Raw genomic sequence first — 53309 nt, 5'->3', positions numbered from 1 at the left:
AAGAACATCCATTCGTATTTCGCGGTGACCTCGAAATGGGCTCGTGCGGCGGCTTCGTCCGCCCCGCCCAGTGTCGGTCCCAGCCGATCGGTCAGCTCGAGCACCTCGGCAACCGTGGCGGCGAACTCGTCGCCCCCGTAGCTGTCGATCCAACGCTGATAGCGCCGATCGGGCGAACCGCGTTCCAGCAACGCCGCCCCGACCCGGGCGTAGATCCAGTAACAGGGCAGGACCGCCGCCAACCCCTCGGCGAAGGTGCCGCTGTAGGCAGCGGCCAGCAGATAACTCGTGTAGGCGCGTGTGGTCGGGGCGATCGGCGTCGCGTTCAACGCCTCGATGTCCAGGCCCAGTTCGGGAAGCAGCTCGCTGTGTAGGCCCAACTCGACATCGAAGACCTCGGCGGCGTGCCGGGAGAACATCGCGGTCTCCGCCAGCGTGGGGGCTTTGGCGGCGACGATGGCCAACGCGCGGGCATAGTCGCGCAGATAGTGGACGTCCTGTGCCACGTAGTGGGCGAACGCCGCGTCGTCCAGGCTGCCGTCGGTCAGGCCGGTCAGGAACGGGTGAGCGAGGATCGCGGTGAATGTCGGCTCGATCGGTTCCCAGAGCCGGGAAGACCAGGATTGAGGATGCGCGTCGGAATGCATGCCACCATGGTGTCAGGTCATCCGCAAACGTGGTGAGCCCTCTCGGCCAGCCTGCCCCACAACGTTTTTCGCCCCGGACGAAGTCAAACCGGATCTCCCACCGATACTTTGCCGAGCGGGAGGGCAGTCACCCCGGCGCGCGGCGCACGAGGCGGTGCCGAGGCCACCTGCACAACGGCTGCCCAAGGCCGTTCCGGTAACTGTTGGGTCACGGTCCTGCATCTGATCGAGTCTGTGCCCCAATCTAATTGGGCAAACCGATCATCGAGCGGTACAAATGGTTGACCCGGCTGACAGCGACCAGCGGCCGGCGTCGCCTTCCGGTGGTCGAGAGAGTTGATGTTCGATGAGACGTACCTTTGCCCTGCTGTTCGGTCTGGCATTCCTGGTAGCGGCTCCCGGACTGGCCGGCGCCGCGCCGATCGAACGCCCGACCGGCAACCAACGCTATGTCGATCTGGTGATCGCCCGCGCGATGTCACAGCGCGGTGTGCCCTTCAGCTACGGCGGTGGCGATGTGAACGGGCCGACCCGTGGTGTCGCCCGCTCCCTGCCCGCCGCGGGCCTGGCTCCTGCCACCCCGCCGCTTGCGGGCGGCGGTCTGACACCGGGCCTGTCGACGCCCGTGGTGACCGCTCCCGTCGCTCCGGTTCTGACCCCGGGACTCGGCTTGGCGCCCGACCCGTCGGCAAATGTGGTCGGGTTCGATGCCTCCGGTCTGATCGTGTACGCCTTCGGCGGAGTCGGGGTGAAGATGCCGCGGTCATCCGGCGAGCAGTACAAGGTCGGGCAGAAGGTGCTTCCGGCGCAGGCATTGCCCGGTGACCTGATCTTCTACGGTCCTGAGGGCACCCAGAGTGTGGCGCTCTATCTCGGCAACAACCAGATGATCCAGGGCACCGAGCCCGCCGTAGCGGTCACGCCGGTGCGCGCGCAGGGGATGACGCCCTATCTGGTCCGCATCATCGCCTGACACCTGAGATCTTGTGCGTCCGAGGCGGCTCAACCCTCCGTAGGCTCTGAGCTGACGACGAGGAAGGCGCACAGCATTGACTGACCAGACACCTGCGACCACGCGGACCGTATTTCCCGGTATCAGTTCCCGTGCCTGGGAGCATCCAGCGGACCGGACCGCGCTGACCGCCCTGCGTCGGCTCAAGGGATTCGATCAGGTCCTCAAGGTGCTGTCGGGGATGTTGCGCGAACGCAAGCACCGGCTGCTGTACCTGGCCAGTTCGGCGCGGGTGGGTCCGCGGCAGTTCGCCGACCTCGACGCGTTGCTCGACGAATGCGTGCAGGTGCTCGACGCTCCGGTACGCCCGGAGATGTTCATCATCCAGTCGCCGGAAGCCAATGCGTACTGCATCGGCATGGAGGACCCGTTCATCGTCATCACCTCGGGCATGTACGAGCTGATGACACATGACGAGATGCGTTTCGTGATCGGTCACGAGCTCGGGCATGCGCTCAGCGGCCATGCCGTCTACCGCACGATGCTCCATCACCTGCTGCGGTTGGCCTCGTCGTTCGGCTTCATCCCGATCGGTGGCTGGGCGCTGCGGGCGATCGTCGCGGCCTTGCAGGAATGGCAACGCAAATCCGAACTTTCGGGGGACCGTGCCGGCCTGCTGTGCGGACAGGACTTCGACATGGCGATTCGGGTCGAGTTGAAGCTGGCGGCCGGCCGGCACCTCGACAAGCTCGACTCGCAGGCGTTCCTCGCCCAGGCCCGTGACTATGACGCGACCGGCGACATGCGCGACGGGGTGCTCAAACTGCTCAACCTGGAGATGCAGACGCATCCGTTCTCGGTGCTCCGGGCGGCGGCACTGACCAAGTGGGTCGATACCGGCGGATACGGCGCGATCATGGCAGGCAACTATCCGCTGCGGTCCGAGGATGGGAACGCGAGTTGGGCTGATGACGTCAGCGCGGCGGCACGCCATTACAAGGACGGTTTCGACCAGTCCAACGACCCGCTGATCCGGGGCATCCGGGACGGCTTGGGCGGCGTGGTCGACGGAGTGGGGCAGGCCGCGACGAGCGCGGCAGACTCGATGGGTCGCAAGATCTCCGAGTGGCGCCGCAATACCCGGCCGAGTGACGAGCAGTCGAGCGGTGGGTAGTTGCCGTCGGAGCAACGGTAAGCCCCTAGACTAGGCGCTCGTGGGCATCCTGTTTGGCTTCGCGCCGTGGATCATCTATTGGGTTCTCGTCGGCAACGTGCCGTTTCTGGTCGCCGTGCTGGTGGCGCTGGCCGCTGCCATCGCGACATTCACGATCAGCCGGGTCTCCGGGGCACCTGGGCGGACCCTGGAGATCGGTGCACTTGCCACCTTCGTCGTGTTGACGATCTTGACCCTGGTGCTGAGCCAGGACGTCATGGAGCGCTGGATGCAGCCACTCAGCAATGCGGGGATCTTCCTGGTGGCGCTGATCGGACTGCTCATCGGCAAGCCGTTCGTACTGGAATTCGCGGCGGCAGGTCAACCCCCTGGAGTCGTGGAAAGCGATCTGTTCCAACAGATCGTGAAGATCCTGACCTGGATCTGGGTGGGTGCGTTCGCCGGAATGACGGTGTCCTCGTCGATCCCGCCGATCGTGCAGGGCGACGCAACGATCCTGGACACCAGGACACCGCTGTCGTTCATCTGCTACTGGGTCATCCCGTTCACGCTGCTCGGGCTGGCGGCACTGGCCTCGCGGGTCCTGCCCGACCGGATGACGGCGGGAATGAACGACATCGTGCGCAAAACCACCTTCGTGGCGTTCTCCGAGGCCGAGATCGACCAGCTCTACTACCTGGCTCAGGAGCACGCCAATCGCGAGGTCGGCGCCGGGCAGGAAGCCTACGACGTCCGGGTCGGTGGATCGGCGACGCCGTTGGTGGGCGATGAATCCCGCATGTCGTGGCCCTCGACGTACAAGGTGCGCGACCGCAAGAGGTAGTACCTCAGCGGTCCGGCATCATCCCCAGCAGTCCGAACATCATCACGAGCCCCGGCAGCAGGTTGGTCACCTGGTGCGCGATGATGCCGCCCCACAAGCTTCCGGAGTAGAGCCGCGCCAACGCAATTGGGATGGCGACCACGAGCAGCAGCGGGACCCGTTCGGGTTCCAGGTGGGCCAGCGCGAACACCAGGGTGGACGCGATTACCGCGACGATGCGTCCCCAACGTTGCTCGAGCGCACCCCACAGCAGTCCGCGGTACACCACCTCTTCGCAGATCGGTGCGATGAAGGCGACCAGGATCAGGACGGCCACCGCCAGCGGCCAGCCGGTCCGAACGCCCTCGTACACGCCGCCGACCGCGGAGGTCGCGTCAGGTCCGACGATCGCCTGGTACAGCAACGCGGCGGGCAGTGTGACGAACAGGCCGCCGATGCCGAACGCCAACCCGAGACCGGCGGCACGCCAGGACCAATGCCATCGAAAGTCGATGCGGGGGCCGTTGCCGCGCCATTTCGCGATGGCAACGGCGAGAGTCGCGGCGACGAGTGTCGGTACCCCGATCGCCAGGGTGATCAACCAGGGCGGCGGCGGGCCCGGGGGCGCGAAGATACCGAACGCGGCCGAGATCAGCAGATAGACGGCCTCGACGGCGATGAAGGCGCCGAGGCCCCAGCGATGTGCGATCACTTGGTTCCGAAGATGCGGTCACCCGCGTCGCCGACGCCGGGGACGATGTAGCCCTGCTCGTCGAGTTCCCGGTCCAGTGCCGCGGCGTAGATGGGCACGTCCGGATGTGCCTGGTGCATCGTGGCGACGCCTTCCGGACAGGTCAGCAGACAGACGAACTTGATGGATTTGGGCCCGTATTCCTTGATGCGGTCGATCGCCGCGACCGCCGAATTGCCCGTGGCCAGCATCGGATCGACGACCACCACGTCGCGTTCCTGCAGATCACCGGGCAGCTTGAAGTAATACTCCACGGCCACGCGGGTCTTGGGATCCCGGTAGAGGCCGATATGGCCGACGCGGGCGTTGGGCATCACGCTGAGCATGCCGTCCAGGATGCCGCTGCCGGCCCGCAGAATGGACACGAATACCAGTTTCTTGCCGTCGATCACGGCTCCTGTCGTGGATTCCAGGGGCGTCTCGATGTCGATGTCGTGAACCGGGATGTCACGCAGCACCTCGTAGCTCATCAGCATCGAGATCTCGTTCAGCAACTGGCGAAATCCTTTGGTGGACACGTCCTTCTGCCGCATCAGGGTCAGCTTGTGTTGCACCAGCGGATGATCGATGACGTGCAGGTTGCCCATGTCGTCGCTCCTTAGAAGACCGTGCCGTCACTGATGATGGACAACGGCGGTGCGCCGTCGCGCAGGCGTGCAGCCAGTGCTCGGCCCGTCGCCCAGGTTCCGCCCTCCAGCACACACGCCAGCGGCAGCCGTGGGGCGCCGAGATGGTCACGGATGAGCGGTGCGAGCTCATCGAGCAGCGCGACGGTCAGTGCCCGCCATTCGACGACGAGTTCGTCGTCCACCGCCCAGTCCTTCTCGGCGAGCGCGGCATCACGTAGCCGCAGCACTCCGGTATCCAGCAGCAGACCGCCGTTCCGGTACTCGGGCAGGCCGGTGAGGGCATCGAGTTCGGTGACGGCGACGCCGGCCCGTTCGAACGGTTCCAGCAGGGAGTAGGTCAGCCACTGGGACAGTTTGTGAAACGGCATCCAGCCGCGTGACAGACCGGGGCCCGGCGCCGCCTGATGCCGCCAGCAGTCACCGAGTGGTTGACCGCCGATGGTGTTGTCGGTGAGCCACACTCCCGACAGTGCGTCCAAGACCGTCGAGAGTAGGTCGTGGGCCGTGACCGTCGGGCCGGTCATCATGTCGAACAATCCGCCGGGACGGCCGTCCGGTCCGAATACATCAGGGCGAGCGGCCAATTGGGTGCCCAGGCGGCGCAGCAGCTGCACCCGACCAGTGAGGCCGAGCAACGGATTTCCGAGGTCCGACTGAAATGCGGCCGCCAGGCTTTCGTCCTCGAGGCCTCGCAGTGCGTCGGCATCTGCCCGCAGCGGATCGTCTCCGTCGCTGGAGAACAAGCCACCACAGAAGGCGTGCCAGCTCGCGACCCCCAGCCCCTCGGAGCGGTTCAGACGAAGGCCGGTACCGGGTTCGGTGTAGTGCCAATCAGGTCCGGCGCCGGCGTCGAGCAACACGCTCACCACCGCCAGGTCGATCATCGATCGAGCACGCGACGCGTCATCCGAACCGGCTGTGCGCGAGTCCAACTCGGACCGGCGATCCACCCCTCCGGCCTCGAAATGTCGCCACCTGCCGTGGTAAGGGATGGCGAGTGTCGGGTAGCGGCTGCGGGTGACGTCCGCGACCTCGGCGGCTGCCCGGTCCAGAGCATCGTCATCCACCAGGAACCAGGCGGAGTTGCCGACCCGGGCCCGCTGCAGAAGGTGCTGTGCCCGTTCGCGGATCGCGGTGGTCGTGCGCAGCGTGGCGACTGCGGCTGCGCCGTCCGGGGTCGTGGTCATGGCGTGAGTCCGCGGCCTTTGGCGATCTTGAGTTCGTCGGCGCCGGGTACCGGGCCGGGGGTGAAGTATCCGGCGGCCATCTTGGCGTCGATCTCCACCCGGGCGTCGGCCGGGATCAGATCGTCGGGGATGTTGACACGCTCGCCGACCTCGATCCCGGAACCGGTGATGGCGTCGTATTTCATGTTGCTCATCGACACCAGGCGGTGGATCTTGCGGATTCCCAGCCAGTGCAGGACGTCGGGCATGAGCTCCTGGAACCGCATATCCTGCACCCCCGCTACGCATTCGGTGCGGGCGAAGTACTGGTCGGCGGTGTCGCCGCCGTCCTGGCGCTTGCGTGCGTTGTAGACCAGGAATTTCGTCACCTCACCGAGTGCGCGGCCCTCCTTGCGGGAATAGGCGACCAACCCGACCCCGCCACGCTGGGCGCCGGCGATACATTCCTCGATGGCGTGCGTGAGATAGGGCCGGCACGTGCAGATGTCGGAGCCGAAGACGTCCGAACCGTTGCACTCGTCGTGCACCCGGGCAGTCAGCTCCACGGTCGGATCGGCCAAATCGTATGGGGCCCCGAAGATGTACACGGTCTGTCCGCCGATCGGCGGCAGGAACACCTCGAGGTCGCCGCGGGTCACGAGTTCGGGGTACATGCCTCCGGTCTCCTCGAACAGCACCCGGCGCAGGGCGGTCTCGGTGCAGCCGAACCTGGCAGCGACACCGGGCAGGAACCACACCGGCTCGATAGCTGCCTTCGTCACCAGGGCCGCACCGTTTTCCAGGAGTATCTGGCCGTCGGGATGCAGTCGGCCTGCGGCGATGGCGGTGGCGACCTCCGGCACCATCACATGGGCCTTGGTCACCGCGACGGTCGGCCGGATGTCATAGCCTGCGCCCAGTTCAGCGGCGAACGCGTCGGCGACCATCGCGCCCCATGGGTCCAGGCTGACGATCGTCTCGGGGTGGCTCCACTGGAGGTACGGCCCGATCGCATCGGTGGGAGAGGTATTGGTGAGATCGGCACGGTGCTCCGGGGAGAGGGCGCCGGCGGCGACGGCCAGAGCCCGGTACACGCTGTAGGAGCCACTGTGGGTGCCGATCACGTTGCGGTGCGCGCGGGTGGTGGTGGTACCGATCACCGGACCACGCTCCGCGGCGGTCGGCGCACCCCAGTGAATGGTCGGGGTACCTGCGACAGCACTGTGGGACGTCAACCGGATATGCCTGGCTTTCGTCGGCTCCGTGGATGCACCACTTGATTCGACGACCATGTCCGGTGCCCCTTCCTCCGTGCCCGCGCCCGGTGAGACGTTCCAGTCAACTCCGATTCGGCAGGTTCTGCATGCGGTGTGCCCGTACGGTCGGTTGGGTGCGGTGGATCGTGGATGCGATGAACGTGATCGGGTCCAAGCCAGACGGTTGGTGGAAGGATCGCCACGGTGCGATGGCCGGTCTGGTGGAGCAGCTCGAGCGCTGGGCTTCGGCCGAGAACCTGCCTGTGACGGTGGTGTTCGAGGGGCCGTCGGCGTCGACGATCGAGTCGGCGGTCGTCGAGGTGACGCACGCTCCACGGGCGCACGCGAACTCGGCGGACGACGAGATCGTGCGGTTGGTTCAGGCGGATTCGCGACCCGGCGAGATCACCGTGGTGACATCGGATGGCGGGCTGGCCTCGAGGGTCCGCGACGCGGGCGCGCTGGTGCAGCCCGCAGCCGGATTTCGCGAGCTGATCGACCGATTCTGACCCTGCGGGCACGTCGGTGCACTACCGTCACGGCATGCTCGACGATGCGGTCAGCATCAGCGGTGTCGACCTGACCGATCCGGCGGTCTACGAGGCGGGTGTGCCGTTCGCGGCATTCCGGGAACTTCGGCGCCGGGCACCGGTCGCCTGGCATCCGTACTCGGACGGGGCAGGCTTCTGGGCACTCACCGGATACGACGAGGTGCACGCGGTGTCGCGGGACAGCGCGACGTGGTCATCGCATCGGACCGGAGTGCTCTTCGACGTTCCGCTACCGGAGAATTCGTATCATCTCGACCTCATGATGCTGACCATGGATCCGCCGCGGCACAGCGCACTGCGGACGCTCGTCAGCAAGGGTTTCACCCCACGACATGTGGCCAAGCTGCGTGAGCGGCTGGGCTGCCTGGCAACCGAGATCGTCGACGGGGTGCTGGCCCGGGGCGAGTGTGAATTCGTGTCCGACATCGCCGGCGCGTTGCCGTCGTATGTGATCGCCGAACTGCTGGGCATCTCTCACGAGGACGGTCGCCGCCTGTATCACCTCACCGAGGTCATGAACTCGGAGCACGTGGGCGAAGCGACGGACACGGTGATGCAAGCGCAGATCGAGATGTTCGAGTACGCGTCGGCACTGGCGCAACGCAAGCGTGCAGAACCGGGCGATGACATCGCGACCGCGCTGCTCGATGCCGAGGTGGACGGTCGGCACCTCACTGACCTCGAGTTCAACATGTTCTTCCTGTTGATGCTCAATGCCGGGGGAGACACCACCCGAAACCTGGTGTCGGCGGGCACCTTGGCTCTACTGGAGCACCCGGACGAACTCGCTCGACTGGCGGCCGACCCCGGGCTGCTGTCCACGGCGGTCGAGGAGATGCTCCGGTATGTCAGTCCGGTGACCGCTTTCACCCGTACGGCAACGAAAGACACTGAACTGCACGGTGTTCGCATCGCCGAAGGGGAGCGTGTGGCGATGTTCTTCCCGTCGGCCAATCGCGACGAGACGCAGTTCGTCGATCCCGACCGATTCGACATCGGCCGAAACCCGAATCCACACCTGGCCTTCGGTGGCGGTGGGACGCATTTCTGCCTCGGCGCGAACCTGGCCAGGGTGGAGGCGGCAGCCATTTTTCCCGAGATCCTGTACCGGATGAAGGATCTTGAGGTCATCGGGCCGGTGGAGCGGGTGCGTTCGAATCTGATGAACGGTATCCACTCGATGCCAGTCCGGTTCAGCGCGGCATGATCAGCTCGCGGTCCGGCCCGGCGGCTGAAGGCGGATCGTCGCGATTTCCTCGTCGATGATCAACTGTCGCAAGGTTTTCCGGTCGAATTTTCCGCTGGACAGGGTGGGGATCCGTTCGCTCTCGGTCAGCGCCCAGCGGGTAGGCACCTTGTAGGCGGACAATTGTTCGCGAGCATAGGTGGCCAGGTCCGCCAGATCGAGGTCCGTGGTCGGCACCACGACCGCGCAGACCTCCTCCCCGCGCTGCGGGTCGTCGGTGCCGACGACCACACACTGCGCCACGCCGGCAGACTCGGCGATGACGGCCTCGACCTCCAACGGTGAGACGTTGGCCCCGGCGGCCTTGATCAGATCGGTGGTGCGTCCGACGTAGAACAGTCGGGGGTCGCCGTCGCGCCGGTACACCTTGTCGCCGGTGTGGTACCAGCCGTCGGTGTCGAAGGTGTCCGACCGTTCGCGCTTGTTGTACCCGGCCATCACCCCGATACCTCGGACCAGCAGTTCGCCGGTCTCCCCGGATGCGACCGGGGACCCGTCTTCGTCGACGATGGCCATGTCGGTGAAGGCGAACCCGCCCGCCGTCTCGGACATGGTGCGGTGCACCGGAAATCCGTCGGGCACGTCGGTCATGGCGATGTCGAGTGGGCCGTCGCGCAGCATCGGTGCACTGCTCAGGTCGCGGTCGGTGAACGACGGGTGCTCACGCAGCCGCTGGGTGAATGCCGGCCAGCCCACGATGCCGGTGATCCGTTCCCGCTCGGCAAGATCCAGAGCGGTCTCCGGGTCGAGTTTCGGCATCACCACCAGGGTGACCGGTTCGTGCAGGGCGCCGGTGACGGCGAGCAGTCCGCCGATCCAGAAGAACGGCATGGCGCACAGGATGCGGGACTGGTCTTGTGTTCGGGTGATCGCCCGGATGGCCGCCGGCCACGTCGAGGTTTGACGCACCAGGGTCCCGTGGGTGTGCAGGACCCCTTTGGGATCTGCGGTGGATCCCGACGTGTGCACCATGATGGCGAGGTCGGCGGGGGAGACCTCGGCCTCCGCGGCATCGAGAACCCCGACCGGTACGACGTCGGCGGCCTCGTCACACCCGGGTGATGCCCACGGCCGGTTGGCGGTACCGATCAGCGCGATGCGGCGCAGGTACGGGGCGGCGCGCAGGGCCAGCCGGCTCGTGGAGTGGTCTGCCAGTTCGGGCAGCGCTGCTTCCAGCCGGTCGGCGACATCGATGTTCAGCACCGCGGCGGGGGCGATGAGCAGACCGATATCAGCCAGGCGCAACACCTTTGCGATCTCGGCGGGGGTGTACAGCGTGCTCAGCGGCACCGCCACCGCCCCGATCCTCGACACCGCGAGCCACCACGTCACCCACTCGGCGCCGTTGGGGAAGAACAGGCCCACGCGGCTACCCTTGCCGACCCCTTGGTGCAGCAGCCACCGCGCCAGCCGTGCGGAGCGTTGGTCGGCCTCGAGGTAGGTCAGCCGTTCGGTGGGGGTGACCAGGTAGGCGGACTCACCGAACTCGGCGACACTGTGCCGTAGCAGAGCGGGGAGGGTCAGCGGGGGTTGCTTCACCCGCCCATCTTCTCCAATGGCCGGCGCGGGTCTGCCCGGGGTGGGTCAGTCACTGCCGCAAGCGCAGCCGTCACGTGGCGGGCGCGGATCGTGGGGGTCCTCGGGGTCCGGGTCGCCGAACCACCGCGACGGCTGATGGTCGGGATAGGTGTCGTGCCAGGACCACCACTCGTAGGCCTTGGTCTGCGGGTATCCCGGTGGGGAATCCTCCCAGGTCTCCTGCCGGCCGAGTGCGGTCATGTCCAGGAAGTTCCACGTGTTGACGAAGGCCTCGTCGCCCCGGTTGTCGATGAAATAGGTGCGGAATATCCGGTCACCGTCGCGGATGAACGCGTTGGTGCCGTGCCACTCGTCGACGCCGAAGTCCACGTCGAACTCCGCGCCGGGCCTGGGAACCATGGTGTACCAGGGATGACTCCACCCCATTCGCGCCTTGATCCGGGCGATGTCGGTCTGGGACCCGCGCGAGGCGTAGACCAAAGTGGTGTCGCGGGCGTTGAGATGGGCCAGGTTGCCGATGTGGTCGGCCATCAACGAGCAGCCGACGCAACCGTGTTCCGGCCAATCGTCCACACCCGGATCGAGGAACGCCCGGTACACGATCAGCTGACGTCGCCCGGCGAACAGATCGAGCAGGGTGGCACTGCCCTCGGGGCCTTCGAACGCGTAGTCCTGGTCCACCGGTGTCCAGGGCATGCGTCGGCGCAGCGCCGCGAGCCTGTCCCGTGCGCGGGTGAATTCTTTTTCCTTGACCAGCATTTCGTCGAGTGCGGCCTGCCAATCGGCGGCCGGCACGATCGGTGGATTCTTCATGGTGGCTCCCGTCGTCAGTCCGTTGCAACGCTCTTCAATCGTTCAACAAATCAGTTGAATAACGTTCCTCGAGGTAACCACGGCCCGCGGCTATAGTCAACAAGGTGGTTGAAGATCAAGTTCTGGACCGCGCCTATTCGGCTCTGGCCGACTCGACCCGGCGCCGGTTGCTGGAGGCCCTGCGTGAGGGTGAGACACGCATCAGCGACCTCGCCGCCCCGTTGCCGATGACCTTCGCCGGTGTCTCGCGCCATATCGGGGTATTGGAGGCCGCGGGTCTGGTACAGCGCGAGATCCGAGGTCGAGAGCACTGGGTCTCACTCAAACAGGACGGGTTGACCACGGCTCAGCAGTGGATGACCGAGCAGACGGACTTCTGGTCGAGCCGCGCGGATGCCCTGGCCGAACGGTTGCGGCGGAAGGCGCAGTCCCGATGACCGACGCGCCAACGGTCCGCGTGCGGCGGCTGATGCCCGCGGCGCCCGATGTGGTGTTCGACGAATGGCTCGATCCCGAGTCGCTGCGGGAGTGGATGTGCCCGCGGCCGGTGTACTGCGTCGAAGTGGCGGTCGAGCCTCGGGTCGGTGGGCTCGTGCGGTTCGATCTCGACGATTCCGGTTCCAGCGTGCTGATCACCGGACAGTTCCTGACGATCGACCGGCCCCGGGTGCTGCGGTTCACCTGGAGCAACTCGGACTGGGCGGACCCGACTGTGGTCAGCATCGTCAACGTTGAATTCGAGCCGGCCGGCGACGGGCAGACGATGATGTCGATCGAGCATTCCCTTTTGCCGCCAGAGGAATTCGACAGCTTCCACAGCGGGTGGACCCTCACATTCGAGCAACTGGCGGCCCGCCTCGAAGGTGCCTCGACCTAGACTGCGGGCATGGACAGCGGCTCTCAGATTCAGTACGAGGCCCCGGCAGGCCTGCTCCGCATCGAGGACTGCCTGGACGAAAACGGTGGCATCGTGCTGCCCCCCGGCACCACCCTGATATCGCTGATCGATCGCAACATCGCCCATGTCGGCGATCTGGTCGCCTACCGCTACCTCGACCACAGCCACGCCGAAGAGGAAGTCTTCGAGCTGACCTGGACGCAGTTGGGCGTCCGGCTGGGGGCCGTCGCAGCGCGGCTGCAGCAGGTCGCTGCACGGGGTGACCGGGTTGCCGTTCTTGCGCCGCAGGGCCTGGACTATGTCGTCGGCTTCTTCGCTGCGATCAAGGCCGGGAACATCGCGGTGCCGCTGTTCGCGCCGGAACTGCAGGGCCACGCCGAACGACTCGAAACCGCGCTGCTCGATTGCCGTCCCACCACGGTGCTCACCACCGCGTCCGCCGCCGACGCCGTAGGGGAGTTCCTCGCGAAGATGCCGGACACACTGCGACCGCGGGTCGAGCTCATCGACGAGATACCCGATTCGGCGGGGGACACCTTCACCCCGATCTCGGTCGATCCCGACGACATCTCCCACCTGCAGTACACCTCGGGCTCGACCCGCCCGCCTGTCGGCGTGGAGATCACCCATCGCGCGGTCGGCACCAACCTGTTGCAGATGATCCTGTCCATCGATCTGTTGAACCGAAACACCCACGGCCTCAGCTGGTTACCGCTCTATCACGATATGGGCCTGTCGATGATCGGGTTTCCCGCTGTCTACGGCGGGCACTCGACGCTGATGTCACCGACAGCGTTCATCCGGCGGCCCCAGAGATGGATCCGTGCGATGTCCGACGCCTCCAAACACGGCCGCGTGATCACCGCCGCACCGAACTTCGCCTACGAATGGACCGCGCAGCGCGGCGTTCCCGCCGACGGAGAGGACATCGACCTGAGCAACGTGGTGCTCATCATCGGTTCCGAACCCGTAATACCTGAGGTCATTACTTCCTTCAATGAGGTGTTCGCGCCGTACGGGCTGCCGCCGACAGCGTTCAAGCCGTCGTACGGCATCGCCGAGGCGACGCTGCTGATCTCGACGATCGCCCCGGCCGAGCAGGCGTCGGTGGTCTATTTCGACCGTGAGCAGTTGACCCTGGGGCGCGCTGTCCGCGTCAACGCCCACGCCGAGGGGGCCGTCCCACATGTGTCGTGCGGTCATCCGGCCCGCAGCTTGTGGGCGGTGATCGTCAACCCCGCGACTGCCGACGGCGCGTCCGAAGAGGTGCCCGACGGTGAGGTCGGGGAGATCTGGTTGCACGGCAACAACATTGGTAGAGGTTACTGGGCCCGTCCCGAGGAGACGAGCAAGGTGTTCGGGGTGCCGCTGCATTCCCGTCTCGCCTCCGGTAGTCACGCCGCGGGGCTGCCCGACGATGCCACCTGGCTGCGGACCGGTGACCTCGGGGTGTATTTCGAGGGGCAGTTCTATGTGACCGGGCGGATGGCCGACCTGGTGCGGATCGACGGTCGCAGTTACTACCCGCAGGACATCGAGGCAACGGTGGCCGACGCCTCGCCGTTGGTCCGCCGCGGCTACGTCACGGCCTTCACCGTGCCTACTGACGGTGACGGCGCCACATTGGTGGTGATCGCCGAACGCGCCGCCCGCACCAAACGGGCCGATCCGGAGGAAGCCAGTGAGGCCATCCGCGCGGCGGTGGCCGACCGGCACGGATTAACCGTCGCCGATCTGCGATTCCTGCCGGCAGGCGCGATTCCGAGGACCACCAGCGGCAAGCTGGCCCGGGTGGCCTGCCGCGGTGAGTATCTGGAGGGCACGTTGGGCGTGCGGTGACCGTTCGCCACGGGCATGCTGGCTGGTATGAGCAGAGACGAGATCACCGCCGCGATCGTAGAAGCCCGCCTTACCAAGGGCCTGACGTGGCAGGAGCTGGCCGACGCCATCGACAGACCCGTGGTGTGGACAGTGTCCGCCCTGCTCGGGCAACACCCGGTACCGGCCGAGTCGGGCAGGATCATCGTGGACCTACTCGGATTGGACGAGTCGGTGATTCCGGTACTGGCTGCCGTCCCGATGCGCGGTGGACTCCCGACAGCCGTGCCCACCGATCCCACCATCTACCGGTTCTACGAGGCGCTCCAGGTCTACGGCGGTGCGCTCAAGGAAGTCATCCACGAACAGTTCGGTGACGGCATCATGAGCGCCATCAACTTCAGCGTCGACGTGCAGCGCAAGCCGCATCCTGCCGGTGACCGCGTGGTGGTGACGTTCGACGGCAAGTTCCTGCCCTACGACTGGACGGCGGCCGAGCGGGTGGTCCGCTGCTAGTTTGCAGTCGTGGGCCAGTTCTCAGATTCGTGGGCGGCGCTGCGCGCCGCGGTGGCCGGGCTCGATCCCGAGGACTTCGACCAGCCGTCCGGGTGTGCCGGTTGGCTGGTTCGAGATCTGGTGTGCCACCTCGTCATTGACGCCCAGGATGTGTTGATCACCCTGGTCACCCCGACCGAGGCGGAACCGACCCGCAACGCGCTGACGTACTGGGCCGTGTCCGGCACGCCGCCCGACGGCGAGGACCCCCTGGACGCGCTGACCGTCAGACTGGCCGCGGCATACGGGGATCCGGCCCTGCTCAAGTTTCATCTCGATGACGTGGGCTCGGCCGCAGGACGGGCAGCTGGCCTTGCAGACCCGCACGCTCGGGTCGGCACGCGGGGACAGGTTCTCACCGTCGGCGACTACCTCGACGCCTACGTTCTGGAATGGACCCTGCACCACCTTGATCTGGTCGCGCATCTGACGGGGGAGCCAGGCCCACCGGCGGCGGGACTGGCCCGCTCACGCGCGATGTTGGGGGACATCACGGGCGTCCGGTTCCCCGCGGAGTTCTCCGATGACGACATCCTGCGGCTGGGGACCGGCAGGCGGGCGCCGACAGATCTGGAGCTGACCGCTCTCGGGGAGACGGCGGCACAGCTGCCGTTGATCCTGGGCTGAGCGCAGACCCTGGCCAAGCGGGCCATCGACGGTCCATGATGGCGAGACATCCCGACGGTGACGGTAAGGATTCTCATGGCCACACATCGAGCTGTTCACGTCCAGTCCGCTGGCGGCAACCTGGAACTCGTTGACGCTCAGACCCTCTCGCCCGATCGGGGACAGGTCCGGGTCGCGGTGGCCGCCTGTGGAGTCTGCGGCACCGACCGGGCCATCCTCAACGGTGGATTCCCGGGCATCGGGTGGCCGGTGACGCCGGGCCATGAGATCGCCGGCACCATCGCCGAAGTGGGCGCGGGCGTCACCGATTTCGCGGTGGGGGACCGGGTGGCGATCGGCTGGTTCGGCGGGCACTGCGGAGTCTGCATCCCGTGTCGCAAGGGCCTGTTCATCCACTGTGAGAAGGGGCAGATACCGAGCCTGCACTATCCGGGCGGATACGCGGAATCCGTGACGGTACCGGCCAACGCGCTGGCCCGCATCCCCGACGAACTGTCCTTCGCCGAGGCCGCTCCGATGGGCTGCGCCGGGGTGACGACCTACAACGCGCTCCGCCACACCCGGGCCCTGCCCGGCGACGTGGTCGCAGTCCTTGGTGTGGGTGGCCTGGGGCATCTCGGTCTGCAGTTCGCCCACGCGATGGGCTTCGAGACGGTCGCGATCGCCCGCGGCCCCGGCAAGGAAGCCGATTCCCGGGCGTTGGGCGCCCGGCACTACATCGACTCGACCGCAGGCGACGTCAGCGCAGCGCTGCTGGATCTGGGCGGCGCGGCGGTGGTCCTGGCCACGGTGGGCAATTCGCAGGCGATGGCCGAGACAGTGGGCGGACTCGCGCCCCGCGGTGAGTTGGTGGCGATCGGGGTGTCCGCCGATCCGTTGCCCATCAGCCCGGTGCAACTGATCCAGCCCGCGCTGACCATCTCCGGCCACCCGTCCGGAACCGCACGTGACGTCGAGGAGACGATGCACTTCGCGGTGTTGTCGGGCGTGCGGGCCCGGATCGAGGAGCGCCCGCTCGCTGAGGCGCCGAGCGCCTACGCCGCCATGGAGCAGGGACAGGCGCGCTACCGCATGGTCCTGACCATCTGACCGGCCGAATCCGGTTATCTCGCCCCGCCGGTCACAGTGACCGGGTAGCGTCGGGACTTCGTTTGCTGGACGACGAATCGGTGGGGGCCGGGATGGCGTGGAAGCGGATGGCGACGGTTGCCTGCAGGTTTTTCTCCGGTAGGTCACCTGGCGTTGCCCAAGAGTTCGCCCGTGATATCTACTCTGCCCCGGTGCTTTTCACGCCGGGACGGCTCAGAACAGTGGTATCCGCCGCGCTCGTCGCGCTGTTGGGATGTGCGGCGGCGCCACCGCCCGCGTGGGCTGCGCCCTTACCGTCGGCGCAGATCGACTTCGGCGGCACGATGCGCACCTACCGGCTCCACCTGCCGGCCGGGGGCACACCTTCCGGGCTGGTGGTCAATCTGCACGCGGCAGGCGCGACCGGAGCCGATCAGGCGGCGCTCACTCACTACGACGGGGTGGCCGACGCCTACGGGTTCGCCGTGGTCTACCCCGACGGCATCGATTACAGCTGGGCCGACGGCCGCGGCGCGTCGGTGCCGGACCGTCAAGGGGTCGACGATGTCGGGTTCATCTCGACCCTCGTCGATCGCCTCGTCGTCGAGAACGGCATCCCGCGCGGCCGGGTATATGCCACGGGTCTGTCGGCAGGTGGGTTCATGGCCAACCGGCTGGCGTGTGATCGCGCCGACCTGTTCGCCGCGATCGCCCCGGTGGCCGGCACGCTGGGCACGAATGTGGGTTGTAATCCCTCCAGACCCGTGTCGGTCCTGGCTACCTACGGGACGGCCGACCCGGTCGTACCGTTCAACGGCGGGCCGATGACGGGGCGGGGCGGAGGCAGCACCGTGGTGTCCGGGCCGGCGATGGTGGACCGGTGGCGCCAGATCAACGGCTGCCCGGCCCCGTCGGACGAGGTGCTGCCCAGCACCGGCGACGGCACCGAAACCCACCGCATCGCCTCCGACGGCTGTGCCGGCGGAACGTCGGTGGTGTTCATGCGGGTCGACGGGGGCGGGCACACGTGGCCTGGCGTGCCCGAGATCCTTCCCGTGCAGTCCGTCGGGGCCGCCAGCCACGCCTTCGACGCCTCGGATGCCTCGGGGCAGTTCTTCGCCTCCCACGGCAGATAGTCGCGGTTCTCCGTTTCGGGTAGTCCGCTACGCGTGTCCGCATCGCGACGGGCCGATAGTTTCTGCGGGTGCAGGCACATGAAAGTCCTTGTGTCGGCATTGAAACGGAGGAGTCGATCATGGCGATCACCTATGGCGTTCTGCGCGCACGACCGGACCGGTTCGTCAGGGAAGACGGGCAGTCAACTCCGCACCTGCAGATCCGGGCGGTTGACGACTCGGGGCAACCGTGGCGGGTCGCGGTCAACGTCGAATCGAACGACGGCAGCGAGGTCGTCTTCTGGTTGGTGGATCCACTGGTCGGGCACCCCGTCGTCAATGGACTGGCTGCGGTGGCGTCCGGCTTCTCCGTCACCCCCGGCACGTCAGCGTCCTCGTTGGACTACGTGAAGGCGCCGTTGTTCGACTTCACCCTCGGCCGGGCGCTGCCACCCAGCGGCAGTGCGAATGCCGATGACCTACAAGACCTTCTGGGTTTGTACCTGACCCAATGCCAATCCGCGGGCGGCGAACTCTACGCGTTCGGCGCGAAGTTCGACCGCAATATGCACATGCCGATCGACGCCGACTTCGGTAACACCGACGGTCTGCACGGTATTCACGACATCCACATGAATCAGGGCAATGTCGGCGCGCACGCGGGGGACAACGGGGCCTTCCACGACGGCGGACTCCTGTTGGCCTTCCCCGATCGTGTCGTCGGCATCCTGCTCGCCTTCCAGACCCAACGGGTGCCCACCGACCCGCAGGGTGACGCGGCACCGGGTGCACAGCCCCTGTCCCAGTTGGTGGGGCCGACCGCGGGCGGAGGCCAGGTGACGCCGGGCCTGGCGTATCTGGAACGGGCGCTGATCAATCCGAGCGGCCCCGACCCCGGACACGAAGCGGTGGTGATCGGCAACTACGCCACCGAGGCGGTGTCACTGCACGGTTGGCGCCTGGTCGACCGCAACGGTCGGGAGAGCAAGCTGGACGCCGACCTGGCCGGTGGTGCCTCGGCGGTCATCGTGCTCGACGGGTCAGGCGCACAGCTCGGCAACTCCGGGGGAAACCTCCTGCTGGTGGATGATCACGGCACCCAGGTGGACAGCGTCACCTACTCCCGAGGCGATGCGGCCGTCGTGGACCGCTTTGTGCGTTTCCAGCGGTAGCCGCCAGTATTCATCACGCCGCGGTAAACCCTCGCCGCGCTCCGAAGACGCCCGCTCGCGGGATCGAATACTGTTCTTTACCTGCATGATTCACGCTGCGTGGAAGCAGGCCGCAGTCAAGCATGTCCGGAGGGTGCCGGCCCGCGGCGGCGCGACCGATGGCGCCGTGGCGTTACTGTTCGGTCGTGGACTGGCACAGTTGGCACGACGACTACGACCGGCCGGATTCGGCACTCGCACATCGGCTTCGCGCGGTGCAGACCTTGATCGGGCAGGCGCTGGACGAGGCTCCGGCAGGGCCGCTGCGGGTGGTCAGCCTGTGCGCCGGGCAGGGGCGGGATCTACTCGAAGTGTTGAGCGACCATCCGCGGCGCGACGACGTGCGGGCGCGCCTGGTCGAGCTGGATCCCCGCAACGCCGAGATCGCCGCCGAAACGGTGAACCGGTTCGGGCTGACCGGGGTCGACGTGGTGACGGGCGATGCCGCTCTGATCGACCGATACCAGGACCTGATCCCCGCCGACATCGTGGTGGCCTGCGGCATTTTCGGCAACATCACCGATGAGGACATCGAGCGGACCATCGGCTTCCTGCCTCAGCTGACCAGAACCGGCGGCACGGTGCTGTGGACTCGCGGCCGCACCGTCCCGGACCGGGTTCCGTTGATCCTGAACTGGTTTGACGAGCGCAGCTTCGATCTGGTCTGGGTGTCGCAGCCGGATGTGAGTTACGGCGTCGGAGCCCACCGCTTCACCGGGTCACCCGAACCGCTGACACCGGGCGCCCAGATCTTCACCTTTGTCGGGTCCGACGTGATCCGGGCTGCCGACCGCGCTCGGTGACCTGAACCGACTGGGCAGCCCGGCTTCCACCGGCCCGCGGCGGTTCATGACTACGCTGCACACAAATGGCTGAGGAAGGATTGAACGGCAGGGACCGCTTGCGCGGCGGGCTGCGCATCGCCCTGCGGGGGCGGCGGGACCCGGCACCCGTGGCCGGCCGGCGCAGTCGCGCGTCGGCCGGGATGGGCGACGTGCACACCCGCAAGGTCCTCGACCTGACCATCCGATTGGCAGAGGTCATGCTCTCGTCGGGCTCGGGCACCGCCGACGTCGTCGCCACCGCCCAGGACGTCGCACAGGCCTACCGGCTCACCGACTGTGTCGTCGACATCACGGTGGCGACGATCATCGTCTCGGCGCTACCCACCGCGGACAGCCCGCCGGTCACGATCATGCGGGCGGTGCGCACCAGGTCGACGGACTACACCCGGCTCGCCCACCTCGACCGGCTCGTGCGGCGAATCACGTCCGGCGGTATCACGGTCGACGAGGCGCACGAGGCCATGGACGAGCTCACCGAGAGTCCACATCCGTTCCCGCGGTGGCTCGCGACCGCCGGCTGGGCGGGTTTCGCGCTGGGCATCGCAATGATGCTGGGCGGCAACTGGTTGACCTGTCTGCTGGCCAGCCTCACGGCCGCGCTGATCGACCGTGTCGGCCGCCTGCTGAATCGGATCGGCACGCCGTTCTTCTTCCAGCATGCGGTCGGGGCGGCGATCGCCACCGTGATCGCCCTGGGCGCCTACCGCTACGCCGGTCAGGGGCTCAGTGCTCTGGTCGCCACCGGGATCGTGTTGCTGCTGTCGGGCATGACCTTGGTCGGTGCCGTACAGGACGCGTTGACCGGGTACATGGTCACCGCGGTCGCGCGGCTCGGTGATGCGGTCTTTCTTTCCGCCGGGATCGTCGTCGGCATCACCGGCGCACTGCAGGCCGCCACGCTGCTCGGGTTCCAGATCGAACTGCATGTCAACACGGCCGGCACCTTCCTCACCCCGAGAGGTCCACTGCCGATCGTGTTGGCGGTTCTGGGCGCGTCGCTGGCCGGGATGTGCCTCACCATGGCCAGCTATGCGCCGCTGCGTTCGCTACCCACTGCCGGGCTCGCCGCCGGGCTGGCGGAGCTGACGCTGATCGGGCTGGGGACCGCCGGGTTCGGTCAGTGGGCGGCCACCGGGATCGCGGCGATCGGTGTCGGTTTCCTGGCCACCCTGATCTCCATTCGCCGGCAATCTCCGGCGCTGGTGACGGCGACCGCCGGCATCATGCCGATGCTGCCCGGCCTCGCGGTGTTCTGGGCGGTGTTCGCCTTCGCCGTAGACGAGAACTTCGGTGAGGGACTCGCGCACCTGCTGACCGCGGCAGCGACGGCGCTGGCACTCGGCAGCGGCGTGGTGATGGGTGAGCTGCTCGGTTCGCCGCTGCGCTACCGCGCCGGACGGATCGGTGAGTTCTTCCGTAAAGAGGGACCGCCGGGGCTGCGCCGGGCGGTGGGGCAGGTGGTCCAGTTGCAACCGGCCGACAACACGTCGGCTGCCGGCACCCCGCGCGCGGAAAGCGTCCCGTTGGAAGCGGCCCCGGCCGAGGAGCCCGAGGACGACGAGAGCGCAGAGCCCGACAACTGAGTCAGGCTGTCAGGGCGATCCGACCCCGGGCACGTCGACGCGCGCCTGCAGGATCCGTCCCGTCGAGTTGCCCGCCAACAGATCTTCGTGGCTCGTGTCGTTGACCACGAGGTAGAGCGTCCGCCCGTCGGGACCGCCCAGTGCCGGCGCCACCGCCCATCCGCGGTCGATCTCGATGCGGTGGGTGATCTCGCCGCCGGCGACGACGCGCAGGAACTCTCCGGTGTCATACGAGCCGACCCACACTCCACCCGCGGTGTCGACGCACAGTCCGTCGGGATGCCGGTCCGGGCCGAGGTCGGCGAACACAGTGGGTGCGCCGAGACTGCCGTCGGGACCGGCGGTGAACGCCAGCAGGCGGGAACCGTGGGTCTCGCTGACCACGAGGGTCGACTCATCGGGCAGCAGCCCGAGGCCGTTGGGCATCGACAGTCCGGTGGCGACGATCTTCACGGTGCCGTCGGCGCCAACCAGTCCGATTCCGCCCGTCAGGCCGCGGCCGTCAGCGATATAGAGGTCGACATACGTCCGGCCGTCCGGCGCGACCAGCAGATCGTTGGTGGACCACGCGATGTCGCTCAGGTCGTAGCCGGCCGTCACGTTTCCGTGCGCGTCGGCATGGTGCAGCTCCGCCGAGAAGAGAGTCGACACCACGAGCGTCCCGTCGGGTAGCCACCCGAGTCCGGAGGCACGCGCGAGTTCGACCTCGACGGCGAGGTCACCTGCGGCACCGGCCGAGTACACCCGGCCGGCCAGGCCGTCGGTGAACCACAGGCGATCTCCGTGCCAACGCGGCCCCTCGCCGTAGACGATCCCGTCGACGAACGGGACGGCGGCGATGGCCTCGACGGACGTCATCGGGCCGTCAGGTCCGGTACTGGATCAGGTGAACGGAAGGAAGTCGCCGTTGACCCAGACGCCCCAGTGACCGCCGGCGGGCAGGTTCCACCAGACCATCGGGTGGCCCTGCCACGTCTCGGCCGGCTTCTTCGGCGCGTTCGGCGGCGGCGGGAGGCTCGGATCGGGATCGGCGCTCGCGGTGGCCGCGCCGAAGCCGAGTGCGGCGCCGATCAGGCCTGCGGCCGCGAAGGTCGCCACGGCTGCCTTGCTCAGGAACATGAATGCCACCTCGGTGCTCGAATCTGAACTTGGATAGTCGAAGCTTAGCCAATCGAACTGATCGGTTGTGCACCTGTGGTCGGACGACGGGCGTATTGGTCATCCTGAACCCGCGCGACGTGGTCTGACACCGAGATGAGAAATATTTCCGTTCTCGATGTCGAGAACGCGGCGACGGCTCCGTCCCTGAGGTGAGCGACCAACTAGGGTCGCGAATCTGAAGGGAGAATCTCATGGCCAAGTACCTGTTTCTCAAGCACTACCGAGGTGCCCCGGCGTCGGTCAACGACATTCCGATGGACCAGTGGACACCGGACGAGATCCAGGCCCACATCCAGTACATGAACGATTTCGCCGATCGGCTCAAGGACACCGGTGAGTACGTCGACAGTCAGGCCCTGGCCCCGGAGGGCACGTGGGTCCAGTACGGCGGCGAGGGCAAGCCACCGGTGACCGACGGCCCGTTCGCCGAGACCAAGGACCTGATCGCGGGCTGGATGCTCGTCGATGTCGACTCGTATGAACGCGCCGTCGCACTGGCCGGAGAACTGTCGGCGGCGCCCGGTGCGGGCGGGCAGCCGATCCACGAGTGGCTGGAGGTGCGTCCGTTCCTCACCGCCCCACCGACTGTCACCGAGTAGATGGACGCCGGTGCGGTGGACGAGGCCCAGCTCCGGGATCTGATTCCCGGTGTCCTGGCCGCCCTCGTCCACCGTGGGGCCGACTTCGCGACAGCCGAGGACGCCGTGCAGGAGGCCTTGGTCCGAGCCTGGGAGACCTGGCCGCACGGACGGCCCGACGATCCCAAGGGCTGGTTGATCACCACGGCGTGGCGCAGGTTCCTCGACCTCACCCGGTCCGATGCTGCCCGGCGCAACCGCGAGGTCCGGGTTTCGGCGGAGCCGGCCGCCGGGCCGACCCCCGCGGACGACGACACCTTGCAGCTCTACTTCCTGTGCGCGCACCCGAACCTGACCTCCTCGGCAGCTGTCGCGCTGACACTGCGTGCGGTCGGTGGCCTGACCACCCGCCAGATCGCGCAGGCCTATCTGGTGCCGGAAGCGACGATGGCGCAACGGATCAGCCGAGCCAAGCGCACCGTGGCCGCCGTTCGGCTGGATCGTCCCGGCGATCTGCGCACCGTGCTGCGGGTGCTGTATCTGGTGTTCAACGAGGGCTACAGCGGCGATGTCGACCTGGCCGCCGAGGCGATCAGGCTCGCCCGCCGGCTGGCGCGCACCACCGACGATCCGGAAGTCAGCGGTCTGCTGGCGTTGTTCCTGCTGCACCACGCCCGGCGCCCGGCGCGTACCCGGGCCGACGGGACCCTGGTTCCTCTCGCCGAGCAGGACCGCGCGCTGTGGCGGCGCGATCTCATCACCGAGGGCGTGTACGTGCTGCAAGCCGCCCTGGCCCGCGACCGGCTCGGGGAGTATCAGGCCCAGGCGGCGGTGGCGGCGCTGCACGCCGACGCCCAGTCCGCCGAGGAGACCGACTGGGTGCAGATCGTCGAGTGGTACGACGAACTCGTCGCACTCACCGACAGCCCGGTGGTACGCCTCAACCGCGCAGTCGCGTTGGGTGAAGCCGATGGGCCGCAGGCGGGTTTGGCGGCACTCGCCGAACTCGACTCGGCGTTGCCACGCCACACCGCTGCGGCGGCCTACCTTCACGAGCGGGCAGGGGACATCTCAACGGCGGCACGGCTGTACGTGCAGGCTGCGGCCGAGGCGCATTCGCTGGCCGAGCGCAACCACCTCACCTTGCGCGCATCCGCGCTGCACGGTCGCATTTCCAGCGACGGCGGTTAACCTCCTAGTTGTGGGCAACAGTCGGATGAGAGTGTTGATCATCGGTGGGGGATTCGGCGGGCTGTTCTGTGCCCGTCGATTGGGCGGAGTCGACGTCGACGTGACCCTGCTCGATCGGGCGGCGGGACACCTGTTCCAGCCGCTGCTCTACCAATGCGCCACCGGGACCTTGGGCTTCGGCCAGATCAGCCGACCGCTGCGCGAGGAGTTCGAGCGTCACCGCAACGTCACCACGTTGCTCGGTGACGCGATCCACCTCGACCCCGAGTTGCGGCGGGTCACCGCCCGCCGGCCGGATGAGACGACGTTCACCCTCGACTACGACGTCCTCGTCGTGGCCGCGGGCATGCAGCAGTCCTACTTCGGCAAAGAACATTTCGCGGAGTGGGCGCCCGGGATGAAGACACTCGACGACGCACTCAACATCCGGCAGCGGGTTTTCACCGCATTCGAGATTGCCGAGACACTGCCACCGGGTCCGGAGCGCGACGGTTGGCTCACGTTCGCCGTCGCCGGCGGCGGTCCGACCGGGGTCGAGCTGGCCGGGCAGATCCGTGAGATGGCCACGCGCACCTTGGCTCACGAGTTTCACAGCATCGAGCCCAAGGAAGCCCGGGTGCTGCTGTTCGACGGCGGGGAACGGGTGCTGAAGGCCTTCTGCTCCGAGTTGGGGGAGAAGGCGACGAAGTCGCTGCAGAAACTGGGCGTCGAGTTGCACATGGGAGTCCACGTGACCGACGTCAACCGGGACGGGGTGACCGTCAGCCCGAAAGCCGGTGGTCCCGATGAGCAGTACGCGGCACGAACCGTGTTGTGGACGGCGGGGGTTGAAGCCGTGCCGTTCGCCCGCCACCTCGCCCAGGTGCTGGAAGTCGAGGCCGATCGCAGCGGGAGAATCGCTGTGGGGCCTGATCTTTCGATCGACGGCCGTCCAGAGATCTTCGTGATCGGAGATCTGGCCGGCCGGGAGAACCTGCCGGGTGTCGCCGAGAACGCGATGCAGGGCGGGCTCCACGTGGCCTCGTGCGTTCGCCGGGAACTCGCCGGGAAACCCCGGCGGCCGTTCCGCTACCGGGACCTCGGCTCGGCGGCGTACATCGCGCGCCGACAGGCACTGCTGCAGGTCGGCCCGGTCAAGCTCGCCGGCTTCTTCGGTTGGCTGGCTTGGGGTTTCATCCATATCGCATTCCTCACCGGCGTACGCAACCGCGCCAGCACGGTGACCACCTGGCTGACCACCATCGCCCGCGAGAACCGCGGGCACCGTGCGTTCATGCTCGGAGCGACCGGCCTTCCCGAGCAGCGCTATACGTGGACCACGTGGGACGCGCTGACACCGCCGCCACCCGAGACACCGCCGGACGGGAACGGCCGCTAGGACCTGCCGGGCGGAGCGTTAGCCGCCTCGGGCCGGCCTGGTCTGAAGATCGGGTGCGGCGGCTGCGAGCAGGGCCTGCCGATCGCCCGTCAACGGCGGGTAGATCCGTTCGGTGTTGATGGTCTTCTTGGTGGCCTTGGCCACCGTACCCGTGGCCACGACATGTCGGTCCCAGCCCTCGGTGTAGACGGCGCCGGCCGGACCGAGATCGAGAACGGTGACATACCAGGGGATTCGCAGTGCGCGCAGGGGCAGGTCGAGGAGGTCGCCGACCACGTTGTACCCGGCGTAACGCCCCATCGGCCTGCCGTGTTGACACGACATCACCGACGGGTGAGTATCGTCGATCGGCGCGGCGGCCACATCGCCGGCCGCGAACACCGCGGGCACACCCTCGACGCGGAGGTACTCGTCGACGGGTAGTCGACCGAACCGGTCCAGCGTCACCGGCAGTTGGGCCGTCAGCGGGTTGGCCCGCATCCCCGCACACCACACCACGGTTGCCGCCGGCACCACCGCGCCGGACGACAAGGTAGCGGCACCGATGTCGACGGAGGTCACACCGACACCGGTCATCACCTGAACTCCGTTGTCGGACAATGCAGTTTCGATCACCGGGCGTGCCGAGTCGCCCATATCCGAGCCCACCTGCGGGTTGTGGTCGACGAGCACGACCTTCGGCGTAACGCGGCCATCGAAGAGCGCGGACAGCCGCGAGGGCAGTTCGCACGCGGTCTCGATACCGGTGAGCCCGGCTCCGACGACAACGACCGTGCCGGCGCCCGATATCTGCGGATTGGCGGCCAACATGTCCAGGTGATCGGCGAGGCGCCTGGCACCGTCGAATGTATCGACGTCGAAACCGAATTCGGCCAGCCCCGGAACATTCGGTCGGGCGACCCGGCTGCCGGCGGCCAGCACCAGCCGGTCGTAGCCGACGACGCGCGTTCGGCCATCCTGCAATGCGGTGACGTTCCGGGCTTCGGCGTCGATTGCCGTGACCTCGGCGACAACGTGATCCACACCGACGGGATCCAGCAGCTTGTGCAACGGGATTCGGCAGTCGTCGAGATCGGTCTCGTAGTTGCGCACGCGAATGTCGTGAAAGGGACGCTCACTGACCACGGTGATCTGCACGCCGCGGGCCGCCGCTCCGAGTTCGTCGATGCGTCTGGCGGCCCCGAGCGCGGCCCACAGCCCGGCGAAACCCGATCCGACGATCAGTACCCGAGACACGGTTTCAGCCTGCCACGCGAGGCACACCGGGTCGCCCGGACGCGCTCGAAGGGTTCTTGCCGGCGGCGCTCTAACCCAGCGCGTCCCCAGGGCGGTATGCGACGATGCACGGACCGCCCTGACTCCTGAAGGAGTTTTGCGGATGCATCGAGAGAGGACCGCCGGACAGATGACCGAAGCGCACCGCGCCACGCTTGCCATCAAGGGGGCCAAGCTCGCGATCGCAGGCCTGACCGCCGTCGGTGTCATGCTGGCCGCGGCAGGACAGGCTGCAGCGGACCCCGTCCTGCCTGATCCGGCGCCCGCACCGGCAGACCCCGCACTGGCAGCGCCGCCGCCGGCACCGGCCGGTCCGCCGCAGGTGCCCGAGATCGCCAACCCCGTGTACGGCTCGGGCCAGTATGGCGGCGGCCCGATCGGCACGCTCAGGGATCTCTGGCATCAAGCCCACGACCCGGGCGGCTTCCAGGGCGGCGGGGGAGCACCCGAAGGTGTCGCTCCGCCTCCCGGCGCCGGCCCGGCACCTCCGCTGCCGCCCGGATACAAATCGATCAACGCGCCCGGCTCGGAGACACCGGTCACCGCGCCGGCTCCGGGTAGCGCTCCCGCCGGCCCGGCGCTGCCGCCCGGGTACTACTCGCTCAACGGCCCGCCGCCGCCCGGATACGAGTTCAACTCGCCGGGGCAGCAACCTGCTGCGCCGCCGGGACCCGCTGCACCCCCTGGGGCTCCTACGCCGTAGCCGGGCGGCCCAATACGTGGGCCAGCGCCTGCTCCAAGTGCGGATGGCGAAAGCTGTGCTCGGCGGCCGTCAGGATCGCGGGAACCGCCCGCTGGCTGGCGCACGCCAGTTCGCGGGCACCCTGGTCGCCCAGCAGTAGCCTTGGGCCCAGCGTGGGCACCGGCAGAATGGTCGGTCGGCGCAGAACGTGGCCGAGCGTGTCGGTGTATTCGGCGTTGCGCACCGGCTCCGGTGCCACCGCGTTGACCGGGCCCGACAGCTGCTCGTCCCACAATGCGCGGTGGTAGATGTCGACCAGGTCGTCGATACCGATCCAGGGCAACCACTGTTGCCCGTCGCCGATGCGGCCGCCGAGTCCGGCGGCGAACAGCGGACGCAGCAGCCGTAACGTGCCGCCGCTCGGTGACTGGACGATTCCGGTGCGGATGCGCACCACCCGGGTTCCTGATCGTTGCGCCGGGGCCAGCGCGTCTTCCCAGTCCGCCACCACATCGGCGAGGAAGCCGTCTCCGCGCTCGCTGGTCTCGGTGAGAACCTCGTCGCCGCGGTCGTATCCGTACAAGCCGACCGCCGAGGCGCTGACGACCACTTGTGGACCGGGGTCGGTGCCGGCGATCAGTTCCGCGAGCCGGCGGGTCGGCTCGATACGGCTGTCGCGGATCGCACGGCGGTGCCCTTCGGTGAACCGGCCGGCGATCGACGCGCCGGCCAGGTGGATGACGGCGTCCACCCCGTCGAACAGTTGTGGGTCAGGGTTGTCCGGGTTCCATTGCCGCTCATCAGGTTTGGTTGCTCCATGGCGCACCAGCCGGATCACCCGGTGGCCGCCGGTGCTCAGGAACGCCGTCAACGCAGACCCCACCAGTCCGGACGCTCCGGTGACCGCGATCGTCAGCGGCGGCAGGCCTCCTGCGTGGGCACTTCGGTGGGCGGCGAGGTCGTCGGCAAGCTGGCGGTGACGGTAGACGAACATCGGGCGAAGGAAACGGCCGGGCACCGGCGTCTCGACGCGATCGGTCATCCGGGTGTGGGTCGCATCGATCGCGTCGAATTCATGAATGTGCTTCCAGCGCACCGCCAATGCCGCGGGTAGCGAGGCCGGACCGCCGGCGGCGATCTCGTCGACGAAGCGCCGTGGTGGGTCGTAGCCGTCAGCCTGGTGCTGAGCCACCCACCGCAAACCGCCGGGCAGCGCGAGTTCGGCACGGCCGTCACGCAGCGAGGCCGCCTCGGATCTGAGCGTCATGGCTTGCCACGGTGGTGACAGCCTGGCGAACGCGCCGGGGCGGCCGTGCCAGGCGAAGACTTCTTCCTGCGGGGCGTCGATGATGCTGGAGTACACCAATCCCATCGGCCGACGTTACCCGCAGAATCGCACCTATGCCGCGGCCCGCCCCTCATGCCAGCGGCCACTTATTGCACGCGAATCACTGGTCTACGTGTCATAAGTGGCCACTGGGAGGCACAGGCTCGGGTCAAGATGATGCAGGCGCGCCATCCGGGGCGGGCATCCACCTATATCGTCATGCCAACTGTAGCCAACTCTGTAATAGAGTCCGTAGCGGCCCGATGGTCGGACGAGAGGTGTACGTGTGGAACGCACTGCGATGACGCCGTTCTTTGTGAGCACTGACGACGGGTTCGTGCCCAACGAGATCGCCCACGGAGGATGGGGGCCGACGCTGGGCGGTCAGGTGGTCGGCGGTCTGCTGGCCCGGGCGGTGGAAGAACTCGTCAGCGACGCGGACCTGCAACCGGCGCGATTCACCGTGGAGATACTGCGTCGGGTCGCCAGCGCTGCGGTTCGTGTCTCTGCGTCGGTGGTGCGAGCGGGTTCGCGGATGCAAGCGGTCGATGCGGTGATGACCCAGGACGGTGACGTGGTGGCCCGGGCTTCGGCGCTGTATCTGAGACGCGGCGCCCAACCTGACGGCGAGTTCTGGACCACCGGGATCGAGCTGCCTCCGTTACCGGAGGAACCGGCGGAATTCGACGACGCCATGCCCATGTTCATCCGAGCGCATGGAGCGGACCCGGACTGGTCGGGTGAGGGGTTCCCGTGGCAGCAGTGTGGGCCTCGGTACGCGTGGTTGCGCGAAGTCCGGCAGCTGGTCGATGGCGAAGAGCTCACGCCGTTCGTGCGCGCGGCGCTGGCAGTCGACGTCACGAGTTCGATGTGCAATTTCAGTTCCGCCGGTTTGGCTTTCATCAATGCCGACTACACACTGGCCCTCAGCAGGTTGCCGGTGGGTCCCTACATCGGCATGGCGGCGGTGACCCATACCAGTGCCGAGGGCGTGGCCACCGCCAGTGCGTGCCTGTACGACACGTCGGGACCGATCGGCACCGGATTGTCCAGTGCGATAGCCAATTTCAACTTCAGCCCGAACGGCTCCGGCTAGCCACGGCGCAGGATGGCCACCAGGAAGTCCGAGTCATCAGTGAACGGGCGCAGATCCCAGGTGGACAGCAACAGGTCGGTGGTGAACCCGGCCGCGGCCGCATCGTCGAAGAACTGACCGAAGTCGTAGTCGCGACCGGCCCCGAATCCGATCACCGCGCGGCCGTCGTCGGCGAGATGCGCGTGCAACCGAGTCAGAACCTGAACCCGGGTGCTCGGGGCGAGGAAGGTCATCACGTTGCCGGCCGACACGATGATGTCGAACGGATCGGCGATGCCGCGCGCCGGCAGGTCGAGCTCGGCGAGATCGCCGACGAGCCAACGCGGACCGGGATGGTCGTTCTCGGCCGCCTCGATGAGTACCGGGTCGACGTCGACGCCGACCACCTGATGCCCGGCCTCGGCGAGGTATCCACCCACCCGGCCGGGGCCACAGCCGGCGTCGAGAATGCGGGCATCGCGCGATGCCATCGCGTCCACCAGACGCGCCTCACCGGCCAGGTCCTGACCGGCGCGCTCCATGGCACGAAAGCGCTCGACGTACCAATCCGAATGCCCGGGATCGGCTGCGACCTTCTGCATCCAGATGCTGCGCTCGACCATGGAAGCATTGTCGCAAGCCTGCCCCGGGCCCCGGGCGGGCGGTGTGACTCAGCCCTTGGCGTCGAGGATCTTGATCGCGAAGATCAGCGAGTCACCCGGCTGGATACCCGCGGCAGGCTGACCCTGGGGGTAACCGTCGGCAGAAGTCATCGCGACTGCCACCGTGGATCCGACCTTCTGCCCGGAGATGGCCTTCTGGAAGCCGGGCACAACACCGTTGAGGGGGAAGTCGACCGGTTCGCCGCGTTCGTAGCTGCTGTCGAACACCGAACCGTCGCGCCCGTTGACACCCATGTAGCAGACCGAAACATTCGCCGAGGGCGCGACGACCGGCCCGTCGCCGGCCTTCAGCGTGTGCACCTGGGTCTCGGCCACGCTGAACGGTCCGGTCACCTGCACCACGGGTGCAGCCGTGTCGGTGGACCCGGTGACCGCGACACTGCCGGTCGACCCGGACACCGTCCATTCGGGGGTGCCGGCGTTCTGCGGTGCTGCCGTGGGACAGGTGCTGGCTTCGGTTGCGGTCTCGGCGATCGAGGGGGTGAGTACCTCGGCGACCGAGGGCGTGCTCGTCGAGGCCGACGACGCAGCGGTATCCGTGTCGGAGCCGCATGCGGCGAGCGTCATGGTCAACGAAGCGGCACAGGCCACGAACGCAACGGTGGAAGGCACGCGAAAGGAGTTCATGCGCGTCACGGTACAGCGGCGCGGGGTTTCGCCTGCCGATAGCCGCGTGATGGGGTCCGGGCGGACAAAGTTTCGCAGCTGAATCCTCTCGTCATTGTGAAAAATTTCAAATACCTGCTTCAGCGGGCCGGGAAGATTGCCTGACCGGCACCGGTCCGGTGTTTGCCCGTGATAGCGTCGCCGCAGGCAAACCGTTTATCCATCCGAGGACACGGAATATGGCCAACAATTCCATGGGCGACTTTGTCAGCCAGTTGCGTCCGGCATTGCATCGGTTGCAGGACTGGCCCTATCCGGATCAGATCGATCGGACGCTCTTCAGCGCCTTCATGAAGAACCCGCATGATGTCGGCGGCGATCCCGACGCGCCGGCGATCTTCGAGGAGAAGCAAGAAGAGGCGTGGGAACTCAATACGTTCGTCACGTGTGAGGTTCTCGGCTGGCGTGGCATCTGGACGTCGGAAGAACGACGGCGGCTCGGAAACGTCGATGTGGGCCGGACGATCTATCACGGCTTTCCCTATTACGGGCGGTGGGTGTGGGCTATCGCCCGGTGCCTCGTCGAGAAGGACCACATCACGCTTCGCGAGTTGCTCGAGCGCGTCGACGAGGTGCGCGCAAGGGTTACCACTGGTGCTGCCGACGCCCTGTCGGCCGCACCGCGCGGGGTGGGCGATCCGGCGGCGGTCCCCAGGAACCGCCATCACATCGAGGCGCTCGGCAAGGGCGACCCCCAGCGGTTCGCCGGCCAGGCCGGCGCTCCTCGATTCGCCGTCGGCGATCGGGTGCAGGTGCGGGATCTGCCGACCATCTTCTACACCCGCACCCAGGAGTATCTGCGCGGGAAGCCGGGGACCATCGCCGAGGTGTCTTACGAAAGCCTGGTACCCGAGGACGAGGCATTCGACCGTGAAGAGCAGAAGCCTCAGTGGTTCTACATCGTGCGCTTCAACATGACCGACGTGTGGGACCCGTATGCGGGCGCCGAGGGCGACACCCTGCAGGCCGAGATCTCCGAATTGTGGTTGCGGCCGCTCGGCTAGACCGCTGATTCGACGGAACGAACAGGAACCCGACATGACGCACGACGACGCGGCGCACACGCATGACGACGCACCGGAACGGCACGCAGCACCCATGGTCGAGGAGGTGACCGATTTCGAGGTCCTGGAAATCGCGCTCCGCGAATTGGCGATCGAGAAGGGCCTCTTCACCGCCGAAGACCACCGGCACTACACCGAGTTCGTCGAGCAGATCGGCCCGGCGCCGGGCTCGCGACTCGTCGCAAAGGCGTGGGTCGATCCGGATTACAAGCAGCTGGTACTCCAGGATCCCATTGCCGCCAGCCGCGAAGTGGGGATCGACTGGCTGCACCCGACCGGCTTCGGGACACCCAGTGATTTCACGGCTTTGGAGGTCCTGGAGAACACGCCGAGTTTGCACCACGTGATTGTCTGCACTTTGTGTTCGTGTTATCCGCGGCCGTTGCTCGGGAATTCTCCCGAGTGGTACCGGACCCCCAACTATCGACGCCGAATTGTGCGTTGGCCGCGTCAGGTTCTCGGTGAGTTCGGGCTTTTCCTGCCCGACGATGTCGAAATCCGCGTCGAGGACTCCAATTCCAAACGTCGGTTCCTGGTGCTGCCGGTCCGACCCGCCGGAACCGAGGGCTGGACCGAGGAGCAACTTGCCGAGATCGTCACCCGCGACTGCATGATCGGTGTCGCCTTGCCCAAGCCCGGGGTGACCGCGAACGCGTCGCGACCGGTGCATCCCGCGGTCCGCCCGGCCGAGGGATACTGAGGGGCAGTCGATGACCGACGAAGATGACGTCACCGCAGTCAGGGTCAGGACGCTGGAACAGATGGTCGGGCGGGGGCAGTCGTGGCCCCGCATGGCGCAGAAGTACGGCGTCTCCAATCCGGTTCCGCCCTGGAAGTCGAGTCTGGACGGGATGTGCGACGCGCTTGACCACGAGGGGGTCACGCTGCCGCTGCTCACTCGTCGAACCGATGAGGACCGCCTGGTCCAAGAGGTCTATGTGACGCTGCCGTATCCAGAGAATCAGCTTGTCGCACTGACGCATTCGTTGGTGGCCAGGCACGTCATCGATGAACAGACACTGGCCCAGCGGATGCGCGACGTCCGGACCCGCCTCGAGGGGGCCTGACCCGACCGGTAGATCGTTTCGATACGGTCGGGGGATGGGCCGGACGCTCTATGTGGTCACCCACCCGGAAGCCACCCACCATGTCGATGGGTTGGTCGGGGGATGGTACGACTCGGACCTGACCGCGAAGGGATTGCGAGACGCTCACACCATCGCGGAGGCGTTGCGGGCACGAGTTCCCGGGACGGCCGCGGTGAATGTGGTGTCGTCGGACTTGCTGCGGGCGCAGCGAACTGCCGCAGTGATTGCCGAAACCCTCCACACGGCCGAAGTTCTGGATCCGCGCCTCCGCGAGAAGTCGTACGGAGAAGCCGAAGGACGGCCGCAAAGCTGGCTCGACGAACGGTTCGTTTTCCCCCCGGCCCGCGGCGACCGACTGGCCCACGACGAAGGCCTGCGCGGTGCGGAAACCAAAGACGTGTTCGCGCGCCGGATCTACACGGCCATGGAGGCGATAACCGCCAATGGCGTGAGCCATCAGGTGATCGTCACGCACGGCTACGCGCTGACGTTCGTCATCGCGGCGTGGATCAGGATGCCCATAGCGTCAGTCGGCTACGTCAACTTCGCGGGGAAGGCCGGCAGCATCACCACTTTGTACGAGGATGACCGCTTTCGTAACCGCCAGGTGCTGGAACTCTCCGCGACACAACACCTGGCAGCCGCGGACCCGAGCTGAGGTCGCTACCGGTTCCATCGGGAATCGAGCGTCGCCGGCGTCCATGTCGGCCACCTGGGTGATCCGACGACGAACCCGCCGGCGATCTGAGCGACGATCCGCGGACCCGTGACAGTGCTGTTGTCGTAGAACGTTGCCAAGTCCACCCGGGTCGCGGCGGTTGCGACGAGATCCCAAAGGCGTTGGTAGCGTTCACGAATCTTCGCCTCGGGGACATGGTGGCCGCCCGCCTGCACACGGTGGCGCACTCGTAACACCGCCAGTTCTTCAGGAATCAGGATGCAATGCAGGATCACGGTGTATCCGGCGGCCTGGGCGTCGTCGATGAGTACGAGTTTGGAGGGATGGGAGAACACGGTCTCGGCGATGAAGGACTCGCCGAGTTCGATGAGTTTGCTCCGGGTTTCGGCAGCGACCAGCGCAGCCTCATACGAGTGCGGGGCCGGATCCGCGGGCCAGCGACGCCTGGCGATCTCGTCCGCGTTGACGAAAGGGCTGCCCGGAAGCAGAGGGGCGAGAGTGAGTTCGACGAAAGTGGACTTGCCGGCGCCGTTACATCCGACGACGAGATCGAGACGCTTCACTGCGCGACGGTGCGGCCCGTGTCAGCGTGAGGCGGGATCACTGCTGCGGCGTCAGCACCGTGGTGCTGCCGTCGGGCTGGTACTGCACCATCTCGCCGTGCTCGTCGAGGGCGACCGTGGTGATGCCGCGGGCGGCCAGCGTCGCACCGTAGTCGGCGCGGGCCAAACTCTCCTCGATGGAGGCCGCGATCTCGGCGTCGAACACCGCGCCTTCCTCGGCGGTCAGCTCCCGAAGCGCGATATCGCCGGCCAGGGCGGCCTCGACCTTCCGGCGGGCGGCGCTGTGCCGGCTCGACACGGCACGACCCACCCGCGCCCAGTGGTCGAGTTGCTGCTTGGCCGACCGGCTCTGACGTGCACCTTCTGCGGCCGCACTGTCGACGAGGTCCGCGGCGAAACGGGTCACCCGATCTGCGGTCTCGGTCATGAGAACCTCCCTGGTAGCACTCTGAAACAAGCGTAGCAGAATGCAACGGAGTTGGCTCGGACCTGCATCATCCTGCCGCCAACTGCTTGGCGATCTCGCCGTATCGTTCGAGCCGTTCGGGCCCGCCGAGCGCGTTGTAGAGCACGACGCGGGTGGCGATTCCTCCATATTTGGCGGTCAACGCATCCGCCAGTCCGTCCCACGTGGATTCGGTGGCGAAGGCGGCGATGTGCTCATCGGTGATCTGGGCTGCCATGCCGGCGATGTCACCGGCCTTCTGCTTCTCCCGAAGGCGGGCGGTCGTGCCCTCGAAGCCGGCCTCGTCCCAGATGAACGCGTAGTTCGGTGTGCTTCCGTAGAAGCTCATGCTCACCCGCACGAGCTCGCGCTCGTTGGCGCGTTCCTCGTCGCTGTCGCCGACGATCGTCATGACCGGGATGATCCGGGCGATGTCGGCGGCGGAGCGGCCCGCCTTGGCCGCACCGGCGGCCAGGTTGGGCAGCACGTGCCGCGCGATGTAGCCCGGTTCGCCGATCGGATGGATGTGCACGCCGTCGGCCACCTCGCCGGCCATGCGAAGCATCCATGGATTCACGGCGGCGATGTCGACTTTGGGATCGGGAGCATCGATCGGTCCGGGGTTCCACTGCGGAGTGATGAAGTCGAGGTCATAGAAATCACCGTGATGCTCGAGCTTGCCGGTGCGGAAGGCAGCGAAGCATGCCTTGACTGCCGACACGTAGTCGCGCAGGCGTGGACCCGGCTGTTCGAAGGGCATTCCGTAGCGGCGCACGACATGCGTGCGGACCTGGGTACCGATACCGAGCCGGAATTTGCCGCCGGTGGCTTCCTGGAGCTCCCACGCCGATGCCGCGGTGACGAACGGGCTGCGCGGAAAGGCAACGGCGACACCGGTCGAGAGCTCCAAACCCGGCGCGGACTGCGAGGCGACCGCCGCGTTGAGATACGCGGTCCGGCCGGTCTCGGTGAGCAGGAGTCCGGAGAATCCGGCCGACCGGGTACGGCGGGCAAGGTCGCCGATTTGAGACAGCGGCTGCGGAACGGTCATCACGTCGACGTACACGTGGGGAGCGTACGTGAGTGAGCGTGCCAGGGACCCGTAATGCCTTAGAAGTCAAGCATTTCACGCTGTCGGCCACAGGCCTAGACTTGTTGACATCAGGGCAACCGGCGTCGTTACGACAAGCGCCAGGACCAGAGCTAGTTGCGACTGAAGGAGGGGAACGATGGTCAGGATTCATACGGTGGTGCCGGGGGAAACGCTGTCAGCGTTGGCATTGCGGTTCTACGGGGATGCCGAACGGTACCGACTGATCGCCGCGGCCAGCGGAGTGCCGGATCCCAACGTCATCCAGGTGGGGCAACGGCTGCTCTTTCCTGACTACGCGCGATACACCGTGGCCGCGGGGGATACGTTGCCCGGTCTGGCGTCACGCTTCTATGGGCAGGCCGATCTGTCGCGGTTGATCGCCGCCGCAAGCGGCGTCGCTCCGGATGCCGGTATCGATCCTGGCCGGCAACTGATCATCCCGGAAGTCAGAAAGTACCCGGTTGCCCCGGGAGATACGTTGTCGGCGTTGGCATCACGCTTCTACGGGGACGCCACGTTCTATCCACCGATCGCCAGCGTGAACGGCATCTCCGACCCCGGCGCGATCACCCCCGGGCAGACGCTGGTGATATTCACCGGGCGCGGCGACGGATTCGGTCTGCGGATCGTGGATCGCAACGAGAATGATCCTCGCCTGTGGTACTACCGATTCCAGACCGCGGCCATCGGTTGGAACCCCGGCGTCAACGTCCTGCTTCCCGACGATTACCACACGAGCGGGCGTACCTATCCGGTGCTCTACATGTTCCACGGCGGCAACGACGATTTCCGCTCGTTCGATTTCATGGGCATCCGCGACTGGACCGCCGGAAAGCCGATCATCGTGGTGATGCCCGACGGTGGGCATGCCGGCTGGTATTCCAACCCGGTCACCTCGTTCGTCGGCCCGCGAAACTGGGAGACGTTCCACATCGCCCAACTGTTGCCCTGGATCGAGGCGAACTTCCGGACGTACGCCGAGTACGACGGCCGCGCGGTCGGCGGATTCTCGATGGGCGGCTTCGGTGCGCTGAAGTACGCGGCCAAGTACTACGGGCACTTCGCCTCGGTCAGTGCCCACTCGGGCCCGGCAAGCCTGCGCCGTGATTTCGGGCTCGTCGTGCACTGGGCGAATATCACGTCGGCAGTTCTGGATCTGGCCGGTGGAACCGTGTACGGCGCGCCGCTGTGGGACCAGGCCAGGGTCAGTGCCGACAACCCGGTCGAACGGATCGAGAGCTACCGCAACAAGCGGGTTTTCCTTGTCGCGGGCACCAGCCCCGACCCGATCAACTGGTTCGACAGTGCCAACGAGACGGAGGTACTCGCCGGCCAGCGCGAGTTCCGCGGGCTGCTCGACCACGCCGGAATCCCATACGAAGCGCACGAGGTGCCGGGAGGCCATGTCTTCCGCCCCGATATGTTCGCCGTCGACCTCGACGGAATCATCGCCCGACTGCGGCCTGCTGCCGTGGCGAGCAATGTGATGTAACAACAACCACATCCATCCCATCAGTCACATTTGCAACAGAATTCAATTCTTTCACTGCTATCGCAGTGGAAACTGAATTCACAATAGACTGCAAACTTCACACCGCCGACGCCGAACTCTGTGAGACGGAACGCGGATGCACGTTGGCTGCCGATCTCCTGCGGTGATGGACCTGAAGTGCAGTTTTATGGTTGAAGGGCGGTATCGAACTGTTCCCAACGGCCACACCAGGCCCATAACTATTAAATAAACTCAAAGAAGATAATTAGACTCTCTAGCACGGGTATTTTACTTTCGCCCCATCGGTAAACTCTGTATCACGATGGGCTGAAAATGGTCTGTCGCCCCGCCATTACCGGCGCGCACCGCAAGTGCACGCCGCCATGAAGGGATCGACATGCGCATGCGCAAGGTCGTCACCGTATTCGGGTTCGTCGGTGCGATCGCCCTGGCTCAGACACTTGTGGCAGTTCCGAACGCCGGCGCCGAACCGAACTGGGATGCGATGGCTCAGTGCGAATCGGGCGGAAACTGGGCGGCGGACACCGGCAACGGCTTCTACGGCGGACTGCAGTTCACCCCCGCCACGTGGTCCTCCCACGGAGGAATGGGGTCGCCTGCCGCGGCGAGTCGCGAGGAACAGATCCGGGTGGCACGCAACGTCCTGCAGACGCAAGGCCTTGGCGCCTGGCCGGTCTGCGGCGGGCCGATCGGTCAGGCTACGGGAACCTGTCGCCAGGTGATGGTCTGGATTCCGTTGAGGAATCTGCCGCGGCTGTGCACCTTGGTGCTCAATCCGCTGGGCTGAGGCCGATTAACGCAGCGGGCGCGGCAAACCTCGCGGCGCTTCGCCTCGCCGACCGGCCGGGGTTCGCCCGAGCCGGAGTATCCGAGCAATTCAATGCCGAGCAGGTGCTGGCCACCGCTCGACTGGGGGCCGTCCTGCGGCACTGGCGCTTTCACGCGTCGAGAAAGTCTTGGGCAGCACCGAGCCCACTCTCAGCAAACCCTCAGTAGTGCACTGCACCATCTAGGGAGGCGCCGGCACGGCGCATATATGTCGGTGTCGCAAAGGAAGAAGCATCACGAATGAATCAATGGTCTGGGATGTCACCGCAGAGTAGTAACCCTCAGTGGGACGCCAAACAGGCGGCAGAGCAAAGGAATCCAACTTCAAGCCCGTGGAGTCGGACCGGTTATCAGCAACCGTCCCCGCCGTATGGTCTGCATCCCGAGATGACCCACAGGTTCGATGCACCTCCGGTGCAAGACGTTTCGCCGCCGAGAAAGAAGTCCCGGGTCGGCGTACTGGTGGCAGGCACGGCCGCGGTGGCCATGGCCACCGGTGCCGTCGCAGCGGTCGCGGTGTTGGATCAGTCCGGAAAGCCCGCGACTGTCGCGCAGGCGCCGGCCGCTGACCACGCGCGTCTCCCGGCGGCCGGATCCGTGCCGGTGCAGCCGAATGCATCCGCGCCCGCGGGTTCGGTCGAACAGGTGTCGGCCAAGGTACTGCCCAGTGTGGTGAAGCTGCAGATCAAGACCGGGCAGGGACGTGAGGAGGGATCCGGAATCGTCCTCAGTGAGGACGGGCTGATCCTCACCAACAACCATGTCGTGGCGGCCGCCGCCCGCGGCGCGGGTGGCCAGGGGCCGCTGGCCGCCGAGGACTCACCGGGCGGGCAGTTCCCCGGCTTGCCGCGTGGCATGTACCCCGGTGGACAGTTCCCCGGTGACGACCAGTATTCGCCTGACGGACCGTCGGCCAGGAATTCCGGTCGGGCCGGCGGCGCAATGCGGGCGACTGTGACCATGTCGGATGGGCGCACGGTGCCGTTCACCGTCGTCGGGACCGACCCCGACGACGACATCGCGGTTGTGAAAGCGCAGAACGTGTCCGGGCTGACGCCGATTGCGATCGGTTCCTCGAAGGATCTGAAGGTGGGGCAGAATGTCGTCGCGGTGGGCTCGCCGTTGGGCCTGCAGGGGACTGTGACCACCGGCATCATCAGCGCCCTGGATCGTCCGGTTGCCACCGGCGATGAGCAGAGCGGCCAACACTCGGTGATGAGCGCCATCCAGACCGACGCTGCGATCAATCCGGGTAACTCGGGCGGTGCACTGGTCGACATGAACGGTGACCTGATCGGGGTCAACTCGGCGATCGCATCGTTGGGCGGCGGCCAGGGTTCGCAGGGCGGTGGACAGGCCGGTTCGATCGGTCTGGGCTTCGCGATCCCGGTGGATCAGGCCAAACGCATTGCCGACGAACTGGTTTCGACCGGAACCGTCCAGCACGCCTCGCTGGGTGTCCAGCTCTCCGGTAACGACTCGAACGGTGCAGCGGTCGCCGGTGTGGTCGCCGGGGGCCCGGCAGCCGCGGCCGGTCTGCCTGACGGTGCGGTGATCACCAAGGTCGACAATCAGGTGATCGACGGTGCCGATGCCCTGGTCGCTGCTGTGCGGTCCAAGGCACCGGGGGATACCGTGACGCTGACCTACGAGGACCCGTCGGGCGCTTCGCGCACCGTCGACGTCACCCTCGGGCAGGTCCAGGCGTAGCGCAGAAGCAGTCAGTGGGCCCCAGTCGGTGTTCCGGGCTGGGGCCCACCGCTGTGTCGGCTGTCAGTACGGCAAGGTGGACCGAGAAATTCGGGTGACCGCGCCGCCGGCTGTGTGTGACGATTCCCGGATGCCCAGCACACTCATCGAGGTACGACGGCCCTACCGCCCGTCCGAAGAGGTGGCCATCATCGACGCGGTGCACGACGCACTTGTGGTCGCCTTCCAGATCCCGGCCGGCGACAAGCATGTCCGGCTGATATCCCATGAGCCGCACCGGTTCTCTCATTCGCCGGGCGTGGAGCAACCCGAGCTGTACACGCTGGTGACGATCGACTGCTTTTCTGGTCGGTCTGTCGACGCCAAGCGAAATCTCTACCGGCAGATAGTCAATCGTCTGGAGGCGCTGGGCATCCCACCGAACCACGTCACCATCCTCGTTCGCGACAGCGAGCTGCAGAACTGGGGCGTTCGTGGCGGACAGGCAGCCTGCGATATCGACCTGGGTTTCAACGTGAACGTGTGATCGGCTCCTGGCGGCCCCCATCGCGTCCCACACCGGGCACGAATCGTCCGACGGCGACGCAGTAGTCACGATAGGCCTGACCGTGGGTCCGCATCAGGTAGGGCTCTTCCACGACACGGACCTGCAATTCGATGGTGGTCGACAACACGATGAAGGCCAAGAGCGCCACCGGGTTCGGTGTCATCAGCGTGACACCGCCGGCGAAGACCAGCATGGCGGTGAAGATCGGGTTGCGGACCAATCCGAATACTCCGTTGCGCACCAGTGTTGTTGTCTCGCTGGGATCGACCCCGATACGCCAGGATTCACCCATGTCCAGCTGGGCGTAGACGGTGGCGGCGATTCCGGCAACGGCGAGCACCGTACCCAGCGACTGGATCCATGGAGCCTGCAGGAAGGCGATCGGTGCGGTCAGCCCGAGATATTGCAACACGGGCGCTGCCACGCCGACGATGATCGACACGATGAAGCCGACACCGGCGAACCATTCCAGCGAGCCCGGCCGTCCGTTGATGCCACGAAATCCCGTCGACCCCGTTTGTCGGTACTGGACCCAACTACGCCAACCGAACCCCAGTACCGCGAAGATCAGGTAGAGAATCAGTGCGGTCACGGCCATGTTCATCTCCTCGGTTATCGGTCTCCACAGCAGGTTTCGCCGCGCCACGCCTCGCGTCCTTCGTTGACGGCAACGCCGGCGAGGATGAGTGCGGCAATCGGATCGGCCCAGCTCCAGCCGAGCAGGCTATTGAGCACCAGTCCGGCGAGGACCACCGCGGACAGATAGGTGCACAGCAGCGTCTGCTTGGAGTCGGCCACGGCTGAGCGGGAACCGAGTTCACGGCCCGCACGGCGCTGGGCCCAGGACAGCAGCGGCATGATGACCAGGCTGGCCGTGGTCAATCCGATGCCGATCGCCGAATGCCCGGCCTCAGCTGCTCCGCTGAGCGATCGGATCGATTCGATGGTGACGTAGCCCGCGAGTGCGAAGAACGACACCGCGATGATCCGCAGTGCGGTCTTCTCGCGTGCCTCCGGATCCGGGCCGGAGAACTGCCAGGCGACGGCGGCAGCCGAGGACACCTCGATCACGGAGTCGAGTCCGAAGCCGATCAGTGCGGTCGACGACACTCTGGTGCCCTCGCCGATCGCGACGATTGCCTCGATCACGTTGTAGGTGATGGTTGCGGCGACGAACCATCGGATCCGCCGATGCAGCAACGCCCGACGCGCGGGTGCCAGGGGAGACGGAACCGGGGTATCCGGTGTCATCAGCAGCAGCCATCCGATGCCGAGTCGGGGCACTGCTCGGGGTCGCCGGCCAGCACCACGTGCAGCAGATCGTTCAGTGCGTGGGCGAGTTTGGGATCCGCGAGTTCATAGCGGGTTCGTCGGCCTTCCGCGACGGCGACTACCAGTCCGCAACCACGAAGGCAGGCAAGGTGATTGGACATGCTCTGCCGAGAGACGCCCGCCGCCTCTGCCAGGTCAGCCGGATATCCCGGAGCGTCCTTGAGTGCGAGCAGAATCTTGGACCGGGTCTGATCCGACAGGGCATGACCGAACCGGGCCAGCACTGCGACCTGCGTCAGCGTCTCCATGGGCCTGACAGTACATCAGTTTCTGAATTCAGAAAATAATGAACTAAAAATGTGGGGTAGCCGCATACTCGTGGCGAGGCCCCACGTCCGGCGCATGCTGGCCCTGAATGGTTGGCGCCGTTCATCGAAGGGAGCTTGCGATGCCGGTCAACGACTTGGACATGTTGCTCGTCCACCGCGTGTTTCGTCGCGAGCTCGACGACCTGGCGTGGCTGATCGCCAGGGTGCAGCCCGGCGACAACTCACGTGCGCGGGTAGTCGGTAGCCACCTGCGATTCATGACAGAAGCACTGCATCACCACCACGCGGCCGAGGACGAGCTGGTCTGGCCGATCGTCGCGGTCAGGGCGTTGGATCGGAACCCGGATGAGGGAGGCCTTCGCGCAGCTGTCCGAACTGGTGTTGGCCCACCTGGACGAGGAAGAACGTGACGCATTGCCGGTGATCGTCGAGCATCTGACCCCGACGGAGTGGGGAACCGCTGTGAAGAGGGGAGCGTCGTTCTTGACCAAGAACCCACGGTGGGGCGTCGTCCTCGGTGGTCTGGTGCTGGATTACGCCACCCCCGAAGAGGGCCGCTCCTTCCTGGGGGGAGTGCCACTGCCACAACGGTTTTTGGTCAAATCGCTGGGACCGCGGTCACTGGCTGCGTACCGCAGGAAGTTGTACGACGTGTGATGCGACTAGATGGCTCCGGGTGTGCCGGGCGGGCTCATCGACCCGTCGACATTCGGCACCATTGCCGGGGCCGGAATGCCTCCGTCCGCCGCGTTGTCTCCTGGTATCCCGTCGTCTGGCGTCTGGTCGTACATGCCTCCCCAGCAGGCGGGATTCCATCCTTCCGTGGCGCACGCCGGATCATCTGGGCTGTTGGGGGAGTCGAGAGCGGCGGGTATGCGGGGTGCTGCCGAGGCGACGGCCACCGGAGTGACTGCGCCCAGCACCGCAATCCCCGAGATTGCCGCCAGCGCCGATCTCGTCAGCAGGCGTCGCACCTCAGAAGTCATCATCGTACGCATCTTCCGCTCCTTCATCCCGGCTGAACACGGCAGATCAACGTTTGCCGACGCTGCGCCGTTACGGCCATGCTCGCAGTTCCGCGCCCGCTGCGGGTGGAAACCGCGACTTCGCTGGCGGAAACTCCAACGCTGCCTTGAAGTTTGACGCGGATGTCAAAAATGAAGAGGCGGCGGTGCCGCCGTCCGAAACGTGGATGGCCGGCGGCCTCCGTGGAGAACGCCGGCCGATCACGACCGGTGACCCGGTAACCCGATCAGTAATCCCAGGCGGCGGGCACACACCGGAAGACGTCGCCGGCGGTCGCCACGTGGCATACGGACGGGAATGGCAGGTGGGTGGCCACCAGCGCTTCTCCGGTCGCGGCCAATTCGCGCAGCAGCTCGATGCGGACGCGGGCTGCCTCTTCGGGGTCGTGTTCGAATCCGTTCTGCCACTCGGGGTTGTCGAACCCGGGGGCGAACACGGCATCGCCCGCGAATGTCAGTTTCTCGCCGCCGGAATCCAGGCGGACCACACTGTGTCCGGGGGTGTGACCACCGGTGCGGGTGACGAGTACGCCCGGCGCCACCTCGTATTCCGTCTCGAATGTGCGCAGCTGGCCCCGGTAGTCGTCCAGGAACTGCGAGGCGACCCGTCGGAGTACATCCGGTATCGGCTGCGGCATGACAGTGCGGGAGAAATCAGGCTTCTCCCAGAACTCCGCCTCGGCGGCCGCGGCGTGGATCCGCAGATCGGGCCGCAGCCGTTCCTTCACTCCTTCGGTGATCAGTCCGCCCACGTGGTCCATGTGCATGTGGGTGAGCACGACGTCGGTCACCGAACCGAGGTCCACACCGGCGGCCTCCAGGCGCTGGACCGTCTGGCCGGCCCGGGGGAAGTCGGGGAATTCCAGGCCCAGCCCGGCGTCGACGAGGATGGTCCGATCGCCGCTGCGGACCACCACGATGTTCAGCGGCCAGTCGATCACCTCGGGCGGCAGGAAGTTGTCACCCAGCCAGACCGCCAGGTCGGTCGGGTCGGCGTTGGTGGCCAACGTCGAGGTCGTAATGGGCAGCACTCCGTCGCTGATCACCAGAACCTCGATGTCGCCAACCTGTACCGCGTAGCGCGACGGAACCAACTCGTCGACCGGACCGCCCACCCGTGCACTGCTGTCCAAACTCATACTGTTCCTCCTGAGGGCTGCACTGAAGACACGTCGAATGACCTGTCTTACTCGTGGGAACGCCGTCGTGCCGTCGGAACTATCCAGCGATCGAGCGCAGCAGATGGCTAGGGTCGGCTGATGGCCTCCGTGAAGCAATTCCAAGTCACGTTCGATTGCGCAGATCCCGAGCGCGTAGGTCGCTTCTGGTGCGAAGTGCTGGGCTATGTGCTGCCTCCGCCGCCGCCGGGGTTCGACACCTGGGCGGACTTCGATCGATCCCTCAGTCCGGAGCGCCAGGGGTCCGCGTTCGCCTGCATCGATCCCTCGGGTACCGGCCCGCGACTGTATTTTCAGCGCGTACCGGAAGGCAAGGCCGTCAAGAACCGAGTGCACCTCGACGTCCGGGTGGGCGGCGAACTCGTGGGTTCAGAACGCCTCGCGACCCTGGAAGCCGAGTGTGCACGCTTGGTGGCGCTCGGGGCCGTGCAGGTGCGGGTGCTGCCCGCCGACGGCTTCGAGGAGTCCTGCATCGTGATGCAGGACATCGAGGGCAACGAGTTCTGTCTCGACTGAGGTAGGCCCGGGTGCGGGAACCCAAGCCGGGTTCAGGTCAAGAAGTTTCGGTGGTGCCGCGGTCAACGCGGGCCTGATCGATCTGTTCGCGAAGGATGTCGCCGTGGCCGGCATGCCTGGCGAACTCTTCGATCATGGCGAGCAGCGTCCACCGCATGCTCACAGTGCCCTCGGCGGGGATGTCGATCGTGGCGTCGAGGTCGAAGCGGGCGGCGATGTCGCGGGATCGTTGACTGGCGCGCTGGAACTCGGCGATCACGTCGGCGACCGACTCGTCTTCGGCGACGGCGAACGTACCCTCGTCTCGCCTCGAGTACCCGTCGCACTCGGATTCGTCGAGATCGCCCCAGAACCGTTGGAACCAAATCCTTTCCGCGGCAGCCGCATGCTTGATCAAGGAGATCGGGGTCGTCAGCGATGTCACGAGGTGTCGCCGTGCGTCGGCGTCCGTCAGCCCGCGTGCGGTGGCGATGAGTGCTTCACGATTTCGGTCGAGTGTGTTCTCGATGAGCGTGCGCTCGGTTCCGTTGGTGACTCGGTTGGTGCCCATACGTTTACTCCGTTCGGTGGTGCGGGTGTGCAGACATGGTTCAAGTGCCGTTCGCCCAGGCACGAGCATCCGCAACCAGACGGGCGGGAAAGGATCAGCGGTGGGGTCGCTACAAGCGGCTGACCGCAAACTGCGCGGCCTGGTCGACCATGCCGTTGGCGATGTACGAGTTGTGCGCGCCGGTGGGCGGTCCTGGCGCTGCACCGTTACACACGCTGTCGCCGGTGGCGCACAGATCGATGGTCTTGGGCGCATACAGCGGCCCGATGGTGATTCGCGGCGCGCCGGCGTCGCTGAGGAACTGGTTTGACGGTTTCCCGAACAGCGCCACGGCGGCCACGTGCGAGGCAATCTCCGGCGGCATCGGCGGCGGCACGAAGGCCGCCGGGACACCTTCTGGGATATCGGCGGCGGTGGTGAATGCCGCCACGGCTGCACCCTGGGAGAATCCGCCGAGCACCATCTTGGTGGCGGGGCAGTCGGCGGCGACCGCCTGAATGTGGGTGGTTGCGTCCCTGATGCCGTCGATGACCGTGAGAGCAAACTGGATGCCATCGGCGAAATCGGCGCTGGCCTGGTAATTCACCGGGTACTCAGCCACCGACTTCGCGCCGGCCTTGGCGCGGAGGGCATCGACGAACGCCTGCCCGATACCGCCGGCACCTGGCGGCTCGCCGGTCCCGCGGGCCAACACCACCTCGGCGTCCGGGCATGGGGCCGCGTTGGCAATGGGCGCCGTGGCGCTCACCAGTGCCAGCGCGGTGAATGAGGCCGCGACCAGCCCCGCGGGCCCGTAGATCTTCCGTCGGTTGCGCACCGCGGAAGTTTGGTTGCCATGAATTGCGTGCATAGGAGAACCTTCGCGTCGGGAGAGGACGGCCGATTGTCCGAACTCGATGGTACGTAATACGGACGCGCACGAAAACCGTTGGACGGGGTCGCCGTCGCATTGATAACGTGCCTGCGACCGTGACGGCACGCGAGGAGGTGAGACCCATGGACGTTGTAACCCTGTGGGTGCTCCCACTCGTGTTCACGGTCGGGCGATCGAGGTAGGTGTCGCCGGGAGCGCCTGAACATTGGCACTCCCGAAAGGGCATCACATCATGCAATTCACCTCTGAGACGTCGTCGAACGGCGTCATCGAACGCACCTTCACCCTCGGCGATATCACCGGTGTGCTCTGGTCACCGGAAACCGATTCTGACGGCGCTCCTGTGCTGCTGGCCGGTCACCCCGGCGGCTTGGACAAGAGGGCCCCGGGGCACGTCGCCCGGGCCTACTCTTCGGTGCGCACGGATGGTTTTCACGTTGTCTCGATCGACGCGCCCGGGCATGGCGAACGGCCACGCAGCGCAGCAGATGTTCGTCTGGTCAACGCTTTCCAGCAGGCGCGGGCAGAAGGCAGCCCGTCGTTCGGTCGGCACCTCGCGGACTACTGCCACTCGGTGGCCGAACGCGCCATCCCCGAATGGCGGGCCACCATCGACGCCGTCCAAGCCCTGCCACAGATCGACCCACGAGCGCCGATCGGCTACTCCGGCATGACACTGGCGAGTGCGGTCGGAATACCGCTGGTCGCGGTCGAGTCCAGGATCACCGCTGCGCTCTTCGGCTCGGCAGTCGAACACCCTGAGCTGCTGGTGGCGGCGAAGCAGGTGGCCATCCCTGTCGAGTACCTCCTCCCGTGGGACGACAAGGAGATCCCACGCGGATTCGGCCTCGAGCTGTTCGGCGCTTTCGCCTCGGAAGACAAAGTGCTGCATGCCTTCCCTGGCCGGCATCACCCGGTGCCTACCGATGGCCGGATCGACACCCGGTTCTTTCCCCGCCACCTCGGACGCTCGTCCGGCACTATGCCGGGTTGACGGACCGGGCAGAATACATCGTTCACGTCGCATGAAACACCGTCAGAGAGTGGAAGATTGGATATGTGGAGTACCCGAGTTGAGCAGCCAGAGGATGTCGAGCGCATCCATGCCGTGAATGCGGCCGCATTTCCCACCGAGCTGGAAGCGAACCTCGTCGACGCGCTCCGCGAAGACCCGACCGCTTGGATCGACGGACTTTCCGTCGTCAGTTGCGACGTGAACGGTGAAATGGTGGGCTTTGCGTTGCTCTCGCGATGCACTGTCGACGGTCATCCCGCACTTGCGCTCGGGCCCTGCGCGGTCCTGCCCGATCTCCAGCGAAGTGGGGCTGGGTCGGCAGCGATTCGCGCAGGGCTGGAGCGCGCGCGCCAACTGGGGGAGAACCTGGTTGTCGTCCTGGGCCACGCTGATTACTACCCGCGGTTCGGGTTCAGCCCGGCATCGCGGCTCGGCATCACTGCGCCGTTCGAGGCGCCGGACGACAACTTCCTGGCCCTGACTCTCGATCCTGATGCGGCGGTACCCCGCGGTGAGGTTGCGTATGCGAAAGCCTTCGGCGTCTGACGCGCAAACGCTACTTGTCCGTTAGCCGAATCAGCTGCGATTCTGCCTGCGCCACAGCTGCTTCGGCGGTTCGCAACCGGCTCTGCAGCTCATCGGCGGATTGTTGCGCGAGGTCGAGTTGCGCTTCGGCTGCCTCGAGGTCGCGCTGCGCGGCTGCGAGGGTCTCGAGGATTTTCTCGTAACGCCGACGTGCGGTTGCGACCGTGCTCCGGCGCTGCTTCAACGTTGCGAGCGCGTCGTCGTGTGCGGCGCGGGCCTCGCCCAGTTCGGATGTGGTGGCGTCACGGCGGCGCTGGGCCTCCTCGACCGCAGCAGCGTCCTCGTGTGACTGTTCCTCTGGAGGCGGTGGGTTGACTTTCGCCGAGGACCCCGTGTCGGGACGGGAACGCGTGGTCACAACAGACGATGCGCAGAAGTCACCGAATCCTGACCACTCTTCTGCTCTCGACAGCCGGCCCAGACGCGCAGCGACTTCGGGATCGGCGATCGCTGCCTGGAGCGTTCCGGTGACGTCGTCGCGCAATGCTGCTGTCGGATCGGACAGTTCGGCGGCCGCGAATCCAGCGCGGGTCAGGTCCTGCACGAGGGTTCGCTGCGTCGCGGACAGCTCGCGGATGCGTTGTCCATCGATGGCCGCGTGTGCGGCGCGCAGCGCTTCGTGCAGGTTGGTCAATTTCGGGCGGACTGTCGCGTCGGTCAGTGCGAGCAGGTTCACCACCCACGCCGCCGTCGTCGGCCGTCGGGCTGAGGCGATTGCCTTGGCCGCCGACGCATCTCCACGCTTCTTTGCCGCTGTCGCGAGCTCATTGCGCCGGCCGGTGAACTCTTCGGGCCGCATGCCGTAGAGCGAGTCGAGGTCGTCATCGACAGTCAACGCAGCCTCACACCGGCCCAAGTCCATTGTCCGCCAGTCATACTCGTCCACCGAATGCGCGGAGCTCCTGCACCGTTGCGCTGGGCCCGGCCATGGTGATCTCACCTGCTGCTCGTCGACCCGCCAGCCACCGGACCAGATCCGGGGCAGAGCCACCGAGAATCACTTCCGGTCCCGACGTCGGCCCGACTGACCACCGCCGGCCGCCGTCGCTCGTGCTGACCGTGACCCGAACTCCCAGCGGCAACTTCTTGACCTGATACCGCAGTACCAGCGGAATGACCTCCGCAAGCGTCACCGGCACGGCGTGCGCTTCGTTTTCGAAGCCGACGAGGTCCTCGTGATGCGTCCAGTATTCGAACAGAGCCAGCGGCGCCACCGTCGGTTGCAGCAGCAGCCGCGGCATCGGCCGACGCAACCGGCCGATCACTGCCGCGAAGCCGTGTCGTTGTTCCCGGCGCAGCGCAATGTCGACCATCTTCGGTGTACCGGACACCGAAACGCCACGCGTCACCAGGGATCGGGCAATGAAGGTCGTCACACCTCCGTAGCGTTCTTCACCAGCCAGATGGGCTGCAAGGTGCAGCGCGGTCCACCCGCCACACGCGGTCGGGGCTGACGGGCCCAACTCGGTCAACGACTCCGTCAATGCTGCGCGTTCGGCCTTGACGTCCTCTGCGATCGTCATGACCAAAAGTGTTACCGCAGGACGACGTCAGCCGTCACCTTTCCGTCGATTCCACGGATTGGTGGTCAGTCTTTCCAAACCACCTTGTCGGTACCACCGGCGTCCCGATAGACCACGCTGTCGGGCGCCGTGCCTCCTCGTACGTCAAAGTAGAGCCGCCCGGTGGTTTGAGACCCCGGTGCGATCGGTTGGTTGGCAAGACCGTCCGTCTGGTTGCCCTTCATGTCCGCGTAGGTGGAGCTGTTGACGGCCCGAGCGTTGAAATCGGAAATGTTCGGGGTCGGGGAGCCGCTCACGGCCTCGGCCGTTACATCGGCATACCAGATCCCGTCGTTATGACCGCTGGGCTGCAAGTTGCTCACGGTGTAGTCGATGGCGCCATTTGGACTGGGAACTTCTGCGGTTTGGCCGAACTGGAGCGTTTCCGGATCTGCGTATGCCGGAGTCGCTGCCACCATTCCAGCTGCCGCGATCCCGGCCGCAGCTGCCATCGTTTTCATTGCGATCTGCGAGAATGCCACGTCGGGCTCCCTCCGCCGTATTCCTGTTGTCTGCAGGAGTTAGTTACCTTCTTCTTCACCCGAGGGGTATCCAAACTCAGGTCCTTCAAACGTGCGACCCGCTACCTGTGGCTCGTGTCCGTGCGAAGCTACTGGTATGACAGCGTTTGTCATCGATGCCCCGGTGGCCGTCAAGCTCGCCGCCGACAAGGCGACGATTCCGCCGGAGCACAGCCTGGTGGCGCCCACGCTGTTGCGTTCGCAGGCACTCGCCCTCGTGTACGAGTCGGTGCGACGCGGCGAGATCGACGAACCGGGCGCCCGCAAGGTCCTCGACGGCATCCGCGGGCTGCGGATCCGGCTCCTGGGCGATCGGGTACTACAGGACCGCGCTTGGCGAATTGCCGCCCAGTTGGACTGGCCGGACACCTACCAGGCCGAGTACATCGCACTGACCCAGCTGCAGGCGGACGCGCTGGCCACTGCGGACCGGAAACTCGCCGATGCTGCGCGTGCGTTCGTCGAAACCGTTTCTCCAACAGAGATTCTGCGCCCGTAGGGTGTGGGTCCGATGGCCGCGAGGGTCTCACCGTCGGTCGAAGCGTTCCCCGAAGTGTTTCGACGGAAGCACTCCGAAGACGATCTGGATCACGAATCCTATGTAGGGCAACACGGTCAGCAGGGACAGCCAACCTGACAGGTCGGCATCGTGGAGTCGGCGGACCAACAGTGCCCAGCCGGGGATCGCGCACGCGAGTGTGAGTATCAGCAGTATCACCAGGAACGTGAGTCCAAGTGTGCTGTCCTCTTCGGCCGCACCGGCCAACATTCCGCAGACAAAGGCGACGATTCCGAGGGTGAGCATGACCCACCAGTACTCGCTGCGAGAGGCGCGACCGGAGAAACGGGCATAGCTGCGAAAGAACCGCGACAGTGCCTGGCCGAATGTCGCCCCGTACAACGGCAGCGTGAGATCGCCTGGATCGGTAGCACCGACGGGTTCGTACTCGGGGTGTGTATCGAAAGGGGTTCCCTCGCTGTGGATCATCGGTGCCTCTGCTCGTTTGATTGGTGCATCGCGTCTACTTCAGGACGATAACCACGGCGTAGCCGTCATGGTCACCGGTTGTCGTGGTGGCGGTGTTGTACGAGTTGTCCAACGCGACCATGCCGCCGTAGGTCGCCTGGCCGCTGGCGAGCAGCCGAATCGCTAGCGCATTTCGGGCGAGGTTGGACGAGACGTACGCGTGCCGGGGTAACAGGTCGTAGATGACGAACTGTTCGGTGCTGAACGAGCCACTCCAGACGTAGCCCGCGCTGGTCTCCACCGGGTCGGGCCCGAAGATTCGGCCGTGGTTGTTGGGAAACAGGAAGAAGTTGTCCGAGTAGCCCAGTAACAGGCCAGTGGGCTGCTGCCCGTAGGTCACGTCGTCGATCGTGCCTTGGAACCCGGTGCTGTGAATGGGCTGGGCAGGGTAGCCGGACCAGAACATCACCGTGTTGAGCTTGCAGGCGGCCTCAGCTGCCGATGTCGACGTCGGGTCGACGATGATGACGTTGACCGGCTCCAGGACCGTCCTGCCCTGGTACGGCAGCCCACCGTAATTGGATATCTGCCCGTTGGACTGCAGCATCCATTTGCCGATCTCGCCGTACACGGTGGGGACCTGATCAGCGGGGGAGGGCACCCCAGGTGCGATCGCCGGAACGGCATTGACGCCGATCGGGGTGGTGCTGGCCGCCGGCCGGAAGTGGTTGGCGCTGAGGGTGAAGCGTTCGACTTCCCGGTGGACGAGCTGCAGCACCTGCACCATCGGCATCGGAACTGCCGGTGCGCCACCGGTATTCGCCGCCGAAGGCAGGGCGACGGGCAGGTCCGCCGCGGGCGAGCCGGTGGGGGCCGGGCTAGCGGTCGGTGCGATGGCCCGGCGTGAGCAGATCGAAGTGGAGTTGGGACGCACGCTCGTGGATGAGGTCGACAACCCGGTCGCTCTGGCAGGTGCGCCGGAGCTCAGGGGAGCCGGGATCTTCCGCGAAATACGCACGGACAACCCCGGTATCGATGCCGGGCCGGCACCGGGTGCCTGCTCATCGCCGATCGGAGCCCGGCGGCTGTCGGCCGGTCTGATCCTTGACGTGGGTGACGCCCCGAGCTTGCGGGTCTTGGCACCAGGCGATCCGACGGAGGGCGGCCTCTTCACCGGGCCGGCACCGGCCGATGGATCCGAAGAATGTGCGGCGGAACCACCGGCGTTATTGTCCGGGGAGCCTTCGGCATTGGCGATTCCGGCGCTGCCCGCCACCACCGCACCGATGCCCAAACCCAGCGCCAACAAACCGACGCGCCCCAGATGGATTGCTGCTCCCGGCCCGGTCTGTCCGGTGGAAGGTCGATGTTGCGCTGCGATATGCGAGGCACGGTGCCGACCCATGGCTGTCCCGATCGTTTCCGGCGGATCACCACAACTGTCCGCATGTTCCCAGCCATCGTCGGCTGACGATGTTTATACCTGCGGTTAGAGGCGGGCGTGAACGTTTCATTCAGCGAATCAGGCGAGACCGGAGATTTCGTGATGGTTTCAGTTGGGCAAAGGTACTGCAGCAGGGCCGCGATGCGACGCGCCCACATGGCCCGTTTGGCTCTAACTTTGCCACCATGGCGGGATTGGGCATTCACGTGAAGCGCTGGCGCACAGCGGTTCAGGTAGCGGTGTCGGCGTTGCTGGTTGCCATTCCCGGGCTTGCCGTCACCCCCGTAGCTCATGCGGCTGCGCCCGCGGCGAGGTTATGGGTGTCATCGACATGGCAGACCGGCTTCATCGGCCACTTCACGATCACCAACCCGAGCGCGGTGCCGCTATCCGATTGGAAGCTCGAATTCGACCTGCCGATGGGCGAATCCGTCTCGCACACGTGGAGCAGCAACATCACGCGCTATGGCACGCATTATGTGCTCACGCCCGCGAATTGGAACCGCATCATTGCACCGGGCGGTACCGCCACCGGCGGCCTGAGAGGCGTGTTGTCCGGGTCGTACACGCCACCCTCGAATTGCGTGCTCAACAGTCAATATTTGTGCACCTAATGGGAACTGATCAGCGAGCCTACGACCGGTAGTGGTCTGATCGGGTGAAGCTGATTGCCGAGCCG

Annotated in this window: 63 protein-coding genes (1 of these 63 running past the window's edge); 35 read left to right on the top strand and 28 right to left on the bottom strand. The window is 66.4% G+C overall.

Annotated features, from left to right (window positions below):
* Window positions 1-647, bottom strand: partial view of a thiaminase II gene (gene tenA, locus AC4LGL_RS28565; RefSeq protein WP_418007469.1) — the 5' portion only. Its footprint begins 37 nt before the window's first position; the window shows 647 of its 684 coding nt (coding positions 1-647); it begins with the start codon at window positions 645-647; its stop codon lies off the left edge, out of view.
* A gap of 346 nt (window positions 648-993) precedes the next feature.
* Between tenA and ripD the strand changes: the two genes are divergently transcribed.
* The 3 genes from ripD (at window position 994) to AC4LGL_RS28550 (ending at window position 3596) form a co-directional block, all read left to right on the top strand.
* A complete protein-coding gene (gene ripD, locus AC4LGL_RS28560; protein WP_055114331.1) occupies window positions 994-1620 on the top strand; it encodes an NlpC/P60 family peptidoglycan-binding protein RipD in 627 nt (208 codons plus the stop codon).
* 76 nt (window positions 1621-1696) lie between these two features.
* Window positions 1697-2773: a M48 family metallopeptidase gene (locus AC4LGL_RS28555; RefSeq protein WP_491841682.1), complete on the top strand. Its 1077-nt coding sequence runs from the start codon at window positions 1697-1699 to the stop codon at window positions 2771-2773.
* Between the two features lie 40 nt (window positions 2774-2813).
* Window positions 2814-3596, top strand: a complete 783-nt coding sequence (locus tag AC4LGL_RS28550) for a hypothetical protein (protein ID WP_491841681.1) — start codon at window positions 2814-2816, stop codon at window positions 3594-3596.
* A gap of 4 nt (window positions 3597-3600) precedes the next feature.
* Here the strand turns inward: AC4LGL_RS28550 and AC4LGL_RS28545 are convergent, their stop codons facing one another.
* Genes AC4LGL_RS28545 through AC4LGL_RS28530 form a run of 4 tightly spaced genes read right to left on the bottom strand, consistent with a single transcriptional unit; the run spans window position 3601 to window position 7413 of the window.
* Window positions 3601-4287, bottom strand: a complete 687-nt coding sequence (locus AC4LGL_RS28545) for a CPBP family intramembrane glutamic endopeptidase (RefSeq protein WP_491841680.1) — start codon at window positions 4285-4287, stop codon at window positions 3601-3603.
* Complete coding sequence (gene upp / locus AC4LGL_RS28540) at window positions 4284-4913, bottom strand: uracil phosphoribosyltransferase (RefSeq protein WP_491841679.1); 630 nt, start codon at window positions 4911-4913, stop codon at window positions 4284-4286. The genes AC4LGL_RS28545 and upp overlap by 4 nt, the downstream gene beginning before the upstream one ends.
* Window positions 4914-4924: 11 nt before the next feature.
* Window positions 4925-6142 (bottom strand): URC4/urg3 family protein, encoded by a 1218-nt coding sequence (locus AC4LGL_RS28535; RefSeq protein ID WP_491841678.1) that lies wholly within the window; start codon window positions 6140-6142, stop codon window positions 4925-4927.
* A complete protein-coding gene (locus AC4LGL_RS28530) occupies window positions 6139-7413 on the bottom strand; it encodes a GTP cyclohydrolase II (protein ID WP_491841677.1) in 1275 nt (424 codons plus the stop codon). The genes AC4LGL_RS28535 and AC4LGL_RS28530 overlap by 4 nt, the downstream gene beginning before the upstream one ends.
* Before the next feature lie 98 nt (window positions 7414-7511).
* Between AC4LGL_RS28530 and AC4LGL_RS28525 the strand changes: the two genes are divergently transcribed.
* Window positions 7512-7886 (top strand): NYN domain-containing protein, encoded by a 375-nt coding sequence (locus tag AC4LGL_RS28525; RefSeq protein WP_491841676.1) that lies wholly within the window; start codon window positions 7512-7514, stop codon window positions 7884-7886.
* A 34-nt stretch (window positions 7887-7920) separates the two neighbouring features.
* The gene (locus AC4LGL_RS28520) at window positions 7921-9135 is read left to right on the top strand and encodes a cytochrome P450 (protein ID WP_491841675.1); all 1215 of its coding nucleotides are present in this window, start codon (window positions 7921-7923) and stop codon (window positions 9133-9135) included.
* Here AC4LGL_RS28520 and AC4LGL_RS28515 read toward each other — a convergent pair whose 3' ends face one another.
* Both AC4LGL_RS28515 and AC4LGL_RS28510 read right to left on the bottom strand, forming a co-directional pair.
* Window positions 9136-10713 (bottom strand): class I adenylate-forming enzyme family protein, encoded by a 1578-nt coding sequence (locus tag AC4LGL_RS28515; protein WP_491841674.1) that lies wholly within the window; start codon window positions 10711-10713, stop codon window positions 9136-9138.
* A gap of 45 nt (window positions 10714-10758) precedes the next feature.
* Window positions 10759-11526 (bottom strand): DUF899 domain-containing protein, encoded by a 768-nt coding sequence (locus AC4LGL_RS28510; RefSeq protein WP_491841673.1) that lies wholly within the window; start codon window positions 11524-11526, stop codon window positions 10759-10761.
* A 104-nt stretch (window positions 11527-11630) separates the two neighbouring features.
* Between AC4LGL_RS28510 and AC4LGL_RS28505 the strand changes: the two genes are divergently transcribed.
* From AC4LGL_RS28505 to AC4LGL_RS28460, 10 genes are all read left to right on the top strand, one after another.
* A complete protein-coding gene (locus AC4LGL_RS28505) occupies window positions 11631-11963 on the top strand; it encodes an ArsR/SmtB family transcription factor (RefSeq protein ID WP_491841672.1) in 333 nt (110 codons plus the stop codon).
* Window positions 11960-12403 carry an SRPBCC family protein gene (locus AC4LGL_RS28500; protein WP_491841671.1) on the top strand — a complete coding sequence of 148 codons (444 nt, stop codon included), beginning with the start codon at window positions 11960-11962 and terminating at the stop codon, window positions 12401-12403. Before AC4LGL_RS28505 ends, AC4LGL_RS28500 begins: the two co-directional genes overlap by 4 nt.
* Window positions 12404-12412: 9 nt before the next feature.
* Window positions 12413-14263 carry a fatty acyl-AMP ligase gene (locus tag AC4LGL_RS28495; RefSeq protein WP_491841670.1) on the top strand — a complete coding sequence of 617 codons (1851 nt, stop codon included), beginning with the start codon at window positions 12413-12415 and terminating at the stop codon, window positions 14261-14263.
* A gap of 27 nt (window positions 14264-14290) precedes the next feature.
* Window positions 14291-14758: a cyanase gene (gene cynS / locus AC4LGL_RS28490; RefSeq protein WP_491841669.1), complete on the top strand. Its 468-nt coding sequence runs from the start codon at window positions 14291-14293 to the stop codon at window positions 14756-14758.
* A gap of 9 nt (window positions 14759-14767) precedes the next feature.
* Window positions 14768-15424 carry a maleylpyruvate isomerase N-terminal domain-containing protein gene (locus tag AC4LGL_RS28485; protein WP_491841668.1) on the top strand — a complete coding sequence of 219 codons (657 nt, stop codon included), beginning with the start codon at window positions 14768-14770 and terminating at the stop codon, window positions 15422-15424.
* Between the two features lie 75 nt (window positions 15425-15499).
* Complete coding sequence (locus AC4LGL_RS28480; protein ID WP_491841667.1) at window positions 15500-16513, top strand: alcohol dehydrogenase catalytic domain-containing protein; 1014 nt, start codon at window positions 15500-15502, stop codon at window positions 16511-16513.
* A gap of 191 nt (window positions 16514-16704) precedes the next feature.
* The gene (locus AC4LGL_RS28475) at window positions 16705-17628 is read left to right on the top strand and encodes an extracellular catalytic domain type 1 short-chain-length polyhydroxyalkanoate depolymerase (RefSeq protein ID WP_491841666.1); all 924 of its coding nucleotides are present in this window, start codon (window positions 16705-16707) and stop codon (window positions 17626-17628) included.
* A 119-nt stretch (window positions 17629-17747) separates the two neighbouring features.
* Window positions 17748-18779, top strand: coding sequence for a DUF2278 family protein (locus AC4LGL_RS28470; protein WP_491841665.1), 1032 nt, complete (start codon window positions 17748-17750; stop codon window positions 18777-18779).
* Window positions 18780-18964: 185 nt separating this feature from the next.
* Window positions 18965-19621, top strand: coding sequence for a class I SAM-dependent methyltransferase (locus AC4LGL_RS28465; RefSeq protein ID WP_491841664.1), 657 nt, complete (start codon window positions 18965-18967; stop codon window positions 19619-19621).
* 65 nt (window positions 19622-19686) lie between these two features.
* Window positions 19687-21246 (top strand): threonine/serine exporter family protein, encoded by a 1560-nt coding sequence (locus tag AC4LGL_RS28460; RefSeq protein ID WP_491841663.1) that lies wholly within the window; start codon window positions 19687-19689, stop codon window positions 21244-21246.
* Window positions 21247-21255: 9 nt separating this feature from the next.
* Here the strand turns inward: AC4LGL_RS28460 and AC4LGL_RS28455 are convergent, their stop codons facing one another.
* Complete coding sequence (locus AC4LGL_RS28455; protein WP_491841662.1) at window positions 21256-22104, bottom strand: SMP-30/gluconolactonase/LRE family protein; 849 nt, start codon at window positions 22102-22104, stop codon at window positions 21256-21258.
* A 24-nt stretch (window positions 22105-22128) separates the two neighbouring features.
* Window positions 22129-22365, bottom strand: coding sequence for a hypothetical protein (locus tag AC4LGL_RS28450; protein WP_463806336.1), 237 nt, complete (start codon window positions 22363-22365; stop codon window positions 22129-22131).
* A 233-nt stretch (window positions 22366-22598) separates the two neighbouring features.
* On the opposite strand from AC4LGL_RS28450, the gene AC4LGL_RS28445 reads away from it, so the two are divergent.
* The 3 genes from AC4LGL_RS28445 to AC4LGL_RS28435 are packed head-to-tail and all read left to right on the top strand — an operon-like array spanning window position 22599 to window position 25554.
* Window positions 22599-23006: a YciI family protein gene (locus tag AC4LGL_RS28445; RefSeq protein ID WP_491841661.1), complete on the top strand. Its 408-nt coding sequence runs from the start codon at window positions 22599-22601 to the stop codon at window positions 23004-23006.
* Window positions 23007-24176, top strand: coding sequence for an RNA polymerase sigma factor (locus tag AC4LGL_RS28440; RefSeq protein WP_491841660.1), 1170 nt, complete (start codon window positions 23007-23009; stop codon window positions 24174-24176).
* Between the two features lie 25 nt (window positions 24177-24201).
* Entirely contained in the window at window positions 24202-25554 is a 1353-nt protein-coding gene (locus AC4LGL_RS28435) for an NAD(P)/FAD-dependent oxidoreductase (protein WP_491841695.1), read from the top strand.
* Between the two features lie 18 nt (window positions 25555-25572).
* On the opposite strand, the gene AC4LGL_RS28430 is transcribed toward AC4LGL_RS28435, so the two are convergent.
* Entirely contained in the window at window positions 25573-26790 is a 1218-nt protein-coding gene (locus AC4LGL_RS28430; protein ID WP_491841659.1) for an NAD(P)/FAD-dependent oxidoreductase, read from the bottom strand.
* Window positions 26791-26989: 199 nt separating this feature from the next.
* Here AC4LGL_RS28430 and AC4LGL_RS28425 point away from each other — a divergent pair, with 199 nt between their 5' ends.
* Complete coding sequence (locus AC4LGL_RS28425; protein ID WP_491841694.1) at window positions 26990-27532, top strand: hypothetical protein; 543 nt, start codon at window positions 26990-26992, stop codon at window positions 27530-27532.
* Here AC4LGL_RS28425 and AC4LGL_RS28420 read toward each other — a convergent pair.
* The gene (locus tag AC4LGL_RS28420; RefSeq protein ID WP_491841658.1) at window positions 27522-28883 is read right to left on the bottom strand and encodes a TIGR01777 family oxidoreductase; all 1362 of its coding nucleotides are present in this window, start codon (window positions 28881-28883) and stop codon (window positions 27522-27524) included. The genes AC4LGL_RS28425 and AC4LGL_RS28420 overlap by 11 nt on opposite strands.
* A 256-nt stretch (window positions 28884-29139) precedes the next feature.
* On the opposite strand from AC4LGL_RS28420, the gene AC4LGL_RS28415 reads away from it, so the two are divergent.
* Window positions 29140-29934: a thioesterase family protein gene (locus AC4LGL_RS28415; RefSeq protein ID WP_491841693.1), complete on the top strand. Its 795-nt coding sequence runs from the start codon at window positions 29140-29142 to the stop codon at window positions 29932-29934.
* Here AC4LGL_RS28415 and AC4LGL_RS28410 read toward each other — a convergent pair.
* Together AC4LGL_RS28410 and AC4LGL_RS28405 are read right to left on the bottom strand one after the other, a co-directional pair.
* Window positions 29931-30536, bottom strand: coding sequence for a class I SAM-dependent methyltransferase (locus tag AC4LGL_RS28410; protein WP_491841657.1), 606 nt, complete (start codon window positions 30534-30536; stop codon window positions 29931-29933). The two genes, AC4LGL_RS28415 and AC4LGL_RS28410, sit on opposite strands and share 4 nt — an antisense overlap.
* A gap of 48 nt (window positions 30537-30584) precedes the next feature.
* Window positions 30585-31223, bottom strand: a complete 639-nt coding sequence (locus tag AC4LGL_RS28405) for an FKBP-type peptidyl-prolyl cis-trans isomerase (RefSeq protein WP_491841656.1) — start codon at window positions 31221-31223, stop codon at window positions 30585-30587.
* Between the two features lie 218 nt (window positions 31224-31441).
* Between AC4LGL_RS28405 and AC4LGL_RS28400 the strand changes: the two genes are divergently transcribed.
* From AC4LGL_RS28400 to AC4LGL_RS28385, 4 genes are read left to right on the top strand one after another with little or no spacing between them, the layout of a single operon-like run.
* On the top strand, window positions 31442-32266 hold the full coding sequence (locus AC4LGL_RS28400; protein WP_491841655.1) for an SH3-like domain-containing protein: 825 nt from the start codon (window positions 31442-31444) through the stop codon (window positions 32264-32266).
* Window positions 32267-32300: 34 nt separating this feature from the next.
* Window positions 32301-33026, top strand: a complete 726-nt coding sequence (gene scnC, locus AC4LGL_RS28395) for a thiocyanate hydrolase subunit gamma (protein WP_491841654.1) — start codon at window positions 32301-32303, stop codon at window positions 33024-33026.
* Window positions 33027-33036: 10 nt separating this feature from the next.
* Window positions 33037-33393: a thiocyanate hydrolase gene (locus AC4LGL_RS28390; protein ID WP_491841653.1), complete on the top strand. Its 357-nt coding sequence runs from the start codon at window positions 33037-33039 to the stop codon at window positions 33391-33393.
* A 34-nt stretch (window positions 33394-33427) separates the two neighbouring features.
* Window positions 33428-34072, top strand: a complete 645-nt coding sequence (locus AC4LGL_RS28385; RefSeq protein ID WP_491841652.1) for a histidine phosphatase family protein — start codon at window positions 33428-33430, stop codon at window positions 34070-34072.
* A gap of 5 nt (window positions 34073-34077) precedes the next feature.
* Here the strand turns inward: AC4LGL_RS28385 and AC4LGL_RS28380 are convergent, their stop codons facing one another.
* From AC4LGL_RS28380 to AC4LGL_RS28370, 3 genes are all read right to left on the bottom strand, one after another.
* Complete coding sequence (locus tag AC4LGL_RS28380; protein WP_491841651.1) at window positions 34078-34656, bottom strand: ATPase; 579 nt, start codon at window positions 34654-34656, stop codon at window positions 34078-34080.
* A gap of 37 nt (window positions 34657-34693) precedes the next feature.
* A complete protein-coding gene (locus tag AC4LGL_RS28375) occupies window positions 34694-35083 on the bottom strand; it encodes a TA system antitoxin ParD family protein (protein WP_491841650.1) in 390 nt (129 codons plus the stop codon).
* 67 nt (window positions 35084-35150) lie between these two features.
* Window positions 35151-36167 (bottom strand): TIGR03617 family F420-dependent LLM class oxidoreductase, encoded by a 1017-nt coding sequence (locus AC4LGL_RS28370; protein ID WP_491841649.1) that lies wholly within the window; start codon window positions 36165-36167, stop codon window positions 35151-35153.
* Between the two features lie 163 nt (window positions 36168-36330).
* On the opposite strand from AC4LGL_RS28370, the gene AC4LGL_RS28365 reads away from it, so the two are divergent.
* The 4 genes from AC4LGL_RS28365 to AC4LGL_RS28350 all read left to right on the top strand — a co-directional run bounded on the left by AC4LGL_RS28365 (window position 36331) and on the right by AC4LGL_RS28350 (window position 40771).
* Complete coding sequence (locus AC4LGL_RS28365) at window positions 36331-37686, top strand: alpha/beta hydrolase-fold protein (RefSeq protein WP_491841648.1); 1356 nt, start codon at window positions 36331-36333, stop codon at window positions 37684-37686.
* Window positions 37687-38083: 397 nt separating this feature from the next.
* A complete protein-coding gene (locus AC4LGL_RS28360) occupies window positions 38084-38494 on the top strand; it encodes a transglycosylase family protein (protein WP_491841647.1) in 411 nt (136 codons plus the stop codon).
* Window positions 38495-38994: 500 nt separating this feature from the next.
* Complete coding sequence (locus tag AC4LGL_RS28355; RefSeq protein ID WP_491841692.1) at window positions 38995-40245, top strand: S1C family serine protease; 1251 nt, start codon at window positions 38995-38997, stop codon at window positions 40243-40245.
* A 130-nt stretch (window positions 40246-40375) separates the two neighbouring features.
* Window positions 40376-40771: a tautomerase family protein gene (locus tag AC4LGL_RS28350; RefSeq protein WP_491841646.1), complete on the top strand. Its 396-nt coding sequence runs from the start codon at window positions 40376-40378 to the stop codon at window positions 40769-40771.
* On the opposite strand, the gene AC4LGL_RS28345 is transcribed toward AC4LGL_RS28350, so the two are convergent.
* The 3 genes from AC4LGL_RS28345 to AC4LGL_RS28335 are packed head-to-tail and all read right to left on the bottom strand — an operon-like array spanning window position 40755 to window position 42372.
* Window positions 40755-41390: a methyltransferase family protein gene (locus tag AC4LGL_RS28345; RefSeq protein WP_491841645.1), complete on the bottom strand. Its 636-nt coding sequence runs from the start codon at window positions 41388-41390 to the stop codon at window positions 40755-40757. The genes AC4LGL_RS28350 and AC4LGL_RS28345 overlap by 17 nt on opposite strands.
* Window positions 41391-41404: 14 nt before the next feature.
* Window positions 41405-42043: a cation efflux transmembrane domain-containing protein gene (locus AC4LGL_RS28340; RefSeq protein WP_491841644.1), complete on the bottom strand. Its 639-nt coding sequence runs from the start codon at window positions 42041-42043 to the stop codon at window positions 41405-41407.
* Window positions 42043-42372 (bottom strand): ArsR/SmtB family transcription factor, encoded by a 330-nt coding sequence (locus tag AC4LGL_RS28335; protein ID WP_491841643.1) that lies wholly within the window; start codon window positions 42370-42372, stop codon window positions 42043-42045. The genes AC4LGL_RS28340 and AC4LGL_RS28335 overlap by 1 nt, the downstream gene beginning before the upstream one ends.
* A 107-nt stretch (window positions 42373-42479) precedes the next feature.
* Here AC4LGL_RS28335 and AC4LGL_RS28330 point away from each other — a divergent pair, with 107 nt between their 5' ends.
* A complete protein-coding gene (locus tag AC4LGL_RS28330; protein ID WP_491841642.1) occupies window positions 42480-42803 on the top strand; it encodes a hemerythrin domain-containing protein in 324 nt (107 codons plus the stop codon).
* Window positions 42739-43050 (top strand): hypothetical protein, encoded by a 312-nt coding sequence (locus tag AC4LGL_RS28325; RefSeq protein ID WP_491841698.1) that lies wholly within the window; start codon window positions 42739-42741, stop codon window positions 43048-43050. The genes AC4LGL_RS28330 and AC4LGL_RS28325 overlap by 65 nt, the downstream gene beginning before the upstream one ends.
* 5 nt (window positions 43051-43055) lie before the next feature.
* Here the strand turns inward: AC4LGL_RS28325 and AC4LGL_RS28320 are convergent, their stop codons facing one another.
* Entirely contained in the window at window positions 43056-43391 is a 336-nt protein-coding gene (locus tag AC4LGL_RS28320; RefSeq protein ID WP_491841641.1) for a hypothetical protein, read from the bottom strand.
* 254 nt (window positions 43392-43645) lie between these two features.
* Window positions 43646-44557, bottom strand: a complete 912-nt coding sequence (locus AC4LGL_RS28315) for an MBL fold metallo-hydrolase (protein ID WP_491841640.1) — start codon at window positions 44555-44557, stop codon at window positions 43646-43648.
* A gap of 120 nt (window positions 44558-44677) precedes the next feature.
* Between AC4LGL_RS28315 and AC4LGL_RS28310 the strand changes: the two genes are divergently transcribed.
* On the top strand, window positions 44678-45112 hold the full coding sequence (locus AC4LGL_RS28310; protein ID WP_491841639.1) for a VOC family protein: 435 nt from the start codon (window positions 44678-44680) through the stop codon (window positions 45110-45112).
* Between the two features lie 37 nt (window positions 45113-45149).
* On the opposite strand, the gene AC4LGL_RS28305 is transcribed toward AC4LGL_RS28310, so the two are convergent.
* Both AC4LGL_RS28305 and AC4LGL_RS28300 read right to left on the bottom strand, forming a co-directional pair.
* The gene (locus AC4LGL_RS28305) at window positions 45150-45662 is read right to left on the bottom strand and encodes a DinB family protein (protein WP_491841638.1); all 513 of its coding nucleotides are present in this window, start codon (window positions 45660-45662) and stop codon (window positions 45150-45152) included.
* 109 nt (window positions 45663-45771) lie between these two features.
* Window positions 45772-46512, bottom strand: a complete 741-nt coding sequence (locus AC4LGL_RS28300; protein ID WP_491841637.1) for a cutinase family protein — start codon at window positions 46510-46512, stop codon at window positions 45772-45774.
* Between the two features lie 256 nt (window positions 46513-46768).
* Between AC4LGL_RS28300 and AC4LGL_RS28295 the strand changes: the two genes are divergently transcribed.
* Together AC4LGL_RS28295 and AC4LGL_RS28290 are read left to right on the top strand one after the other, a co-directional pair.
* Window positions 46769-47530: an alpha/beta hydrolase gene (locus tag AC4LGL_RS28295; RefSeq protein ID WP_491841636.1), complete on the top strand. Its 762-nt coding sequence runs from the start codon at window positions 46769-46771 to the stop codon at window positions 47528-47530.
* Between the two features lie 63 nt (window positions 47531-47593).
* Entirely contained in the window at window positions 47594-48097 is a 504-nt protein-coding gene (locus AC4LGL_RS28290; RefSeq protein ID WP_491841635.1) for a GNAT family N-acetyltransferase, read from the top strand.
* Window positions 48098-48107: 10 nt separating this feature from the next.
* On the opposite strand, the gene AC4LGL_RS28285 is transcribed toward AC4LGL_RS28290, so the two are convergent.
* The 3 genes from AC4LGL_RS28285 to AC4LGL_RS28275 form a co-directional block, all read right to left on the bottom strand.
* A complete protein-coding gene (locus AC4LGL_RS28285) occupies window positions 48108-48971 on the bottom strand; it encodes a hypothetical protein (protein WP_491841634.1) in 864 nt (287 codons plus the stop codon).
* Window positions 48972-49008: 37 nt separating this feature from the next.
* Complete coding sequence (locus AC4LGL_RS28280; protein WP_491841633.1) at window positions 49009-49659, bottom strand: maleylpyruvate isomerase family mycothiol-dependent enzyme; 651 nt, start codon at window positions 49657-49659, stop codon at window positions 49009-49011.
* A 65-nt stretch (window positions 49660-49724) separates the two neighbouring features.
* On the bottom strand, window positions 49725-50180 hold the full coding sequence (locus AC4LGL_RS28275; RefSeq protein WP_491841632.1) for a DUF1942 domain-containing protein: 456 nt from the start codon (window positions 50178-50180) through the stop codon (window positions 49725-49727).
* A 136-nt stretch (window positions 50181-50316) separates the two neighbouring features.
* Between AC4LGL_RS28275 and AC4LGL_RS28270 the strand changes: the two genes are divergently transcribed.
* The gene (locus AC4LGL_RS28270; RefSeq protein WP_491841631.1) at window positions 50317-50718 is read left to right on the top strand and encodes a type II toxin-antitoxin system VapC family toxin; all 402 of its coding nucleotides are present in this window, start codon (window positions 50317-50319) and stop codon (window positions 50716-50718) included.
* A 27-nt stretch (window positions 50719-50745) separates the two neighbouring features.
* Here AC4LGL_RS28270 and AC4LGL_RS28265 read toward each other — a convergent pair whose 3' ends face one another.
* Both AC4LGL_RS28265 and AC4LGL_RS28260 read right to left on the bottom strand, forming a co-directional pair.
* Window positions 50746-51207, bottom strand: coding sequence for a DUF805 domain-containing protein (locus AC4LGL_RS28265; RefSeq protein WP_491841630.1), 462 nt, complete (start codon window positions 51205-51207; stop codon window positions 50746-50748).
* A gap of 34 nt (window positions 51208-51241) precedes the next feature.
* Window positions 51242-52591, bottom strand: coding sequence for a hypothetical protein (locus AC4LGL_RS28260; RefSeq protein WP_491841629.1), 1350 nt, complete (start codon window positions 52589-52591; stop codon window positions 51242-51244).
* Window positions 52592-52815: 224 nt separating this feature from the next.
* Between AC4LGL_RS28260 and AC4LGL_RS28255 the strand changes: the two genes are divergently transcribed.
* Window positions 52816-53244: a cellulose-binding domain-containing protein gene (locus AC4LGL_RS28255; protein WP_491841628.1), complete on the top strand. Its 429-nt coding sequence runs from the start codon at window positions 52816-52818 to the stop codon at window positions 53242-53244.
* The last annotated feature ends 65 nt before the right edge of the window (window positions 53245-53309 follow it).

The organism is Mycolicibacterium arcueilense, from assembly GCF_058536225.1.
The sequence above is the reverse complement of the archived record's forward strand: the minus strand, read 5'-3'. Positions and strand labels throughout refer to the sequence as shown.

Bases quoted from the DNA above. Each gene is read 5' to 3' on its own strand.
- AC4LGL_RS28305 (WP_491841638.1), bottom strand. From the start codon at position 45,662: ATGGGCACCAACCGAGTCACCAACGGAACCGAGCGCACGCTCATCGAG.
- AC4LGL_RS28260 (WP_491841629.1), bottom strand. From the start codon at position 52,591: ATGGGTCGGCACCGTGCCTCGCATATCGCAGCGCAACATCGACCTTCC.
- AC4LGL_RS28445 (WP_491841661.1), top strand. From the start codon at position 22,599: ATGGCCAAGTACCTGTTTCTCAAGCACTACCGAGGTGCCCCGGCGTCG.
- AC4LGL_RS28360 (WP_491841647.1), top strand. From the start codon at position 38,084: ATGCGCATGCGCAAGGTCGTCACCGTATTCGGGTTCGTCGGTGCGATC.
- AC4LGL_RS28375 (WP_491841650.1), bottom strand. From the start codon at position 35,083: ATGACCGAGACCGCAGATCGGGTGACCCGTTTCGCCGCGGACCTCGTC.
- AC4LGL_RS28480 (WP_491841667.1), top strand. From the start codon at position 15,500: ATGGCCACACATCGAGCTGTTCACGTCCAGTCCGCTGGCGGCAACCTG.
- AC4LGL_RS28280 (WP_491841633.1), bottom strand. From the start codon at position 49,659: ATGACGATCGCAGAGGACGTCAAGGCCGAACGCGCAGCATTGACGGAG.
- AC4LGL_RS28320 (WP_491841641.1), bottom strand. From the start codon at position 43,391: ATGCGTACGATGATGACTTCTGAGGTGCGACGCCTGCTGACGAGATCG.
- ripD (WP_055114331.1), top strand. From the start codon at position 994: ATGAGACGTACCTTTGCCCTGCTGTTCGGTCTGGCATTCCTGGTAGCG.
- AC4LGL_RS28520 (WP_491841675.1), top strand. From the start codon at position 7,921: ATGCTCGACGATGCGGTCAGCATCAGCGGTGTCGACCTGACCGATCCG.
- AC4LGL_RS28420 (WP_491841658.1), bottom strand. From the start codon at position 28,883: ATGGGATTGGTGTACTCCAGCATCATCGACGCCCCGCAGGAAGAAGTC.
- AC4LGL_RS28290 (WP_491841635.1), top strand. From the start codon at position 47,594: ATGTGGAGTACCCGAGTTGAGCAGCCAGAGGATGTCGAGCGCATCCAT.
- AC4LGL_RS28450 (WP_463806336.1), bottom strand. From the start codon at position 22,365: ATGTTCCTGAGCAAGGCAGCCGTGGCGACCTTCGCGGCCGCAGGCCTG.
- AC4LGL_RS28365 (WP_491841648.1), top strand. From the start codon at position 36,331: ATGGTCAGGATTCATACGGTGGTGCCGGGGGAAACGCTGTCAGCGTTG.
- AC4LGL_RS28385 (WP_491841652.1), top strand. From the start codon at position 33,428: ATGGGCCGGACGCTCTATGTGGTCACCCACCCGGAAGCCACCCACCAT.
- AC4LGL_RS28500 (WP_491841671.1), top strand. From the start codon at position 11,960: ATGACCGACGCGCCAACGGTCCGCGTGCGGCGGCTGATGCCCGCGGCG.
- AC4LGL_RS28265 (WP_491841630.1), bottom strand. From the start codon at position 51,207: ATGATCCACAGCGAGGGAACCCCTTTCGATACACACCCCGAGTACGAA.
- AC4LGL_RS28300 (WP_491841637.1), bottom strand. From the start codon at position 46,512: ATGCACGCAATTCATGGCAACCAAACTTCCGCGGTGCGCAACCGACGG.
- AC4LGL_RS28470 (WP_491841665.1), top strand. From the start codon at position 17,748: ATGGCGATCACCTATGGCGTTCTGCGCGCACGACCGGACCGGTTCGTC.
- AC4LGL_RS28330 (WP_491841642.1), top strand. From the start codon at position 42,480: ATGGTTGGCGCCGTTCATCGAAGGGAGCTTGCGATGCCGGTCAACGAC.
- AC4LGL_RS28405 (WP_491841656.1), bottom strand. From the start codon at position 31,223: ATGAACTCCTTTCGCGTGCCTTCCACCGTTGCGTTCGTGGCCTGTGCC.
- AC4LGL_RS28350 (WP_491841646.1), top strand. From the start codon at position 40,376: ATGCCCAGCACACTCATCGAGGTACGACGGCCCTACCGCCCGTCCGAA.
- AC4LGL_RS28440 (WP_491841660.1), top strand. From the start codon at position 23,007: ATGGACGCCGGTGCGGTGGACGAGGCCCAGCTCCGGGATCTGATTCCC.
- AC4LGL_RS28410 (WP_491841657.1), bottom strand. From the start codon at position 30,536: ATGGTCGAGCGCAGCATCTGGATGCAGAAGGTCGCAGCCGATCCCGGG.
- AC4LGL_RS28255 (WP_491841628.1), top strand. From the start codon at position 52,816: ATGGCGGGATTGGGCATTCACGTGAAGCGCTGGCGCACAGCGGTTCAG.
- AC4LGL_RS28435 (WP_491841695.1), top strand. From the start codon at position 24,202: ATGAGAGTGTTGATCATCGGTGGGGGATTCGGCGGGCTGTTCTGTGCC.
- AC4LGL_RS28400 (WP_491841655.1), top strand. From the start codon at position 31,442: ATGGCCAACAATTCCATGGGCGACTTTGTCAGCCAGTTGCGTCCGGCA.
- AC4LGL_RS28270 (WP_491841631.1), top strand. From the start codon at position 50,317: ATGACAGCGTTTGTCATCGATGCCCCGGTGGCCGTCAAGCTCGCCGCC.
- AC4LGL_RS28335 (WP_491841643.1), bottom strand. From the start codon at position 42,372: ATGGAGACGCTGACGCAGGTCGCAGTGCTGGCCCGGTTCGGTCATGCC.
- AC4LGL_RS28325 (WP_491841698.1), top strand. From the start codon at position 42,739: ATGAGGGAGGCCTTCGCGCAGCTGTCCGAACTGGTGTTGGCCCACCTG.
- cynS (WP_491841669.1), top strand. From the start codon at position 14,291: ATGAGCAGAGACGAGATCACCGCCGCGATCGTAGAAGCCCGCCTTACC.
- AC4LGL_RS28460 (WP_491841663.1), top strand. From the start codon at position 19,687: ATGGCTGAGGAAGGATTGAACGGCAGGGACCGCTTGCGCGGCGGGCTG.
- AC4LGL_RS28340 (WP_491841644.1), bottom strand. From the start codon at position 42,043: ATGACACCGGATACCCCGGTTCCGTCTCCCCTGGCACCCGCGCGTCGG.
- upp (WP_491841679.1), bottom strand. From the start codon at position 4,913: ATGGGCAACCTGCACGTCATCGATCATCCGCTGGTGCAACACAAGCTG.
- AC4LGL_RS28455 (WP_491841662.1), bottom strand. From the start codon at position 22,104: ATGACGTCCGTCGAGGCCATCGCCGCCGTCCCGTTCGTCGACGGGATC.
- AC4LGL_RS28345 (WP_491841645.1), bottom strand. From the start codon at position 41,390: ATGGCCGTGACCGCACTGATTCTCTACCTGATCTTCGCGGTACTGGGG.
- AC4LGL_RS28415 (WP_491841693.1), top strand. From the start codon at position 29,140: ATGACGCCGTTCTTTGTGAGCACTGACGACGGGTTCGTGCCCAACGAG.
- AC4LGL_RS28315 (WP_491841640.1), bottom strand. From the start codon at position 44,557: ATGAGTTTGGACAGCAGTGCACGGGTGGGCGGTCCGGTCGACGAGTTG.
- AC4LGL_RS28510 (WP_491841673.1), bottom strand. From the start codon at position 11,526: ATGAAGAATCCACCGATCGTGCCGGCCGCCGATTGGCAGGCCGCACTC.
- AC4LGL_RS28495 (WP_491841670.1), top strand. From the start codon at position 12,413: ATGGACAGCGGCTCTCAGATTCAGTACGAGGCCCCGGCAGGCCTGCTC.
- AC4LGL_RS28310 (WP_491841639.1), top strand. From the start codon at position 44,678: ATGGCCTCCGTGAAGCAATTCCAAGTCACGTTCGATTGCGCAGATCCC.
- AC4LGL_RS28530 (WP_491841677.1), bottom strand. From the start codon at position 7,413: ATGGTCGTCGAATCAAGTGGTGCATCCACGGAGCCGACGAAAGCCAGG.
- AC4LGL_RS28390 (WP_491841653.1), top strand. From the start codon at position 33,037: ATGACCGACGAAGATGACGTCACCGCAGTCAGGGTCAGGACGCTGGAA.
- AC4LGL_RS28535 (WP_491841678.1), bottom strand. From the start codon at position 6,142: ATGACCACGACCCCGGACGGCGCAGCCGCAGTCGCCACGCTGCGCACG.
- scnC (WP_491841654.1), top strand. From the start codon at position 32,301: ATGACGCACGACGACGCGGCGCACACGCATGACGACGCACCGGAACGG.
- AC4LGL_RS28295 (WP_491841636.1), top strand. From the start codon at position 46,769: ATGCAATTCACCTCTGAGACGTCGTCGAACGGCGTCATCGAACGCACC.